At 72.2% G+C, this 57,671-nt stretch carries 43 protein-coding genes (1 of these 43 cut by a window edge); 28 read left to right on the top strand and 15 right to left on the bottom strand.

Going from position 1 to position 57,671, the window contains the following annotated elements; translation table 11 throughout:
• Window positions 1-6 precede the first annotated feature (6 nt).
• The 4 genes from ACIBG7_RS00730 to ACIBG7_RS00715 are packed head-to-tail and all read left to right on the top strand — an operon-like array spanning window position 7 to window position 6,769.
• On the top strand, window positions 7-4,803 hold the full coding sequence (locus ACIBG7_RS00730) for a polysaccharide lyase family 8 super-sandwich domain-containing protein (RefSeq protein ID WP_397334734.1): 4,797 nt from the start codon (window positions 7-9) through the stop codon (window positions 4,801-4,803).
• A gap of 5 nt (window positions 4,804-4,808) precedes the next feature.
• Window positions 4,809-5,402, top strand: a complete 594-nt coding sequence (locus ACIBG7_RS00725) for a hypothetical protein (RefSeq protein WP_357917920.1) — start codon at window positions 4,809-4,811, stop codon at window positions 5,400-5,402.
• Between the two features lie 15 nt (window positions 5,403-5,417).
• Entirely contained in the window at window positions 5,418-6,161 is a 744-nt protein-coding gene (locus tag ACIBG7_RS00720) for a hypothetical protein (RefSeq protein WP_357917923.1), read from the top strand.
• Between the two features lie 2 nt (window positions 6,162-6,163).
• Window positions 6,164-6,769, top strand: a complete 606-nt coding sequence (locus ACIBG7_RS00715) for a hypothetical protein (protein ID WP_397334733.1) — start codon at window positions 6,164-6,166, stop codon at window positions 6,767-6,769.
• A 19-nt stretch (window positions 6,770-6,788) separates the two neighbouring features.
• Here ACIBG7_RS00715 and katG read toward each other — a convergent pair whose 3' ends face one another.
• The 4 genes from katG to ACIBG7_RS00695 form a co-directional block, all read right to left on the bottom strand.
• A complete protein-coding gene (gene katG / locus ACIBG7_RS00710) occupies window positions 6,789-9,032 on the bottom strand; it encodes a catalase/peroxidase HPI (protein WP_397334732.1) in 2,244 nt (747 codons plus the stop codon).
• A gap of 99 nt (window positions 9,033-9,131) precedes the next feature.
• Window positions 9,132-10,556: a nickel/cobalt transporter gene (locus ACIBG7_RS00705; protein ID WP_397334731.1), complete on the bottom strand. Its 1,425-nt coding sequence runs from the start codon at window positions 10,554-10,556 to the stop codon at window positions 9,132-9,134.
• Window positions 10,553-11,779, bottom strand: coding sequence for a tetratricopeptide repeat protein (locus tag ACIBG7_RS00700; protein WP_397334730.1), 1,227 nt, complete (start codon window positions 11,777-11,779; stop codon window positions 10,553-10,555). Before ACIBG7_RS00700 ends, ACIBG7_RS00705 begins: the two co-directional genes overlap by 4 nt.
• A 74-nt stretch (window positions 11,780-11,853) precedes the next feature.
• Window positions 11,854-13,230 carry a DUF4331 domain-containing protein gene (locus ACIBG7_RS00695; RefSeq protein ID WP_397334729.1) on the bottom strand — a complete coding sequence of 459 codons (1,377 nt, stop codon included), beginning with the start codon at window positions 13,228-13,230 and terminating at the stop codon, window positions 11,854-11,856.
• Window positions 13,231-13,431: 201 nt separating this feature from the next.
• Here ACIBG7_RS00695 and ACIBG7_RS00690 point away from each other — a divergent pair, with 201 nt between their 5' ends.
• The 6 genes from ACIBG7_RS00690 to ACIBG7_RS00665 all read left to right on the top strand — a co-directional run bounded on the left by ACIBG7_RS00690 (window position 13,432) and on the right by ACIBG7_RS00665 (window position 20,196).
• The gene (locus ACIBG7_RS00690) at window positions 13,432-15,189 is read left to right on the top strand and encodes an ABC transporter ATP-binding protein (RefSeq protein ID WP_357917940.1); all 1,758 of its coding nucleotides are present in this window, start codon (window positions 13,432-13,434) and stop codon (window positions 15,187-15,189) included.
• A 40-nt stretch (window positions 15,190-15,229) separates the two neighbouring features.
• The gene (locus ACIBG7_RS00685) at window positions 15,230-15,373 is read left to right on the top strand and encodes a hypothetical protein (protein WP_357917943.1); all 144 of its coding nucleotides are present in this window, start codon (window positions 15,230-15,232) and stop codon (window positions 15,371-15,373) included.
• 10 nt (window positions 15,374-15,383) lie between these two features.
• Entirely contained in the window at window positions 15,384-16,316 is a 933-nt protein-coding gene (locus ACIBG7_RS00680) for an MvdC/MvdD family ATP grasp protein (protein ID WP_397334728.1), read from the top strand.
• Window positions 16,316-16,927 (top strand): TIGR04500 family putative peptide maturation system protein, encoded by a 612-nt coding sequence (locus ACIBG7_RS00675; RefSeq protein ID WP_357917949.1) that lies wholly within the window; start codon window positions 16,316-16,318, stop codon window positions 16,925-16,927. Before ACIBG7_RS00680 ends, ACIBG7_RS00675 begins: the two co-directional genes overlap by 1 nt.
• 56 nt (window positions 16,928-16,983) lie before the next feature.
• A complete protein-coding gene (gene hutU, locus ACIBG7_RS00670; RefSeq protein ID WP_357917952.1) occupies window positions 16,984-18,633 on the top strand; it encodes a urocanate hydratase in 1,650 nt (549 codons plus the stop codon).
• Between the two features lie 456 nt (window positions 18,634-19,089).
• Entirely contained in the window at window positions 19,090-20,196 is a 1,107-nt protein-coding gene (locus tag ACIBG7_RS00665; protein WP_397334727.1) for a MurR/RpiR family transcriptional regulator, read from the top strand.
• 96 nt (window positions 20,197-20,292) lie between these two features.
• On the opposite strand, the gene ACIBG7_RS00660 is transcribed toward ACIBG7_RS00665, so the two are convergent.
• Genes ACIBG7_RS00660 through ACIBG7_RS00650 form a run of 3 tightly spaced genes read right to left on the bottom strand, consistent with a single transcriptional unit; the run spans window position 20,293 to window position 22,542 of the window.
• Window positions 20,293-21,039 (bottom strand): ABC transporter permease, encoded by a 747-nt coding sequence (locus ACIBG7_RS00660; RefSeq protein WP_357917958.1) that lies wholly within the window; start codon window positions 21,037-21,039, stop codon window positions 20,293-20,295.
• Entirely contained in the window at window positions 21,036-21,989 is a 954-nt protein-coding gene (locus ACIBG7_RS00655; RefSeq protein ID WP_397334726.1) for an ATP-binding cassette domain-containing protein, read from the bottom strand. The genes ACIBG7_RS00660 and ACIBG7_RS00655 overlap by 4 nt, the downstream gene beginning before the upstream one ends.
• A gap of 22 nt (window positions 21,990-22,011) precedes the next feature.
• Window positions 22,012-22,542 (bottom strand): PadR family transcriptional regulator, encoded by a 531-nt coding sequence (locus ACIBG7_RS00650; protein WP_397334725.1) that lies wholly within the window; start codon window positions 22,540-22,542, stop codon window positions 22,012-22,014.
• 54 nt (window positions 22,543-22,596) lie between these two features.
• On the opposite strand from ACIBG7_RS00650, the gene ACIBG7_RS00645 reads away from it, so the two are divergent.
• The 6 genes from ACIBG7_RS00645 to ACIBG7_RS00620 all read left to right on the top strand — a co-directional run bounded on the left by ACIBG7_RS00645 (window position 22,597) and on the right by ACIBG7_RS00620 (window position 29,109).
• A complete protein-coding gene (locus ACIBG7_RS00645; RefSeq protein WP_357917966.1) occupies window positions 22,597-23,271 on the top strand; it encodes an SDR family oxidoreductase in 675 nt (224 codons plus the stop codon).
• Window positions 23,272-23,297: 26 nt separating this feature from the next.
• Window positions 23,298-24,470 (top strand): allantoate amidohydrolase, encoded by a 1,173-nt coding sequence (locus ACIBG7_RS00640; protein ID WP_397334724.1) that lies wholly within the window; start codon window positions 23,298-23,300, stop codon window positions 24,468-24,470.
• Window positions 24,467-25,786, top strand: coding sequence for a formimidoylglutamate deiminase (locus ACIBG7_RS00635; RefSeq protein ID WP_397334723.1), 1,320 nt, complete (start codon window positions 24,467-24,469; stop codon window positions 25,784-25,786). The genes ACIBG7_RS00640 and ACIBG7_RS00635 overlap by 4 nt, the downstream gene beginning before the upstream one ends.
• 67 nt (window positions 25,787-25,853) lie before the next feature.
• Window positions 25,854-27,020 (top strand): imidazolonepropionase, encoded by a 1,167-nt coding sequence (hutI, locus tag ACIBG7_RS00630; RefSeq protein WP_397334721.1) that lies wholly within the window; start codon window positions 25,854-25,856, stop codon window positions 27,018-27,020.
• A gap of 108 nt (window positions 27,021-27,128) precedes the next feature.
• Window positions 27,129-28,070, top strand: a complete 942-nt coding sequence (locus tag ACIBG7_RS00625) for a sigma-70 family RNA polymerase sigma factor (protein WP_357917978.1) — start codon at window positions 27,129-27,131, stop codon at window positions 28,068-28,070.
• Window positions 28,071-28,236: 166 nt separating this feature from the next.
• Window positions 28,237-29,109 (top strand): MOSC domain-containing protein, encoded by an 873-nt coding sequence (locus ACIBG7_RS00620; RefSeq protein WP_397334720.1) that lies wholly within the window; start codon window positions 28,237-28,239, stop codon window positions 29,107-29,109.
• 49 nt (window positions 29,110-29,158) lie between these two features.
• On the opposite strand, the gene ACIBG7_RS00615 is transcribed toward ACIBG7_RS00620, so the two are convergent.
• The gene (locus tag ACIBG7_RS00615) at window positions 29,159-30,049 is read right to left on the bottom strand and encodes an iron-siderophore ABC transporter substrate-binding protein (protein WP_357917984.1); all 891 of its coding nucleotides are present in this window, start codon (window positions 30,047-30,049) and stop codon (window positions 29,159-29,161) included.
• A gap of 241 nt (window positions 30,050-30,290) precedes the next feature.
• Here ACIBG7_RS00615 and ACIBG7_RS00610 point away from each other — a divergent pair, with 241 nt between their 5' ends.
• The 9 genes from ACIBG7_RS00610 to ACIBG7_RS00570 all read left to right on the top strand — a co-directional run bounded on the left by ACIBG7_RS00610 (window position 30,291) and on the right by ACIBG7_RS00570 (window position 40,297).
• Complete coding sequence (locus ACIBG7_RS00610) at window positions 30,291-31,640, top strand: ammonium transporter (protein ID WP_357917987.1); 1,350 nt, start codon at window positions 30,291-30,293, stop codon at window positions 31,638-31,640.
• Window positions 31,637-31,975 carry a P-II family nitrogen regulator gene (locus ACIBG7_RS00605; RefSeq protein ID WP_357917989.1) on the top strand — a complete coding sequence of 113 codons (339 nt, stop codon included), beginning with the start codon at window positions 31,637-31,639 and terminating at the stop codon, window positions 31,973-31,975. The genes ACIBG7_RS00610 and ACIBG7_RS00605 overlap by 4 nt, the downstream gene beginning before the upstream one ends.
• A gap of 2 nt (window positions 31,976-31,977) precedes the next feature.
• Window positions 31,978-34,191: a [protein-PII] uridylyltransferase gene (locus tag ACIBG7_RS00600; RefSeq protein ID WP_397334719.1), complete on the top strand. Its 2,214-nt coding sequence runs from the start codon at window positions 31,978-31,980 to the stop codon at window positions 34,189-34,191.
• A 250-nt stretch (window positions 34,192-34,441) separates the two neighbouring features.
• The gene (locus ACIBG7_RS00595; RefSeq protein WP_397334718.1) at window positions 34,442-37,414 is read left to right on the top strand and encodes a nitrate- and nitrite sensing domain-containing protein; all 2,973 of its coding nucleotides are present in this window, start codon (window positions 34,442-34,444) and stop codon (window positions 37,412-37,414) included.
• Between the two features lie 67 nt (window positions 37,415-37,481).
• Window positions 37,482-37,904: a roadblock/LC7 domain-containing protein gene (locus ACIBG7_RS00590; RefSeq protein WP_084961465.1), complete on the top strand. Its 423-nt coding sequence runs from the start codon at window positions 37,482-37,484 to the stop codon at window positions 37,902-37,904.
• 4 nt (window positions 37,905-37,908) lie between these two features.
• Window positions 37,909-38,274: a DUF742 domain-containing protein gene (locus ACIBG7_RS00585; RefSeq protein ID WP_357918392.1), complete on the top strand. Its 366-nt coding sequence runs from the start codon at window positions 37,909-37,911 to the stop codon at window positions 38,272-38,274.
• Window positions 38,255-38,839 (top strand): ATP/GTP-binding protein, encoded by a 585-nt coding sequence (locus ACIBG7_RS00580; protein WP_357917997.1) that lies wholly within the window; start codon window positions 38,255-38,257, stop codon window positions 38,837-38,839. Before ACIBG7_RS00585 ends, ACIBG7_RS00580 begins: the two co-directional genes overlap by 20 nt.
• Window positions 38,840-38,924: 85 nt before the next feature.
• Window positions 38,925-39,653 (top strand): class I SAM-dependent methyltransferase, encoded by a 729-nt coding sequence (locus ACIBG7_RS00575; RefSeq protein WP_397334717.1) that lies wholly within the window; start codon window positions 38,925-38,927, stop codon window positions 39,651-39,653.
• An 86-nt stretch (window positions 39,654-39,739) separates the two neighbouring features.
• Window positions 39,740-40,297 carry a dihydrofolate reductase family protein gene (locus ACIBG7_RS00570; RefSeq protein ID WP_397334716.1) on the top strand — a complete coding sequence of 186 codons (558 nt, stop codon included), beginning with the start codon at window positions 39,740-39,742 and terminating at the stop codon, window positions 40,295-40,297.
• A gap of 94 nt (window positions 40,298-40,391) precedes the next feature.
• On the opposite strand, the gene ACIBG7_RS00565 is transcribed toward ACIBG7_RS00570, so the two are convergent.
• Both ACIBG7_RS00565 and ACIBG7_RS00560 read right to left on the bottom strand, forming a co-directional pair.
• Entirely contained in the window at window positions 40,392-46,199 is a 5,808-nt protein-coding gene (locus ACIBG7_RS00565) for a DNRLRE domain-containing protein (RefSeq protein WP_397334715.1), read from the bottom strand.
• Window positions 46,200-46,305: 106 nt separating this feature from the next.
• Window positions 46,306-47,073, bottom strand: a complete 768-nt coding sequence (locus ACIBG7_RS00560) for a TetR/AcrR family transcriptional regulator (protein ID WP_357918008.1) — start codon at window positions 47,071-47,073, stop codon at window positions 46,306-46,308.
• A gap of 59 nt (window positions 47,074-47,132) precedes the next feature.
• Between ACIBG7_RS00560 and ACIBG7_RS00555 the strand changes: the two genes are divergently transcribed.
• Window positions 47,133-48,167: an ATP-binding cassette domain-containing protein gene (locus ACIBG7_RS00555; protein ID WP_397334714.1), complete on the top strand. Its 1,035-nt coding sequence runs from the start codon at window positions 47,133-47,135 to the stop codon at window positions 48,165-48,167.
• Window positions 48,164-48,976: an ABC transporter permease gene (locus tag ACIBG7_RS00550; protein WP_357918014.1), complete on the top strand. Its 813-nt coding sequence runs from the start codon at window positions 48,164-48,166 to the stop codon at window positions 48,974-48,976. The genes ACIBG7_RS00555 and ACIBG7_RS00550 overlap by 4 nt, the downstream gene beginning before the upstream one ends.
• Here ACIBG7_RS00550 and betA read toward each other — a convergent pair.
• The 5 genes from betA to ACIBG7_RS00525 form a co-directional block, all read right to left on the bottom strand.
• The gene (betA, locus tag ACIBG7_RS00545; RefSeq protein ID WP_397334713.1) at window positions 48,973-50,601 is read right to left on the bottom strand and encodes a choline dehydrogenase; all 1,629 of its coding nucleotides are present in this window, start codon (window positions 50,599-50,601) and stop codon (window positions 48,973-48,975) included. The two genes, ACIBG7_RS00550 and betA, sit on opposite strands and share 4 nt — an antisense overlap.
• Window positions 50,598-51,527, bottom strand: a complete 930-nt coding sequence (locus ACIBG7_RS00540; RefSeq protein WP_357918019.1) for an ABC transporter substrate-binding protein — start codon at window positions 51,525-51,527, stop codon at window positions 50,598-50,600. Before ACIBG7_RS00540 ends, betA begins: the two co-directional genes overlap by 4 nt.
• 84 nt (window positions 51,528-51,611) lie before the next feature.
• Entirely contained in the window at window positions 51,612-52,592 is a 981-nt protein-coding gene (locus tag ACIBG7_RS00535; protein ID WP_357918022.1) for an ABC transporter substrate-binding protein, read from the bottom strand.
• Window positions 52,589-54,484 (bottom strand): ABC transporter permease, encoded by a 1,896-nt coding sequence (locus ACIBG7_RS00530; protein ID WP_397334712.1) that lies wholly within the window; start codon window positions 54,482-54,484, stop codon window positions 52,589-52,591. Before ACIBG7_RS00530 ends, ACIBG7_RS00535 begins: the two co-directional genes overlap by 4 nt.
• Window positions 54,481-55,512 (bottom strand): glycine betaine/L-proline ABC transporter ATP-binding protein, encoded by a 1,032-nt coding sequence (locus ACIBG7_RS00525; protein WP_397334711.1) that lies wholly within the window; start codon window positions 55,510-55,512, stop codon window positions 54,481-54,483. The genes ACIBG7_RS00530 and ACIBG7_RS00525 overlap by 4 nt, the downstream gene beginning before the upstream one ends.
• Window positions 55,513-55,804: 292 nt before the next feature.
• Here ACIBG7_RS00525 and ACIBG7_RS00520 point away from each other — a divergent pair, with 292 nt between their 5' ends.
• Window positions 55,805-57,671, top strand: partial view of a nitrate- and nitrite sensing domain-containing protein gene (locus tag ACIBG7_RS00520; protein WP_357918031.1) — the 5' portion only. 749 nt of this gene lie beyond the right edge of the window; only the first 1,867 of its 2,616 coding nucleotides appear in the window; it begins with the start codon at window positions 55,805-55,807; its stop codon lies off the right edge, out of view.

Below are 57,671 nucleotides of genomic sequence, written 5' to 3'. Positions count from 1 at the left end.
GTCCTGTTGCCCCGCAGCAGATCCCTGCTCTTAGTGGCCACCGCGGCCACCCTCCTGGCGCCGATGGCGCTGCCGCTGCCCGTGGCCGCCCAGACCGTGGTCTCGGCCCAGGCCGCGGACCTGTCCCCGTCCCTCCAGCGCTGGCGTGACCTGCTCACCGGCGCGCCGGCGATCGACCCGGCCGCCGCCGACTTCCAGGCCGCCCTGGCCCGGCTCGACGCCTCGGCGGACGCGGCGGTCGCCGCCGGGTTCGCCGACGTCCAGGGCAACGACGGCGACACGGTGGCGCGGTACGCCGACCGGCTCCAGTCCGCCGCCCTGGCCTACGCCACCCCCGGCAGCCGCCGCCACCAGGACCAGGCCACCGTCCAGCACGTGCTGACCGGCCTGGAGTGGCTGCGGGCCAACCGCTACAAGACGGGCGCGGCCGAGCCCGGCAACTGGTGGGGCTGGGAGATCGGCGCCCCCGACCGGCTGCTCGACACCCTGCTCCTGCTCGGCGACGCCGTACCCGCCCAGCTCAGGTCCGACCTGCTGGCCGCCGTGGCGCACTTCGTGCCCGACCCGGCCCGCCGCAAGGTCTCGGGCGTCCCGGAGGTCGGCGCCAACCTGGTGGACAAGGTCTCCATCACGGTACGGCGGGGCCTGCTCGCGGGCGACGAGGCGGTGCTCGCCCTGGGCCGCGACAAGCTGGCCCCGGTCTTCGAGTACACCACCGGCGGCGACGGCTGGTACGCCGACGGCTCGCTGATCCAGCACTTCTACTTCGCCTACACCGGCGGCTACGGCAACGCCCTGATCAGGGGCGTCGCCGAGACCCTCGCCCTGCTCGCCGGCACCCCGTGGGCCACCCAGAGCCCCAACGTCACGAGCTGGATCTTCGACGGCGTCGAGCCGCTGCTCTTCCGCGGCCAGCTCATGGCCGGCGTCCGCGGCCGCGGCATCTCCCGGGCCGCCGACACCGACCAGGCCGCCGCCCGCGACCTGCTCGCCTCGATGGCCGTCCTCGGCGCTGCCGCCACCCCGGCCGACCGTGCCAGGCTGGCCGCGCTGGTGGCCGAGCACGCCCCGCACCTGACCGGCGAGGCCACCCCCGCCCAGCTCGCGCTGATCAAGCAGTTCACCGCCGGCGTCACCCCGCGCGGCGACGTGGAGTTCGCCAAGGTCTACGCGGGCATGGACCGCTTCGTCCGCTCCGACGACCGCTACGCCCTGCACGTCGCGGCGCGCAGCAACCGCGTCGGCGCCTACGAGTCCGGCAACGGCGAGAACCTCAAGGGCTGGTACACCGGCGAGGGCATGACGCTGCTCTACACCGCCAAGGGCGGCTACGACGGCGGCTTCTGGCCCACCGTCGACCCCTACCGGCTGCCCGGCGTCACCAACGCCACCGAGCAGACCTACCCGCGCACCGCCAAGGACACCGCCTGGTACGGCTACCGCCAGGCCGACCCGCACACCGGCGGCGTCGCCCTCGGCGAGCTGGCCGCCTACTCGATGCGCGTGCAGGCCGAGCCCGACCGGCACACCAAGAAGCCGATCGACCTGTCCGCCCGCAAGTCGTGGTTCACCGTCGGGGACACCGTGGTCGCGCTCGGCGCCGACATCACCGCGACCGGCGTCGCCGCCCAGACCACGGTCGAGAACCGGATGAACCCCGGCGCGGTGAGCAGCGGCGACGGCTGGCTGCACGTGGAGGGCTCGGGCGGGTACCTGTTCCCGCAGGGCATGCCGCAGACGGTCCGCGAGAGCCGTACCGGAAGCTGGTCGCAGATCGGGACCGGCGCGGCCGACCCGCTGACCCGCGACTACCTGACCGCGTGGTTCGACCACGGGCCCGACCCGAAGCAGGCCGGTTACGCCTACTACGTGCTGCCCGGCGCGAGCGAGCTCCAGACCAGGACCGCCGCCCGGACCAACCGGGTGAAGATCGCCGACAACTCCGCCACCGTGCAGTCGGTGGTGGACGAGCGGCTGACCTCGCTGCGGCTGGGCGCGACCTTCTGGGACTGCGGCGCGACCGCGAACACGGTCTGGTCCTACGGCCCGGCCTCCGTCGCGCTCGCCCAGAACGGCGCCAACCTGGAGATCGCCGTCGCCGACCCGACGCAGAGCCAGGACCAGCTCCTGATCGAGGTGGCCCGCGAGGGCCGCGAGGTGGTCAGCGCCGATCCGCGGGTCAGGGTGCTCGCCACCAGCCCGACGATCAAGCTGCTCGCCGACACCAGGGGCGCGCTCGGCGCGGGCCTGAAGGTCGCGCTCAAGGTCAAGCCCACCGCCAAGCCGGCGCTCAGCGCCCTCGACTGCGCCGCCGCGAAGCGGCCGGTCGAGGCCGACGGCTACGTGCGCGGCGGCAGCTACGCCGCCCAGAACTTCACCGGCCAGGGCCTGCAGGTCAAGCACGTCAACGACAGCGAGAGCTTCGTCCGCCAGACCTTCCTGCGCTTCGAGCGGCCGGCCGGCGAGGTGGGCCTGGCCAAGGTGTGGATCAACGGCGCGACCGCCGACAACGACGGCACGGTGACCGGCTACACCCTCTACGAGGTGCCGGACGCGACCTGGCAGGAAGCCACGCTCACCTGGAAGAACAAGCCCGCGCTCGGCCGCGTGGTGGGCAGCGTGACCATCTCCGGCCGCACGAACGCGTGGTACTCGATCGACGTCACCAAGCACCTGCGCGCCGGCCGTCCGGCGAGCTTCGCGCTGGCGGGACCGCCGGTCGGCAACAAGACGCTGGCCTCGGTCTTCCGCGACCGCGAATCCGGCGCGACCGCGCCTTACCTCCAGGTCTGGGACATCCCGGAGCTGCCGCCGGACCCGCCGCACCAGGCGGCCACCCGGCACGTCGACTGCCAGGCCCCGGCCGGCGGCGACGGCAGCGAGGCCAAGCCGCTCAACAGCCTGGCCGCGGTCAACGCCCGCGAGGTCGGGCCCGGCGACGTGGTCAAGTTCAAGGCCGGCACGGTCTGCACCGGCCGGCTGGAGCCGCTCGGGTCCGGCACGGCCGACAAGCCCGTCCTGTTCACCTCCTACGGCGAGGGTCCCAAGCCGATCCTGCAGGGCGACGGCGGCACCTGGACCGTGCACCTGGTGGACAACTCGCACCTGACCCTGGAGAAGCTGCACATCACCAACCCCGCCGCGCAGCAGGCGCAGCGGACCGGCGTGCAGTACAACTCGATCTCGGCGGAGCCGAAGGCCGGGATCGTCCTGCGCGACCTGGAGATCTCCGACGTCGCGGGCTGGGGCAACAAGACCGGCGCGAACAGCAGCTGGTACACCTACTCCGCGGCGATCAGCGTCCAGGTGCTGCCCGAGGGCGTCGGCGGCGCGATCGACGGCCTGCGGATCGAGGGCAACTACCTGCACGACGCGGGCGGCGGCGGGATCAAGATCTCCCGCATCGGCAACGACTACCACCGCAACGTGGTGATCAGGGCCAACACCATCCGCTCGGTGGGCGGCGACGGCATCGTCGTGCACGCCTCCGACAAGCCGCTGGTCGAACACAACCTGTTCGACGACGGCGGCGGCGGCAAGTACCCCTACGCCGACGGCAACTTCGCCGGCATGTGGCCGATCAACTCGGTCGACCCGGTCTTCCAGTACAACGAGGTCACCCGGCAGCGGCCGTCGATCTACGACTCCACCGCCTGGGACTGCGACGGGGCGATCAAGGGCACCTGCCTCTACCAGTACAACTACTCCCACGCCAACGGCGGCGGCTTCTACCTGGGCTGCCAGGGCTGCACCGAGTACCCCAACTTCAAGGCGACCGCGATCCTGCGGCACAACATCGCCCAGGACGACTGCCGGATCAAGTCCAACGACGGCGCCCCGCTCTGGCTGATCAACAACACCTTCTACTGCGCGAGCGAGCCCGTGGACTTCGCCGTCCCGGCGGCGAGCACGAAGCTGGTCAACAACGTCATCTACGCCCGCGAGGGCACGCTCCCCAGCGCGACGTACGAGGCCAACGCCTACTTCGGCGGCATCGCGGCCCCCGCCGCCGACGCGCGGGCGGTCAAGGCCGACCCGCTGCTGGAGGCGCCCGGCACCGCCACCGGGCTGGGCCAGGCGCTCGGCTACCGGCTCACCGAGGGCTCCCCGCTGCTCGGCGCCGGGGTGCGCACCGAGGGGCTGGGCGAGCGCGACTACTTCGGCAACCCGCTGGCCGAGCGGGTCAGCATCGGCGCGTACAGCGGCCCGGCCGTGCCGAAGCGCGTCTACGAGAAGCTGTCGGACGCCTACAACCTGGTCGGCGTCTCCAGCGACCACAACCCCAACGTCGGCGGGCTCGGCCGCTCCCGGCGCAGCTTCTCCGGCCAGGCCCTGGAGGCCCAGGGGCTCAGGCCGGGCGGCGTGCTCGCCGCCGGAGGCGTCGAGTTCACCTGGCACCCCGCCCCGTACGGCACGCCGGACGTGGTCAAGGCGGCCGGCCAGCAGATCAAGGTCAGCGGCTCCGGCAGCCGCCTGGTCTTCCTCGGCTTCGCCACGCACGGCGCCCAGAGCGGCACCGGCACGATCGCCTACACCGACGGCAGCACGGCGCCCTTCACCCTCGCGCTGCCCGACTACTGGAGCGCGGGCGAGGGCCTGGTCGTCCAGGCGGACTACCACAACAAGCCGCAGACCAGCTACAAGGACCCGCTCAGCGGGCGCTCCACCGAGTCCAAGACGGCGATCTTCACCGCCTCGGTCCCGCTGGAGCCGGGCAAGACCGTCGCCTCGGTGACGTTGCCCGCGGGCACCCCGCTGGCCGAGGCAGGACTGCACCTGTTCGACCTCAAGATCGGCGGCTGACGGCGGTGAGGGGCATCCTGCTCGCGCTGGTGGTGCTCCTCACCGCCTGCTCCACCGGCCTGCCGCCCGGCGTGGTGGCCACCGTGGACGGCCACCCGGTCGTCCAGGCCGAACTCGACCGGGCGCTGACCGGCGCCCGGGCTGAGGTGGCCGCCGCCCACGCCGGGCGGATCCCGGCCGACCGGCTGCGCGAGGCGGGGATGGCGGCAGCCGTACGGGAGAAGGTCCTGCGGCTGTGGGCGCACGAGGCCGGGCTGCTGGCCGACCCCGGCGAGCAGGCCTTCCAGGCGGCGCTCGCCGCCGAGAACGAGCGGCGGGCGCGGGCCAGAGCCGCCGGGCGGCCCCTGCCCGGCGTGCCGTCCTACGACCAGCACACCTACGCGCGGATCCAGGCGGCCGAGTTGCGGAACGCGCTGGAGAGCCGGATCGTTCTGGACGAGACGGCACTTTCGTCGCACTACCGCGAGCTCACCGCCTCGGTGACCGCGCCGCCGACCTACGAGGAGGCGCGGGAGCGGGTACGGCTGTCGCTCGCCCGGCGGGAGTTCGAGCGGGCGCTGGCCGACCGCGTCGCGAAGGCGGTGGTGCGCGAGCCGTAGCATGGGGGCGGATACATGATGGGGGACTGGTTCCAGCACAACATCATCGCGACAGGGCGGCTTCCGCTGTTCTGCTTCTTCGCCGCGCTCATCACCGCCTTCCTGTTCACCCGGGTGAACGTGCGGCTGATCCGCGCCAAGGTGGGCTGGTTCCGCAACGTCAACGTCGGCGACATGCACATCCACCACGTGGTCTTCGGCGTGGTGCTGATGCTCGGCGGCGGGGTGGCCGGGCTGCTCGTCTCGTCGGTCTCGCAGTTCTGGTACGCGGTGGCCGCGGGCGTCTTCGGCGTCGGCGCGGCCCTGGTGCTGGACGAGTTCGCGCTGATCCTGCACCTGCACGACGTCTACTGGGAGGAAGAGGGCCGGACCTCGGTCGACGCGGTCTTCGTGGCCATCGCGGTCACCGGGCTGCTGCTGATGGGCCTGCGCCCGCTGGTGGCCGACTTCGGCGGCGTCTGGCTGCCGGTCGCCAACCTCCTGCTGGCCATCGTCACCCTGCTCAAGGGGAAGATCTGGACCGGGCTGGTCGGCCTGTTCGTGCCCGGCCTCCTGCTGGTCGGCGCGGTACGGCTGGCGCGGCCCGGCTCGCCCTGGTCGCACTGGTTCTTCGTGGGCCGCCGGCCCCGCAAGCTGGCGACGGCCATCCACCGCGAGGAGCGGTGGCGGCGGCCGGTGATCCGGGCGAAGATCGCCGTCCAGGAGTTCGTCTCGGGCCGGCACGACCTGCCCTCGACCCGCAAGCGGCGGCCGGAGTGAGCGTGCTGCCCGATCCCCAGCGTGCGGCCCTCGACCGGCTGCGCCCGCTCTGCGAGGAGCACGAGCTGGGCGTCGCGGGCGGCTGGGCGCTGCGCCTGCACGGGCTGGACGGGCACGCCGGCCCCGGGCTGAGCCTCGTCACCGCGGCCGAGACGCCGCTGCCCGCGCTCGCCGGCCTGGTGCGGGCCGCGGTGCCCGAAGCGGGCTGCGAGGTACGGCTGGCCCGCGAGCCGCTGCTCCAGCCGCTGGTGCGGCGCGAGGGCGTGCTGGTGGCCGGGCTCGACGACGTGGCCGGGCTCAAGGTGCGCGCCCTGGCCGGACGCGGCCTGCCCCGTGACGTCACCGACGTGGCCGCCGCCGCGCGCGTGTACGCCTGCCGGGCGCTGGAGGAGCTGGCCCGCGCCCGATCGGCCGACTTCTCCGTGCACGAGCTGCGCACCCGCCTGGAGTTCGTGGAGCTCATGGCGGACGAGGAGTTCGGGGCGCCGCCGGAACGGGTCGCGGAGATCCGCCGCTTCGCGCTGGGCTGGATCGAGGAGATCCAGCTCCGCCGGGCCGAGGAGGGCGACATCGACGTGGACGACCCCGGCCTGCCCGAGGTGGACTAGCCGGGGCCGTCGGCGGGGATCAGGCCAGGTCGAACCGGTCGAGGTTCATGACCTTGTCCCACGCGGCGACGAAGTCGCGCACGAACTTCTCCCCGGCGTCGTCGGCGGCGTAGATCTCCGCCAGCGCCCGCAGCTCGGAGTTGGCGCCGAACACCAGGTCGGCCCGGGTTCCGGTCCACCTGACCTCGCCGGTGGCGGTGTCACGGGCCTCGAAGGTCTCGGCGTCGCCGCCGACCGAGTGCCAGGTCGTGCCGAGGTCGAGCAGGTTGACGAAGAAGTCGTTGGTCAGCCGGCCCGGGGTCTCGGTCAGCACGCCCAGCTTCGTCCGCCCGGCGGTCGCGCCCAGCACCCGCAGGCCGCCGACCAGCACGGTCATCTCGGGCGCGCTGAGGGTGAGCAGGTTGGCGCGGTCGACCAGCAGGTACTCCGCCGGCAGGCGGTTGCCCTTGCCGAGGTAGTTGCGGAAGCCGTCGGCGGCCGGCTCCAGCGCGGCGAACGACTCCACGTCGGTCTGCTCCAGCGTGGCGTCCACGCGGCCCGGCGTGAACGGCACCTCGACCGTGAAGCCGGCGTCCGCGGCGGCCTTCTCCACGCCCGCCCCACCGGCCAGCACGATCAGGTCGGCCAGCGAGATCCGCTTGCCGCCGCTCTGGGCGGCGTTGAACGACTCCTGGACGCCCTCCAGCGTGCGCAGCACGGTCGCGAGCCGGTCGGGGTCGTTGACCTCCCAGCCGTTCTGCGGCTCCAGGCGGATGCGCGCGCCGTTGGCGCCGCCGCGCTTGTCGCTGCCGCGGAAGGAGGCGGCCGAGGCCCACGCGGTGGCGACGAGCTCGGTGACGGCCAGGCCGGAGGCGAGCACCCGCGCCTTGAGCGCCGCCACGTCGGCGGCGTCGACCAGCTCGTGGTCGAGCGCGGGCAGCGGGTCCTGCCAGATGAGCACCTCGGCCGGGACCTCCGGGCCGAGGTAGCGCACGACCGGGCCCATGTCGCGGTGGGTCAGCTTGAACCAGGCGCGGGCGAAGGCGTCGGTCAGCTCCTCGGGGTGCTCCAGCCAGCGGCGGGTGATCTGCTCGTAGACCGGGTCGACGCGCATCGACAGGTCGGTGGTGAGCATCGTCGGGTGGGTGCGCTTGTTCGGGTCGTGGGCGTCCGGCACCAGGTCGGAGGCCGCGCCGTCCTTCGGCCGCCACTGGTGGGCGCCCGCGGGGCTCTTGAACAGCTCCCACTCGTAGCCGTAGAGGATCTCCAGGAAGCGGTTGTCCCAGCGGGTGGGCGTGTCGGTGAAGATGCCCTCCAGCCCGCTGGTGATGGTGTCGCCGCCCTTGCCGGTGCCGTAGGTGTTGGCCCAGCCCAGGCCCTGCGCCTCGATCGGCGCGGCCTCGGGGTCGGCGCCGACGTTGTCCGCCGGGCCCGCGCCGTGCGTCTTGCCGAAGGCGTGGCCGCCGACGATCAGCGCGGCGGTCTCCTCGTCGTTCATCGCCATCCGGCGGAAGGTCTCGCGGATGTCGCGGGCGGCGGCCAGCGGGTCGGGGTTGCCGTTGGGCCCCTCGGGGTTGACGTAGATCAGGCCCATCTGCACCGCGGCGAGCGGGGTCTCCAGCTCGCGGTCGCCGGTGTAGCGCTCGTCGCCGAGCCAGGTGGTCTCCGGGCCCCAGTAGACGTCGTCGTCGGCCTCCCACACGTCGGCCCGGCCGCCGGCGAAGCCGAAGGTCTTCAGCCCCATGCTCTCCAGGGCGACGTTGCCGGTGAGGATCATCAGGTCGGCCCACGAGATGCTCTGGCCGTACTTCTTCTTGATCGGCCACAGCAGGCGGCGGGCCTTGTCCAGGTTCCCGTTGTCCGGCCAGCTGTTGAGCGGGGCGAAGCGCTGCTGCCCGGCGCCCGCGCCGCCGCGGCCGTCGCTGATGCGGTAGGTGCCCGCGCTGTGCCACGCCATCCGGACCATGAGCGGGCCGTAGTGGCCGAAGTCGGCCGGCCACCAGTCCTGGGAGGTGGTCAGCAGCTCGGCGATGTCCCGCTTCACGGCGGCCAGGTCGAGGCTCTTGAAGGCCTCGGCGTAGTCGAACTCCTCGCCCAGCGGGTTGGCCACCGCGGGGTTCTTGGCGAGGATCTTCAGGTTCAGCCGCTCCGGCCACCACTGACGGTTGCCGCCGCCCTGGGTGGGGTGCGCGGCGCGGGTGTGCGCGACCGGGCAGCCGCCCGCGCTCTGGCCCTTGGGCTGCGCGTCTTCCGTGACGAGCGGGTCGTGGTGCTGGTCAGACATGGAAATCCTTCCGGACGTGCACTTCGCTGTGCCCGGACAACCTATCGGCATAAACACGAATAGTTCAAGATAATGAGTCGTCCAAGTTAAGCGGGCTCGTCACAGCACCCCCGCGGCGGACCGTACGGCCAGCCCCGCGCCGAGCAGGACGACCATGGCCGCCGTCCCGGCCGGGGCCAGGCCGGACAGCCGGGCGGCCAGCCGGTGCCCGGCCCGCGCCCGGCCCTCGAGGCGGCCGGCCAGCTTCACCAGCAGCAGGCCGGTGGCGGTCAGCGTGGCGGCCATGCCCAGCCCGTAGGCGGTCACGAGGGCGACGCCGAACCAGGTCCGGCCCAGCGCGATCGCGCCCAGCAGGACCACCAGGGCGCTCGGGCTCGGCACCAGGCCGCCCGCCACCCCCAGCCCGACCAGCCCCGCCCGCGAGGACCCGCCTTCCGCGTTCCCGTGTCCATGCCCGTGTCCATGCCCGTGGCCATGCCCGTGCCCATGCCCGTGCCCATGGCCATGCCCGTGGCCGTGGCCGTGGCCGTGGTGGGTGTGGGGCGGGCGGCGCCGGGCGGTGTGGAGCAGCCGGATCCCGATCACCGCGATCAGCGCCCCGCTGGCCACCCCCAGCCAGCCCAGCACCGACTCCCCGGTCAGCGCGCCGAACAGGCTGAGCGCCAGCCCCACGACCAGCACCCCGACCGTGTGCGTGGCGGTGACCGTCGCCCCGACCACCAGCGCGTCCCGTGGCCGCCCACGCCGTCCGGCCAGGTAGGCGGCCATGACGCTCTTCCCGTGCCCCGGGATCAGCGCGTGCCCGGCCCCCAGCACCGCGGCCAGCGCTACGGCCAGCGCCCCGAGCGGCACGGTGAGCCGGTCGGCGCCGACCAGCCCGGTGAAGGTGCGCTCCACGAACCCGAGCACGGCCTCCACCGGCGACCCGTCCCCGGCGGCCGGGCCCGGCGCGGCGGCGGGTCCGGCCGCCCCCTCCAGGCGGACGGTCGCGGTGCGCTGGTCGAGCGGGTCGGCCAGCAGGTCCTCGGGGTAGGCGCGCAGCTCGTCGCTGACGCTGCGCGCCGGGACGGACGCCTGCCGTACCCGCTCGCCCTGGACGGTGATCTCCCGCCAGCCGATGCGCTGCCCGTCGAAGGCGTCGGTGAGCTCGACGGTCCGTTCCGCGCGCACCGGCGCGACCAGGCCGCAGGCCAACCGGCTGGTCTCCAGGCCGCCCTGCCCGGGGGCGTAGGCGAAGGCGGCCGAGGCCACCCGCCAGGTCACGGGCACGCCGTCCACGACCAGGCGCCGGGCGGCGGCCAGCGCGGCGCACTGCGCCCCGGCCGGCCCGGCCGTGGGGCGGGCCTGGAGGGTGGGCAGCTCGGCGCTGTCCACGACGGCGGTGGCCTCGACCCGGTCGGCCAGCACCCGCAGCCCGGTGTAGTGGTTGACGGTGAAGTTGCCCAGCGGGTGCGCCGAGGCCGGGGCGGCCCCGCCGCCGAGCACGAGCCCGGCGGCGAGCGGGAGCAGGAGCAGGCGTCTCATGAGAACCTCGCGAGGGCGGGCAGGGCGGGGTCGAACCGGGGGTTGAACTCCAGGGCACGCGAGCGCGCGGGCCGGCCCAGCGCCCGCTCGATCTCGGCGCGGTGGTGCTGGAGCAACGCGTTGCGCCAGCCGACGGCCGTCGCCTTCCGCGCGTACGGCAGGCCCTCGCGCGAGCGACCGGCCCGGTGCAGCGCCCACGCGAGGGCGTCGGCGGCCACCACGTTCGGGTTGCGCCCGTACTCGGCGCGCGCGTGCCGCACCGCGAGCTCCGGGTCGCCGTGGTCGGCCTCGAACTCGGCGGCGGTCAGGTCGTCGAGCACCCCGGCCTCGGCGGCCAGCCGCTGCTGGGCGCGCAGGAGCGCCCAGTCGGGCGCGAGCCCGGCCTTGATCCGCACCTCGCCCTGCTCGACCAGGTACTGCGGGAGCGGGAGCCGGGCGGTGATCCGGTCGTAGAGCGCCAGGGCGGCGGGGAGCTCGCCGGCCAGCGCGTGCGCGCGAGCCTGCCCGGCCAGCGCCGGCACGAAGCCGGGCGAGGCCGCCAGGGCCTGGCCGTACCAGCCGCGCGCGCCCGCCAGGTCGCCGGAGCGCAGGGCCAGCTCGCCCAGGTAGGTGCGGCAGTAGGCCAGGTCGGCGGGTGCGGTCGCGTCGGCCAGGGCGTGTTCGAGGAACCGGCGCGCTCCGGTGAGGTCGCCGCGGAGCTCGGCGGCGTAGGAGGCGCGGGTGAAGGCGGCGACGCCGGGGCGCAGCGCCATCATCCGCTCGGTCGCCTCGTGGGCGCCGTCGAGGTCGCCGAGCTGGGTGCGCGCGTCGGCCAGGACGCCGAAGGCGGCGGCGCCGTACGGGTTGGCCCGGACGGCCTGGAGCGCCAGCCGTGCCGCCGCCGGGAAGTCGTGCCGGGCGGCGGCCAGCGCCGCGCGGCCGCTCAGCACGGTGTCGTCGGCCGGGGCGAGCGCGGCGGCGGTGGCCAGGGCGCGCTCGGCCCGGGGGTAGAAGGAGGGGTCGCCGGTGAGGCGGGCCTGCTCGACGTACTGCACGCCGAGCCGCGCCCACGAGCGGTGGTCGTCGGGCAGGCGTTTGAGCCGCTCTTGGAGTGTTTCCGGCCGGGCCGCGGGCTCGGCGGCGGCGGGCCGCGGGTTCGACGGCGGCGGGGCGAGGGCGGAGGCGGCGGTGAACACCAGCGCGCCGCCCACGACCACGCTCCCGCCCACGATCAGGAGTCGCATGTCGGCTACCTCGATGGGAGATCGGCGGGGGAGGACGGGCCGCGGGGGAATCGGGAGCCGCGGCCCGCCCGGTCCTAGCGCTGCTGGTTCACCGAGGTGTTGCCGGGCAGCGGGATGTAGGGGAACGCCGAGCCGAAGGGCTTGTCGTTCGCGTCCACCTTGTCGGTCAGCGCGGGGACGAGCCTGCCGGTCGTCGCCGCGCCGGCCATGGCCTGCAGCGCGATGTCCAGCACGTCGTCGGACAGGCGCCGGCCGTTCGGGAAGCCCTGGAGGTCGCCGGCGAGCACGCCGAGCCGGTTGGGGTTCCTCGCGGGCGGGATGGCCATGTTGAGCCGCAACATCTCGGCGGGACGCAGCTTGCCGGCGTCCTTGTTGAGCGTCTGCGAGTTCAGGTCGGCCATGATCGGCCCGTTGCCCTTGGCGATGCCGGTCAGGAAGATCTCGACCAGGTCCTTGCGCGGGGTGGGCGGGGCCTTGACGCCGTAGAGCGCCTCCAGCAGCTTGGGCAGCTCCGGCTCGGTGACGCGCTTGACGACGGCGGGGATGCCCGCGTCCTTCTCCGGCGGCAGCGCGTTGAAGGCGTCCTTGAGCCCGGCCGGCACCACGACCTCGTTGACCAGCGGCTGGCCCAGGCGCGAGACCTGGACGTAGCCGCGCGGGCTCCACTTGTCGGTGGTGGACCACACGCCGATCACCGGGTTGCGGCGGACGTTCCCCTTCAGGGCCAGGTCGGCGGCGGGCACCTGCAGGCCCAGGGTGTGCACGTTGTAGCCCTTGGTGGTGTCCTGGCCGACCTCCGAGAGGTCGCCGCCGTAGAGCAGGTCGAAGACGCGCAGGTCGAGGAAGAAGGCCTCGTCCGACTGCCCGGCGAAGGTCTGGCCGCCCGGGACGGGCCGGATCGACTGCCGGCGGAGCAGGCCGTAGTCGGGCATCGAGGCCGGGCCGGCGTTGCTCGGCGCGACGATCCCGTCGGCCACGAGGGTACGGCTGCCGCCGCGGGTGAGGCGCTTGAGCGTGTAGCGCTGGCGGAAGAGCAGGTCGGGGTCGTCGAGCGAGGTGACCGGGCCCTTGTTGTAGAGGAAGGTCGCGTTGCCGCGGCGGTCCTCGTTCCTGAAGGTCCACTGGTAGGTGATGTCCGGCTTGGCGTCGCCGTCGTTGTCGATCTTGATGTTGTAGCGCGAGTTGGTGTCGAAGGTGTAGAAGTTCGGGCCGCCGTTGGGTTCCTCGAAGGGGATCCAGTTGGCCAGCAGGGTGACGGTGTCCGGCTTGTCGGGGCTGACGAACGCGTAGACGTCGGTGTTGTCGTTGCGCGGGTCGCCGGCGATGGCCGGGGCCTCGCGGTGGGAGGAGGCCGTGCCGGGCTCGATGCGGAGCGCGGCGAGCGAGGAGGCGGTCAACGCCACCGCGACGCCCAGCCCGGCAACGGCGCGCTGGTTGATCCGGAGCTCCATGATGTCCGTCCTTCTGGGTCGGGTCGGTTGGGGCGAGGTCCGGCCGGGGTCCTCGTGGCCCTATTCGGTGCCGGAGGGCGGGCGGATGTGCCTACGGCGGAAGTACTTCTCCGGTAGGAGGGTCAACCAAAGTTGACATACTTAGGTCGTCAATTTAAGTTGACCGGTGTATTTCCCGCACTTTCGCACGTTGGAGCAGACATGAGTCAGGATCGCCCCGAAGGCACGGTCGACCCCGGGGAGAAAGCCCCCCTGCGCGAGCTGCTCGCGTACATCCGCCCGCACCGCAAGGTGCTCATCCTGGGCGGTGTCCTGTCCGTCGTCGGATCGGGCGCCGCGCTGGCCATCCCCCAGGTGGCCGAGTACATCGTCAACGCCTTCGGCTCCGGAGCCTCCATCGGCGGCCTGCTGGTCTGGCTGACCCTGGCGGTCATCGCCGGAGCCGCCGTCATGGCGTTCGGCACCTACCTGATGGAGCGCACCGGCGAAGGCATCGTCTACGACGCCCGCCGCACCCTGGTCGGCCGCATGATGCGGCTCAAGGTGGCCGACGTCGACCGGCTCAAGCCGGGAGACCTGCTCTCGCGCGTGACCGGCGACACCACGCTGCTGCGCACGGTGCTCACCAACGGCCTCATCGAGTCGATCGGCGCCGCCTTCATGCTGGTCGGCGCGATCGTGCTGATGGCGCTCAAGGACGGCGTGCTCTTCCTCGTCACGCTGCTCGTGCTGGTCGTCGTCGGCGGCATGGTCGGGCTGCTGATGCCGCGCATCCAGAAGGCCCAGTTCAAGGCGCAGGAAGCGGTCGGCGAGATGGGCGCGGTGCTCGACCGCACGCTCCAGGCCTACCGCACGGTCAAGGCCAGCGGCGTCGAGGAACGCGAGATCGCCATCGTCGGCGAGGCCGCCGGACGGGCCCGCGACCGCGGCGTCCAGGTGGCGGTCTGGGCGTCCCTGGCCGGCGTCTCGACCTGGGTCGCCTTCCAGATCGCCTTCGTGGCCGTCTTCGCCATCGGCGGCGCCCGCGTGGCCTCCGGCGCGCTGGAGGTCGCCGAGCTGATCGCCTTCTTCCTCTACCTGTTCTTCCTGGTCATGCCGATCGGCCAGCTCGTGCAGGGCGCCATCCTGGTGCAGAACGGCCTGGCCGCCCTGCACCGCATGAAGGAGATCCAGGACCTGCCCGCCGAGAACGCCGGCGTCCCGTCCCGCTCCGGTACGGCGGAGCCGGTCGGCCTGTCCTTCGACGAGGTGCACTTCCGCTACGGCGAGGACCGGCAGCCGGTGCACCACGGCGTCACCTTCGACGTGCCGCCCGGCGGCCTGACCGCGCTGGTCGGCCCCTCCGGCGCGGGCAAGTCCACCGTCTTCGCCCTGCTGGAGCGCTTCTACGAGCACCAGTCCGGCACGATCACCGTCGGCGGGCGCGACATCCGCGACTGGCCGCTCGGCGACCTGCGCGCCGCGCTCGGCTACGTCGAGCAGGACGCGCCCGTGCTGGCCGGGACGCTGCGGGAGAACCTGCTGTTCGCCGCCTCCGAGGCCACCGAGGAGGAACTGCTGCGCGCGGTGCGCCGGACCCGGCTCGACGACCTGGTCTCCAGGCTGCCGGACGGGCTGGAGACCGCGGTCGGCCACCGGGGCGTGCTGCTGTCCGGCGGCGAACGCCAGCGCGTCGCCATCGCCCGCGCGCTGCTGCGCAAGCCCCGCCTGCTCCTGCTGGACGAGGCCACCTCGCAGCTCGACGCGGTCAACGAGCTGCGGCTGCGCGAGGTCATCGCGGAGGTCGCCGCCGAGACGACCGTGTTGGTCATCGCGCACCGGCTGTCCACCGTCACCAACGCCGACCGCATCGTGGTGATGGAGGCGGGCCGGGTGCGGGCCGTCGGCACCCACGCCGAACTGGTGGGCGAGGACGACCTCTACCGGGAGCTCGCCGCCACGCAGTTCCTCACAACCTAGATCCAAGAGCGTTGCAAGCCCGCCCGGCCAGCCTGGAGGCATGAAGAACCTCGACGGCCTCGGGCCGGAACTGGACGAGAACCTGCTCGCGCAGGTCAGCGGTGGCATGTTCAAGGTGAGCTACTGGCCGAGCGGCGAGACGGTCACCGACTACTACAGCGACTACGAGCCGTGGTGCAGCTGAGGCCGGCGGCATGATCCTGGTTCTGACGCGGGACGACGACGAGCACGCCTCGCACGTCGTCCCGCTGCTCAGACAGCGGGGGGCGGAGGTCGTCCGGCACGACCCCGCCTCCTTCCCGCGCTCGTCCCGCATGGCCGTCGCCTTCGAGCGGGACGGCGCGGCGGCCCGCCGGCTCGACGGGCTCGACCTGCGCGAGGTGCGCTCGATCTGGCTGCGCCGGCCCGGCGAGCCGGTCCCGCACGACTTCGCCGACCCCTCGGTCCGCGCGTACGTGCGCGACGAGCTGCGCGCCTTCGTCGGCACGAGCTGGGACGACCCAGGCCCCCGGACGGTGCCCGGCGGCCGGCGCGTGATCGACCACGCCGCGCGCAAGCAGCACCAGCTCCCGGCGGCGGCCCGCGCCGGGCTGGAGATCCCCGCCACGCTGATCACCAACGACCCCGAGGAGTTCCTCGGCTTCTACGACCGCTTCCACGGCAAGGTCATCACCAAGCCCGTGCACCTGCCCGCCCGCGGGCGGCTGACCAGGCCGGTCGCGCCGTCCGAGGTCGGGTACGCGGGGGCGCTGCGGTACTGCCCGGTGATCGTCCAGGAGTACGTGGACAAGCGGGTGGAGCTGCGGGTGACCGTGGTGGGGGAGCGGGTGTTCGCCGCCGAGATCGACTCCCAGGCCAACCACCTCACCGCGCACGACTCGCGCGACGACCGGCTCGGCCGCACGCCGTACCGGCCGGTCCGGCTGCCCGCCGCGGTGGAACGCTCCTGCCTGGCGCTGACCCGCGCGCTCGGCCTGGCCTACGGCGCCATCGACCTGATCGTCACCCCGGACGGCCGGCACGTCTTTCTGGAGATCAACCCCAACGGCCAGTACCTGTGGGTGGAGCGGCGCACCGGCCTGCCCATCAGCGAGGCCCTCTGCGACCTGCTGCTGGAGGAACCCTGATGCTCGACGAGGCGCTGGAGGTGCTCAAGGCCGGTCTGGACGGGCTCGACGAGCTGCGCGCCCGCCACCCCGGCCACCGCTTCCGCGTGGTGCGCCAGCAAGAGGAGCACGACGGCTCGGTCCACCACGACCTGCTCATCACCTGCCCCGACGGCTCGACCGTCACGCTCTCCCACTGCCCCGACCGCGAGCTGCCTTGGCCGCTGCGCGGGCTCCGCCCGCCGACCCGGCCGATCCTGCTGCGCGTCAACGGGGTCGAGCGCACGATCCAGGAGGTCGTCCTCGACCTCGAAGACCTCTGGGCCGACCGGCGCATCGCCGAGCGGCTGGTGAACACCTGCCTGATCCAGCAGGAGCTCGACACCGAGCCGGTCGAGCTCGACGAGGCCGAACTGGAGCGGGCGGTCGAGGCCTTCCGGCGGACCAAGGGCCTGCTCACCGTGGCGGCCACCCGGCAGTGGCTGGCCGGACAGGGCCTGGACGAGAGCGCGCTGACCGAGCTCGCCGCCCGGCACGCCCGCGCCGCCAGGCTCGACGCCCGGCTGCCCGGCGGGCTGAGCGCCTGGCTCGCCGAACGGCGCGCGACGGCGAAGGTCGAGTGGTTCTGGTAACGGGGTCCTTCGTTGTACGCTGCCGGTGAATAGGTTCATTCACCGAAGGGGTCGCCATGTCCCGTACTGTTCGCGCGCCGCGAGGCACCACGCTGACCGCCAAGGGCTGGCCGCAGGAGGCCGCCCTGCGCATGCTGCAGAACAACCTCGACCCCGAGGTCGCGGAACATCCCGAACAACTCGTCGTCTACGGCGGCTCCGGCAAGGCCGCGCGCGACTGGCCGTCCTACGACGCGCTGGTCCGCACCCTCACCACGCTCGACGGCGACGAGACCCTCCTCGTGCAGTCCGGCCGCCCCGTCGGCGTCTTCCGCACCCACGAATGGGCGCCGCGCGTCCTCATCGCCAACTCCAACCTGGTGCCCGACTGGGCCAACTGGGAGGAGTTCCGCCGCCTGGAGGCCGCCGGCCTCACCATGTACGGCCAGATGACCGCCGGCTCCTGGATCTACATCGGCACCCAGGGCATCCTCCAGGGCACCTACGAGACCTTCGCCGCCGTCGCCGCCAAGCGCTTCGGCGGCTCCCTGGCCGGCACCATCACCCTCACCGCCGGCCTCGGCGGCATGGGCGGCGCCCAGCCGCTGGCCGTCACCATGAACGGCGGCGTCGCCATCTGCATCGACTGCGACCCGCGCAGTGTCAAGCGCCGCATCGAGCACCGCTACCTCGACGTCGAGGCCGCCTCCCTCGACGAGGCGCTCCAGCTCGCCTACGAGGCCCGCGACCAGCGCCGGCCGCTGTCCATCGGCGTCGTCGCCAACGCCGCCGAGGCGCTCCCCGAGCTGCTGGCCAAGGGCGCCGAGATCGACATCGTCACCGACCAGACCTCCGCGCACGACCCCCTGATGTACCTCCCGCTCGGCGTCGCCTTCGACGACATGGCCGCCGAGCGCGAGAAGGACCCGGCCGGCTTCACCCAGCGCGCCCGCGAGTCCATGGCCCGCCACGTCGAGGCCATGGTCGGCTTCCAGGACGCCGGCGCCGAGGTCTTCGACTACGGCAACTCCATCCGCGGCGAGGCCCAGCTCGCGGGCTACTCGCGCGCCTTCGCCTTCCCCGGCTTCGTGCCCGCCTACATCCGGCCGCTGTTCTGCGAGGGCAAGGGGCCGTTCCGCTGGGCCGCGCTCTCCGGCGACCCGGCCGACATCGCCGCCACCGACCGCGCCGTCCTGGAGCTCTTCCCGGACAACGAGCCGCTGGCCCGATGGATCCGCATGGCGGGGGAGCGGGTGCACTTCCAGGGGCTGCCCGCCCGGATCTGCTGGCTGGGGTACGGCGAGCGGCACCTCGCGGGGGAGCGGTTCAACGACATGGTCGCCTCCGGGGAGCTCCAGGCGCCCGTCGTCATCGGGCGTGACCACCTCGACTGCGGCAGTGTCGCCTCGCCGTACCGGGAGACCGAGGGCATGGCCGACGGCTCCGACGCCATCGCCGACTGGCCGCTGCTCAACGCCATGCTCAACACCGCCTCCGGGGCGGCCTGGGTCTCCATCCACCACGGTGGTGGCGTGGGCATCGGGCGCTCCATCCACTCCGGCCAGGTCACCGTCGCCGACGGCACCGCTCTGGCGCGGGAGAAGGTGAGCCGCGTCCTCACCAACGACCCCGGCACCGGCGTCATGCGCCACGTCGACGCCGGCTACCCCGAAGCCGCCCAGGTCGCCGCCGACCGCGGCGTCCGCATCCCCATGCGCGAGTCGTGACGCCCCCTGCCTGACCCCGAGCCCCGACCTCCACCCTCGGCCCCCGGCGCTCTCCCCGGTCGGGGGCTCGGTCGGCGCGGCCTTCGGACCTCCAGGCTCCCGGCTGCGGCCTCCGTCCTCAGCCCTCCGCGCTCACGGGCTGCGGCCTCCGTCTACGGACCTCCGGGCTGCCCGGCCCGGCTCTCCTGTCCTTCGGGGGTCCGGGGCTTCAGGGCCTCGGTTCCTGGCCGCAGCGCCCGGGTTCCTGGCCCGCAGCGAGCGGACCCCGGCCCGCGGGTCGCGGACTCCGGGTCGCGGGGCCTGCAGCTCGGGGTCACCTGGGGCGCAAGCCCTGAGGTCTCAGCCGCCGGTCTCAGTGCGCGGGGTGACGGGGTGGGTGCGGGTTCGTGGTGAGAGGGCTGGGAGACTTGGGTCGTTCGTGACGCTGTGCTCAGCCGTTCGGGTGGGGGTGTGGTGATGGAGGGCCTGGAGGAACTGCTGGCCGGGCGAAGGTTGTCCCCCGTCCAGCGAAGGATCGCGCTCTACCTGTCGGAGCACCTCGCCGAGGCGATCTTCCTGTCCAGCGTGGAACTGGCCGAACGAGCCGGAGTGAGCCAGCCGTCGGTCACCCGCTTCGCCATGGCCCTGGGCTTCGCGGGCTACCCCGAGCTCAGGCAGGCCCTCCGACCCTTGGTGGTCGGCGTCGACCCCCGCGGCCCGTCGTCCCCTGGCTACCGCCAAGACACCACCGCACCCAGCCCCCAAGGGATCAGCCCCATCGCCGCTGATCACCCCGGATCACTCGGCAACCGTGGGTCCATCAGTCACCCAGGACCCGGCGCGGGCCGTCCCGGTCCCGCCGGCCACCTCGGAGCGGCCGGGGAACCAGGGGCTCCCGAGTTCCCTCCATCGGCCGGCGCGCCCAACGTCCCCGGACTCCCCGGTACGGCCGGAAGTGGGGCGGCGGCGGGTGGAGTGTGGGGTGCGGAAACCGGGCGGGGCTCGGTGTCGGGCAGCCTGCTGGAAGGGGCTCTCGAGAGCGAGATCCGAAACCTCCACCACATGCGCGACCGCCTGGCCACCCTCCCCCTGGCCGAACTCGGCGAGACCCTCGCCGCAGCCGAGCCGTTGCCCGTCTTCGGGCTGAGGGTCTCGGCCGGGCTGGCGACCACGTTCGGCTACTACGCCGGCCTCATCCACCCGGACGTGCGGCTGTTCACCAGCGGCGGCTCCCACCTCCTCGACGGCCTGCGCAACGTCCAGCGGGCCGGCGCACGGGTGGTCCTGGCCTTCGTGCTCCCGCGCTACCCGGCCGAGTCGATCCAGGCCCTGCAGTACGCGGAGAAGCTGGGCTTGCGCCGCATCGTGGTCACCGACCGGCCAGGACTGCCCGCGGAGGTGACCCTGGACGCGCCGGTGGGTGACCGGCTGGTGTTCGACTCGCACTCGGCGCCTTTGGCCATGGCCATGGCCCTGGTGGAGGCCATGGCGGACGCCGCACCCCTGCGCACCCAGGCCCGGCTGGAGGACTACGAACGCGCCGCGGACGAGGCCGGCATCTTCCTCCCCGGCGAACCCCCGTAACCCCGATAACCCCCGTAACCCCCTACCCGGGCCTCGCCGTACGACGGGGACTGGGTAAGGGGAAGGGGGCGTCGGCAGTCAGATGTGCGGGGACGGTCAGCCCGCCAGGCGGCGCAACGAGCGGACGGACCAGGTGGTCGTGAGGGCGGCCAGGACGATGAAGAGGCCGAACGCGAGCGGCACCTCCACGGACCCCACCTCCCCCCGGAACAACGCCCGCCCAGCCTCAACGGCGTGGTAGAGCGGGTTGACGGGAGCGACGGCCTGCATCCAGTCGGGCGCGAAGGAGATGTCCAGGAAGAGCCCAGCCAGCAACATCACCGGCAGCATGAAGGTCTGGATGATGGACGACATGCCCTGCTCGTCCCGCACCGCCAACGCCAGGCCCTGGGAGAGGCTGGAGGCGAACAGGCCGGTGGCGGCCATGAGCAGCAGCATGAGCAGCAGTTCCAGCACCCCGATCCGCAGCCCCATGAGCGCGGCGACGATGAAGACGATGATCGCCTGGGTGACCAGGGTGAGCATGTCGCGGAAGACCCGCCCGAGGACGATGGCGGGCCGCCAGGCGGGGCTGACGGCGAGCCGTTCCAGGGAGCCGTTGCGGAGCTCGGCGATGAGGCCGAAGCCGGTGAAGAGCGAGCCGAAGACGGCGATCATCATCAGCGCGGCCGGGGTGAAGGCGCGCAGCGCCTCCTCGGACGACCCGCCGTACAGCCCGGAGGTGAGCGGGGCGAACATGAGCAGGTAGAGCACCGGCTGCATGATGCCCAGCAGCAGCCAGACCGGGTTGCGGAAGGTCTTGGCCACCTCGTAGCGCAGGAAGAGCGTGGTGTCGCGGATCATGCGGCGGCTCCGGTGTCGCGAAGGGACCGGCCGGTCTTGGCCAGGAAGACGTCGTCGAGGGTGGCCCGGTCGAGCGAGATGGACTTGAGCTGCACGTTGCGCTCCTCCAGGGTGCGCAGGAGGGCGGGCAGGGTGTGCTCGCCGTCGTCCACGTACAGTCTGAGCAGGTCGTCGTCGACCCTGACCTCCTTGGTCATCGGCCGCAACGTCTCGGCGGCCTGCTCCAGGTCGTCGACGCGCAGGGTGATGACGTCGCCGGAGACCTCGCGCTTGAGTCCGGCGGGGGTGCCCTCGGCGACGATGACGCCGTGATCGACGATCGCCAGCCGGTCGCAGAGGGCGTCCGCCTCGTCGAGGTAGTGGGTGCTCAGCAGGACGGTGGTGCCCTGTTCGCGGAGTTCGCCGATGCGGTCCCAGAGGTTGGCGCGGTTCTGCGGGTCGAGCCCGGTGGTGGGCTCGTCGAGGAAGAGCAGGGGCGGGCTGTGCACCAGCCCCAGGGCGATGGCGACGCGGCGCTGCTGGCCTCCGGAGAGGGTACGGCCGGGCCGGTCGGCGAACTCGGTGAGCTCGAACTGCTTGAGCACCCGGTCGGTGGCCGCCACCGCGTCCGGCACGCCGTGCAGGCGGGCGGCGAAGAGGATCTGCACGCGGGGCGAGGTCTGGTCGTCGACGCCGCCGGCCTGGCTGACGTAGCCGAGGTTGCGGCGGATCTTCGCCGGTTCCTTGAGCAGGTCGTGGCCGGTGATGGTAGCGCTGCCCGAGTCGGGGGTGATCAGCGTGGACAGCATGCGGATCGTGGTGGTCTTCCCGGCGCCGTTGGGGCCGAGCACGCCGAAGATCTCGCCGGGGGCAATCTCCAGGCTGACGCCCTTGACCGCTTCGACGGTCTGGGTGCCTTTACGGGATCTGGTGGTGAATGTCTTGCGCAGGTCGTGTGCGCTGATGATCATGCGGAGTTTCTCCTCAGGGGGGTCAGGGGAGCTCGCCGTTCTCGACCTTCTGCAACGCCTGCCGGCACCAGGCCAGCTGCGCTTCGAGCATCCCCTTGGTGAGAATCAGGTTCTCGTCCACGTGGCGGGGGGCGCCGTACCTCTGCTTGGTGCCGATGGCGCGTTCGATGGACGTGATGCCCAGCGTGAGCTGCTCGATCCGGCCGCGCAGCCCGTCGAGCAGGCTCGGCCGGTCCAGGCGGTCCATGAAGGTCAGCGCCACCTGGAACGGGTCCACGATCGGCTTGAGCTCGTACCAGATGGCCATCAGCAGCCGGAAAAATTCGTAGCGTCCGGTCTCGTTGAGCTGATAGACCGTTTTTCCGCCCCGTCCGCTTTCGACGATGTCGAGCAGGCCCTCGTCGGCCATCTTGCCCAGCCCGTGGTAGATCGAGCCGTAGGCCACGTTGGCCCAGCTGTCCGCGCCCATGATCTCCAGTTGCTGGCGCACCTGGTACCCGTTGCGCGGGCCGTCGAGAAGGGTGCCGAGGATCAGGACGCGGGTCGAAGCCATGGCTCAAGTTTGTATTCAAATTTGAACACGCGTCAAGCGAATTAGGCTCCTGCCATGACTGAACGACCGATCGCGCTGGTCACGGGGGCTTCGCGGGGTGTGGGGGAGGCGCTGGCCCGGGCGCTCGCGCCGACGCACCGGCTGATCCTCGGGGGCCGCGACCGCACCTTGCTCGACCGCCTGGCCGCCGACCTGCCGGACGCCCGGCCCTGGCCCGTCGAGCTGACCGGGATCACCCCGGCCGACGTGGCCGGCATCGACCGCCTCGACCTGCTCGTGCACAGCGCGGGCGTGGTGACGCTCGGCCCGATGGCGGAGACCCCGGCCGAGGTCTGGCGGCGCACGATGGAGATCAACGTGGTCGCCGTCGCCGAGCTCACCCGGCTCCTGCTGCCCGCCCTGCGCGCCGCGCGCGGGCACGTGGTCTGCGTCAACTCCGGCGCAGGCCAGCGCGCCAACCCCGGCTGGGTGTCCTACGCGGCCAGCAAGTTCGCCCTGCGGGCCTTCGCCGACGGCCTCCGCCTGGAGGAGCCGGAGCTGCGCGTCACCACCGTCTACCCCGGCCGCATCGCCACCGACATGCAGCGCGGCGTGCGCGAGATGGAGGGCGGCGCGTTCGAGCCGGAGAAGTACCTCGACCCGGACACCGTCGCCCGGGCGATCGTCGCCGCGGTCACCGCCGGGCCCGACGCTCATCTCACCGAGCTCACGATCCGGCCTCGCGAGTGAATGGGTTCATTCACTAGAGTGTCCTCATGCTCGAAGACCTGGCGCACATCGGACGTGACCCGGCGACCGGCGGCTACCTCCGGGACGCCTGGTCCGCGGCGGACATGGAGCTGCGGGAGTGGTTCTGGGGCGAGGCCCGCCGCCGCGGCCTCGACGTGCGCGAAGACCGCAACGGCAACCTCTGGGCCTGGTGGGGCGACCCGTCCCGCCGCCCGGGCGTGGTCACCGGCAGCCACCTCGACTCGGTACGGCAGGGCGGCGCGTTCGACGGCCCGCTGGGCGTGGTCTCGGCCTTCGCCGCCCTCGACCTGCTGCGCGAGCGCGGCTTCGAGCCGTCGACGCCGCTCGGCGTGGCCTGCTTCACCGACGAGGAGGGCGCCCGGTTCGGCGTGCCGTGCCTGGGGTCGCGGCTGCTGACCGGCGTGCTCGACCCCGCCCGCGCGCTCGCGCTCACCGACGACGCGGGGGAGTCGCTCGCCGAGGTGCTGCGGCGGCGGGGCCGCACGCCCGAGGGGCTGGGCGTCGACCCGGTCACCCTCGCCCACGTCGGCTCCTACGTCGAGCTCCACGTCGAGCAGGGGCGCGGCCTCGTCGACCTCGACGCGCCGGTCGGGGTGGCCAGCGCGATCTGGCCGCACGGGCGCTGGCGTTTCGACTTCCACGGCCAGGCCAACCACGCGGGCACCACCCGGCTCGAAGACCGCGACGACCCGATGCTGGCCTACGCGGCCAAGGTGCTGGCCGCCCGGGAAGCCGCGGTGCGGCACGGGATCGTCGCCACCTTCGGCAAGGTGCGGGTCTCGCCCAACAACGCCAACGCCGTGCCCGGCCTGGTCTCGGCCTGGCTCGACGCGCGCGGGGCCGGCGAGGAGGCGGTGCGCGCGCTGGTGGCTGAGCTGGCCGAGGGGGCCGACGTGCGGGAGGAGTCGTGGACGCCGATCGTCGAGTTCGAGCCGCTGCTGCGCGACCGCATCGCCGAAGCCGCGGCGCAGACCCCGGGGAGCGGGGCGGTGCCGGTGCTGGCGACCGGGGCCGGGCACGACGCGGGCATCCTCGCCGGGGCGGGCGTGCCGAGCGCGATGCTTTTCGTCCGCAACCCGACGGGTATCAGTCACTCTCCGGCCGAACACGCCGAGGCCGACGACTGCGCGGCCGGGGTGCGCGCGCTGGCGAACGTGCTCGAGGAGCTGTGCCGATGACGACCTACTGGTGCGAGTACGCCTGGCTGCCCGAAGGCCTGACCCGCAGCGTGCTGGTCGAGGTGGACGGCGAGCGGATCGCGCGGGTGACCCAGGGCGAGCCCGGGACCGCCACCCGGCTGGCCGGGCTGACCCTGCCCGGCCTGGCCAACGCGCACTCCCACGCCTTCCACCGGGCCCTGCGCGGCGCGACGCAGCGCGGCAAGGGCGACTTCTGGACCTGGCGCGACCAGATGTACGAGGTCGCCGCCAAGCTCGACCCCGAGTCCTACCTGCGGCTGGCCACGGCCGTCTACGCCGAGATGGCGCTGGCCGGGGTCACCTGCGTGGGCGAGTTCCACTACCTGCACCACGGGCCGGGCGGCGTGCCGTACGACGAGCCCAACGAGATGGGGCTCGCGCTGGTCGAGGCGGCGCGCGCCGCCGGGCTGCGCATCACGTTGCTCGACACCTGCTACCTGACCGGCGGGGTGGGCACCGCGCTGGCCGGGGCGCAGGTGCGTTTCGGCGACGGGAACGCCGAGCGGTGGGCGGTGCGGGCCGAGGGGCTGGCCGCCGCGCTGCGCGGGCGTTCCGGGGTGGTGGCCGGGGCGGCGATCCACTCGGTGCGCGCGGTGCCGCCGGAGCAGATGCCGACCGTCGCCGAGTTCTCCCATCACCATGCCGCGCCGCTGCACATGCACGTCTCCGAGCAGCGGGCCGAGAACGACGCCTGCGTCGAGCGGTACGCGGCCACGCCGGTGCAGCTCCTGCACGAGCATGGCGCGCTCGGCCCCCGGTCCACTGCGGTGCACGCGACGCACCTGACCGAGGTGGACGTGCAGCTCCTGGGGCAGTCGCGCACGTACGTGTGCATGTGTCCCACGACCGAGCGCGACCTCGCCGACGGGATCGGGCCCGCGCGCACGCTGTTCGAGCACGGGTCGCCGATCACGCTCGGCTCCGACAGCCACGCGGTCATCGACCTGTTCGAGGAGGCCAGGGCGGTCGAGCTGAACGAGCGGCTGGCCACCGAGCGGCGCGGCCACTGGCCGGCCGCCGACCTGCTGGCCGCCGCCACCTCGGCCGGGCACGCCTCGCTGGGCTTTCCCGACGCCGGGCTGCTGGTCGCGGGCGCGTGGGCCGACCTGGTGTCGGTCCGGCTCGATTCGGTCCGTACGGCAGGCGCCACCGGGGCCGAGGCGGCGGTCTTCGCGGCGGGTGCGGCGGACGTGCACTCGGTGGTCTCGTCCGGGCGGCGCATCGTCACCGACGGGCGGCACGTGCTGGGCGAGGTGGGCACCCTGCTGACCGACTCGATCGCCGCCCTGAGATGAGGGGGCCGGTGGCGGAGATGGGTGCGCTCGGCGTGGGCGGGCGTACGGAGCTGATGGGAGCAGCCGGGTGAGCGAGTTCGTGGACACTTCGACCTTCGGGGCGCGCAGCGTCCTGGTCGACAACATCGGCCTGCTCTACACGGGCGACCCCGCGCGGGAGGAGATCCCCGACGCGGCCCTGGTGATCCAGGACGGCCGGGTCGCCTGGGTCGGCCCGTCCGGCGAGGCGCCCGACGCCGACGACCGGGTGGACGTCCAGGGCGCCGGGGTCATCCCCGGGTTCGTGGACAGCCACGCCCACCTCGTCTTCGCGGGCGACCGCACGGCGGAGTTCAACGCCCGCATGTCCGGCCAGGCCTACACCGCCGGGGGCATCCGCACCACGGTCGCCGCGACCCGGGCCGCCTCCCGCGAGACGCTGACCGGCCGCATGCACGACCTGGTCGCCGAGATGCGGGCGCAGGGCACGACCACCGTCGAGATCAAGAGCGGCTACGGCCTGACCGTGGAGGACGAGCAGCGCTCGCTGGAGTACGCGCGGGAGGTGACCGAGGAGACGACCTTCCTCGGGGCGCACGTGGTCCCGGCGGACATGGCGGCCGACGATTACGTCCGGCTTGTCACGGGTGAGATGCTCGCGGCGTGCGCGCCGTACGCGAAGTGGGTTGATGTCTTTTGTGAACGAGGCGCATTTGATGGCGACCAAACCCGCGAAATCCTGACGTCCGGGATTAAAGCTGGACTTTTGCCGAGAATTCATGCCAATCAACTCACAGAAGGCCCGGGCGTCCAGCTCGCGGTCGAGCTCGCCGCCGCCTCGGCCGACCACTGCACCCACCTCACCGACGCCGACGTCGAGGCGCTGGCCTCGGGAAACACCGTCGCGACGCTGCTGCCGGGCGCCGAGTTCTCCACCCGCTCGCCCTACCCCGACGCCCGCCGCCTCATCGACGCCGGAGTCACCGTCGCCATCGCCACCGACTGCAATCCCGGCTCTTCCTTCACCTCGTCCATGCCGTTCTGCGTGGCACTCGCCGTGCGTGAGATGCGCATGACGCCGCTGGAGGCCATCCGCGCCGCGACGTACGGCGGAGCCCGCGCCCTGCGTCGTGACGACGTCGGCGTGCTGCGCCCCGGAGCCCGCGCCGACCTCGTCGTTCTCGACGCGCCCTCCTATGTTCACCTCGCGTATCGCCCCGGAGTACCGCTTATTCGCACGGTTTTCTCCTCCTAAAGGAGGAGGAACAAAACCATCCCAACGGCGTACTGCTTTAGGGAATCTTTGCCACGGGTCACGCGTTGCCGGGGTATAGAACGCAGCCTGCGGAAGAGGTGCCTGGGGATGGCAAGGCCTACGGGGAGTCGCACGCAGGAGCAGGCGGTCGCGGATCGAGATCTGCTGGGGACCTACCTGGCGGAGATCGGGCGGGTACCGCTGCTCAGCGCGGAGGAGGAGGTCGAGCTCGCCAAGCGGATCGAGGCGGGCCTCTTCGCCGAGCAGCTACTCGATCGGGGCGGCAACGAACCCAAGATCGGTGACGCGAGCGACGAGGAGCTCAACGCCCTGGCCATATCCGGGCAACGGGCCAAGGACGAGTTCATCCAGTCCAACCTGCGACTGGTCGTCGCGGTCGCGCGCAAGTACTCCGGTCGCGGGATGCCGCTCATCGACCTGGTCCAGGAGGGGAACCTGGGCCTGGTGCGCGCGGTGGAGAAGTTCGACTACCGGCGGGGATACAAGTTCTCGACGTACGCGACGTGGTGGATCCGGCAGTCCGTCGGGCGGGCCATCCACGAGCAGGCCCGGCCGGTCCGGCTGCCCACGCACGCCGGGGAGCAGATGACCCGGCTCATGCGGGTGCGGCGGGACATGCTCGCCGAGTTCGACGTCGAGCCGACCGACGAGGACCTCTCCAAGGTGCTCGAGCTGCCCATCGAGCGGGTGCGGGAGCTGCGGCGCTGGGCGTCCGACCCGGTTTCGCTGCAGCTCGGGGTGGGGGACGAGGACGAGACCGAGCTGGGCGACATGATCGCCGACGAGACGTGGGCCGACCCCGAGCAGCAGGCGATCGACATCCTCGAACGGGAGCGGCTCGACGAGTGGCTCACCGGGCTGGAGCGCGACACCAGCGAGATGTTGCGGTGGCGGTACGGGCTGGTGGACGGGCGCGAGCACACCTTGACCGAGGTGGGCGAGCGGTACGGCATCGGGCGGGACCGGGCTCGGCGGATCGAACGGGACGCGCTGGCACGGCTTCGGAAGATGGCCACCTCTGCTGCTTGACCCTTTTCACCTGCTGTCACTGACGACCCGGCCGCTCGCATCGGCCGGGTCGTTCTGCGTGGGGGTGGACTCTGGGGAGGGGGCGAGGGGGACGGCGGGGGCATCCCGGGGGCTTGGGCGGGGAGCTCCTGAGTCGGTGGGAGAGGCCGGCTCGTAGGATCCGGGGATGCGGGTGGAGGAGATTCGGCGGTATCCGATCAAGTCGATGCTCGGGGAGAGCCTGGCCGGCACTGAGGTGACGGCCCAGGGGCTGGCGGGGGATCGGGCGAGGGCGGTGCTGGATGTGGCCACCGGCAAGGTCGCCAGCGCCAAGCACCCCCGGCTGTGGCGGGACCTGCTCGGCCTCCACGGGACGCAGGAGCACGATGACGCGTGCCTGTCGGCGGTGCTGGGCCGGGAGGTACGGCTGATCGCCACCCCGCCGGAGAACGCCGAGCTGGAGAAGGCCGACCCCGAGGAAGTGCTGGCCCGGGAGGCCGACCTGGAGAGCCGGCCCGAAATGAGACTGGCTCGGGAGGGCGGGCCCGAAAGGGGGCTGGCTCGGGAGGGCGGGTCCGAAAGGGGGCCGGCTCGGGCGGGCGGGTCCACAGAGGGGCCGGCTCGGGAGGCTGATGACGTGACGGTCAGGGTGGGCCGGTTGGGCGGGGCGGCGCCGGGGACGTTCTTCGACTTCGCGCCCGTCCACCTGATCACCACCTCGACGCTCACCGCCCTGGGCGGGATGGAGGCGGTCCGGTACCGGCCGAACCTGGTGATCGGGGGCGCGGCCGAGGGGTTCCCGGAGAACGGGTGGGTCGGGCGGGAGGTGGGTGTGGGGGCGGAGGTCGTGCTGGAGGTCATCGTGGTGAGCCCCCGGTGCGTGGTGCCCACCCTGGCCCACGGGGACCTGCCGAAGGATAGGGAGGCGTTGCGCCGCCCGGCGGAACGTAACCGGGTGCCGGTGTTCGACCTGGGGGAGCTGCCGTGCGCCGGGGCCTACGCCAAGGTCCTGCGGCCGGGGACGATCCGCACCGGCGACCCGGTCACCCTCCTGACCTGACCCACCCCGATAGCGGGGGAACCGTCCTGAGCCGGTTCCCCGCCAAGGGTCAGGCCAGGTGCTTCTGGAGGTCGTCGAGGATCTTGCCCGCAGCGGTGACCCCGATGCCGAGCATCCACACCTCGTCGTCCACGTTGTGCTTGACCGCCTTGAGGTTCTGCCACAGCGGCCCCGCGGTGACCGCCGCCTGCGACTCCTCGGCCGCCTTGCCGTACGCGCTGTAGAAGAGCACGTCCCCGTCGGCCAGCGCGAGGTTCTCGGCGGAGAGCTTGCCGAAGCGCTTGTCCTCCTGGTTGGCGAGGAGCTGTGCCTCGGGCCGGGGCACCCCGGCGTCCCCGAGGACGATGCCGCTGAAGGACTCGGGCCCGTACATCCGGATCTCGGTCGGCATGAACCGGACGATGCTCGCCTTCTTGGTGGTCTTGATCGTCTTGGCCCGGGCCTCGTAGTCGGCGAGGAGCTTGGTGGCCTCGCCCTTCTTCCCCAGCGCCTCGGCGTCGAGGAGGAAGTTCTCCTTCCAGGTGATCCCCACCTTCTCGGTGAACACCGTGGGGGCGATCTTGGAGAGCTTGTCGTAGAAGGCGGCCTGCCGGAACTTGGTGCCCAGGATCAGGTCCGGCTTCAGCGCCATGATCGCTTCGAGGTTGGGCGCCTGGAGGGTGCCGACCGCCTTGGTGGCGTCGAGCGAGGAGCCGAGGTAGGCCGGCCACTTCTGGTTCTCGGCGGCCTGGGCGGCTCCGACCGGGGTGAGACCGAGGGTGACCATGGTGTCGAGCTTGTCGGTGTCGAGCACGACGACCCGCTTGGGCGAGGCGGGGACCTGGGTGGAGCCCATGGCGTGCTTGACGGTCGGCCCGTCGGCGGTAGCCGTACCCCCCGAGGAGCAGGCGGTGAGGGCGAGGACGGGCAGCAGGGCCAGGGCGGCCGAGCGCAGGCGCATGGGGAATCTTCCTTGATCACGAAACTAAGGCAACCCTAAGTTTAGCCGCATCCAGGTTTAGTGAGCTGTCCGAAACACCCGCGAAACACCCTCCCGGGGAGATTCACCAGCGCGAAACACACCTGGTCGTGGCACGAAACGGCGGAAGAACACAGTTCGGTGCATCGTCAGATGCGCAGCCGGTCAACGGAGTCCGGGCGGCGCCGCAATGGACAAGCCCAACCTAAGGAGGGTCGCGTCGATGATCGACGGCGGCACTACCGCCTGGATGCTCGTGTGCACCGCCCTGGTGCTGCTGATGACTCCGGGCCTCGCGTTCTTCTACGGTGGCATGACCCGGGCCAAGAGCGTGCTCAACATGATGATGATGTCGTTCGCGAGCATCATCGTGGTGACCATCGCGTGGGTCATGTACGGCTACTCCCTGGCCTTCGACTCCTCGGAAGGCTTCCTCAACAACCTGGTCGGCGGTCTCGACTACCTGGGCCTGTCGGGCGTCTTCAACGCCGTCTACGAGAACCTGATCGTCGAGGACGCGGCCAAGCAGATCACCGCCGAGATGGCCGCGGCCGACAACTTCCCGCTGATGGTCTTCTCCGCCTTCCAGCTCACCTTCGCCATCATCACCGTCGCGCTGATCAGCGGCGCCATCGCCGACCGGGCGAAGTTCGGGGCGTGGGTGCTGTTCGCCCTGGTGTGGGTGACGGTCGTGTACTTCCCGGTCGCGCACTGGGTGTGGGGCGGCGGCTGGCTGGGCCAGCTCGGCATCGAGGACTTCGCCGGCGGCACGGTGGTGCACATCAACGCCGGAGCCGCGGCCCTCGCGCTCGCCCTGGTCCTGGGCAAGCGCAAGGGCTGGGGCAAGGAGCCGATGCGCCCGCACAACCTGACCCTGGTGCTGCTCGGCACCGGCCTGCTGTGGTTCGGCTGGTTCGGCTTCAACGCCGGCTCGGAGCTGGCCCCCGACCAGACCGCGGGCCTGGCCTTCATGAACACCCAGATCGCCACCGCCGTCGCCGCGGGCGCCTGGATCGTCGTGGAGAAGCTGCGTGACCGCCACTCCACCACGCTGGGCGTCGCCTCCGGCGCGGTCGCCGGCCTGGTCGCCATCACCCCGGCCTGCGGCTTCGTGGACCCCTGGGCCGCCGTGGTCATCGGCCTGCTGGCCGGCGTCGCCTGCTGCTACGCGGTGGGGCTGAAGAACCGGCTCGGCTTCGACGACTCGCTCGACGTGGTCGGCGTGCACCTGGTCGGCGGCGTGATCGGCGCGGTCGCCCTCGGCTTCGTCGCCGCCTACCCCTTCCTGCCCGGCCAGAACAAGGGCGTCCTGATCGAGGGCGGCCAGTGGAGCCAGGTCGGCCTGCAGATCCTCGGCCCGGTCGCGGTCGGCGTGTACTCCTTCGTGGTCTCCTGGGTGCTGGGCAAGCTCATCGACAAGACGATGGGCTTCCGCATCCCGGAGGAGGCCGAGGTGGCGGGCATCGACATCACCACCCACGCCGAGACCGGCTACGACCTGGGCAGTGTGCACGCCTCCGGCGTGATCTCCGCCAACGCCCCCGTGATCGCTGCCAAGAAGGTGGACGCATGAGACTGATCACCGCCGTCATCAAGCCGTTCAAGCTCGACGACGTCAAGGCCGCCCTGGAGCAGTTCGGGGTCAAGGGCATGACGGTCAGCGAGGCCAGCGGGTACGGCAGGCAGAAGGGCCACACCGAGGTCTACCGAGGCGCGGAGTACCAGGTCGACCTGGTGCCGAAGGTCCGCCTGGAGGTGCTGGCGGAGGAGGACGACGCCGAGGAGGTCATCGACGTCATCGTGAAGGCCGCCCAGACCGGCAAGATCGGCGACGGCAAGGTCTGGTCGGTGCCCGTGGACACGGTGATCCGCGTGCGCACCGGTGAGCGCGGACCCGGAGCGCTCTAGCGGTGCGGGGCTTCGCCGCGGCCCGCCGCGAGCGGGCCGCGGAGATCGACCGCTGGCTCAAGGACCTGCTCGGTACGGCTGGCGGCACCGCCCGGCTCGCGCTGGTCGCCGTGGGCAGCCTGGGCCGGGCGGAACCGGCCCCCGGCAGCGATCTCGACCTGGTCCTGCTGCACGACGGCGAGCCCGGCATCGCCAGGATCGCCGACCGCGTCTGGTACCCCGTCTGGGACTCCGGCATCGGCCTCGACCACTCGGTCCGCACCGTGGCCGAGGCGGTCGAGGTGGCCAGGAACGACCTGAAGGCGGTGCTCGGCCTCATCCAGGCCCGGCACGTGGCCGGCGACCCCGACCTGGCCAGGAGCGTGCGCGAGGCGGTGCTGGCCGAGTGGCGGGCCGACTCGCGCCGCCGGCTCGGCGAGCTGCGCGAGGCGGCCGGCCGGCGGGCCGAGCACGCCGGGGAGCTCGCCTTCCTCCTGGAGCCCGACCTGCGCGACTGCCGGGGCGGCCTGCGCGACTTCCAGGCGATGCAGGCCGTGGCCGCCGCCTGGGTCGCCTCCGCGCCCGGGCCGCGGGTGCGGGAGGCGCACGAGGTCGTCCTCGACGTCCGGCACGCGTTGCACGAGGTCACCGGCCGCGGCGCCGACCGGCTGGTGCTGCAGGAGCAGGAGGCCGTGGCCGCGACGCTCGGCCTGCTGGACGCCGACGCGCTGATGCGCCGGGTGTCGGAGGCGGGCCGGACCGTCGCGCACGCCTTCGACCTCACCTGGCGCAGCGTCGACCGCCTGGTCTCGGGACCGGCGCCGCGCGGTCGCCGCCCGCTGGCCGACGGGGTCGTGGAGCACGGCGGCGAGGTGGTGCTGGCCCGTGGGGTCAACCCGGCCAAGGATCCGGTCCTGCTGCTGCGGGCCGCCGCCGCGGCGGCCGAGGCGGGGCTGCCGCTGTCCCCGGTGACCGTCGCGACGCTCGCCGCCCAGGCGCCGCCGCTGCCGGTGCCGTGGCCCGCCGAGGCGCGGGACGCGCTGGTGGCGCTGCTCGGCGCGGGCCGGGCCGCGGTGCCGGTCTGGGAGGAGCTCGACCAGGCGGGCGTGCTGGTGAAGCTGCTGCCCGAGTGGGACAGCGTGCGGCACCGGCCGCAGCGCAACCCGATCCACCGCTTCACCGTGGACCGCCATCTGATCGAGACGGCCGCCAACGCCGCCGCCCACACCCGGGAGGTGCCGCGGCCCGACCTGCTGCTGATCGGCGCGCTCCTGCACGACATCGGCAAGGGCGGGCCGGGCGACCACTCGGTCGGCGGCGCCGTGGTGGTGCGCGACCTCGCCGCCCGTCTCGGCCTGCCCGCCGCCGACGCCGATCTGCTGGCCGGGCTGGTCCGCCACCATCTGCTGCTGCCGGAGACCGCCACCCGCCGCGACCTGGACGACCCCGTCACCATCGAGAAGGTCGCCGCCGCGGTCGGCTCGCGCGAGCTGCTCGACCTGCTGGCCGCGCTGGCCGTCGCCGACGGGCTGGCGACCGGGCCCGCCGCCTGGAACTCGTGGAAGGCCGGGCTCGTCGCCGAGCTGGTCCGCCGCGTGCGCTCGGTGCTGGCCGGCTCGCCGCCGCCCAAGGCGCCCGTGCTCTCCCCGGCCCAGGCCGCGCTGGCCCGGCACGGCGGGGGAGCGGTGCGGGTGAACGGCGCCGGCGTCACCGTCGTCGCGCCCGACCGGCCCGGCCTGCTGTGGAGCGCTGCGGGCGTGCTGGCCGCGCATCACCTGGTCGTCAGGTCCGCCTCGGCGGCCTCGGCCGGCTCCACCGCGGTCCTGGAGTTCTCCGTCATCCCCGAGTACGGCTCGCCGCCCGACCCCGCCACGCTGGAGGCGGATCTGCGGCTGGTGCTCGCCGGGCGGCTCGACATCGAGCAGCGGCTGGCTCGCCGTACCAGAGCCATGAGACCTGCTCGCGTCCCCGTGGCCCCGCCGCGGGTGCGGCTCCTTGACGACGCGTCTGCCACAGCGACAGTTGTCGAGGTCAGAGCGCATGACCGACCTGGACTTTTGTGGCGCATCGGGCGTGCGTTTGGGGATTGCGGGCTTGACGTGAAAGCTGCTCATGTGGAGACTCTGGGCGCGGAGGCGGTTGACGTCTTCTATGTGGTGGATCGCGCCGGGCGCCCCCTCAGCGATGACGTGCAACGCCGCGCGGTGCGTGATCAGGTGCTTGCCGCTTTGCGATAACCGGACATGCACAGTCTGTGGTCACATTTGTAACAATTGTGTCTGTTTTGCCTGGTCATCGACGTCCGGCGGATACCTTGTGGACGACCTATGACCCGTCTTTTGCGACGGGATGACCGAGGGGTAGCGAACAGCGGTGACAACGCGTAACAACGTGCCAGACCCAGGCACACGCAGGGAGGCGCCGGACGCGGGCAAGTTTGACGCCCGCGGCGGCCGGGCCGCCCGGCGAGACCGCCAAAAGCGGTCGTTGCCACGGTTCGCGCTGCGCAACTGGCGCGTACGGTGGCGCCTCACGGCTCTCATCCTGGTGCCCACGATCGCCGGTGTCACCCTCGCCGGTGCGCGCGTGGTCACCTCCGTCGAGAGCGTCGGCGACTACACCCGGCTGGCGACCGCCGCCGAGCAGGCCGGACACATCCGCGACCTCCTCCAGTCGATCGGACTGGAGCGTGACACGGCGGGCTGGTACTACCTGTCGCGGAACAACGACAAGCTCCAGGAGCACGTCCAGAACCGGGAGAAGGAGACCGACCGCAACGCGAAGGTCGTCCTCGCCGACCTGGCCACGATCGACTCCAGCTACGGGGTCCGCGCCGAGGCGCGCGCCCGCCTCGCCGCCGCCTCCGTCCGCGGTCTGTCGACCGTCCGCAAGGAGAAGCTGACCGCCCGCTACAGCGGCATGGTGGAGAACCTGCTGGCCCTGCACGAGGAGCTCACGCTGCTCACCCAGGACTCCAAGACGGTCGGCCTGCTGCGCGGGCTGAGCGAGCTGGCGCGGGCCAAGGAAGCCATCTCCGAGCAGCGCATCCTCCTTCTCCAGACGGCCTACCAGAAGTCCGCGGTCACCGCGCTCCAGGTCGAGGACTTCATCGCCCTGCGCGCCCAGCAGCGCGCGGCCATGATCGCCTTCGGCTCCGAAGCCGGTCCGGAGTTCGCCAAGGAACTCCAGGACGCCCTGAACGAGCAGCGCTACTACCGGTCGGAACTGACCAAGGGTCGTGCCATCACCATGGCAGACGGCGGCCCGAAGATCCAATCGAGGCTGATCTCGGACAGGGCCGAGGGCATCAGCGAGTGGTTCAACGACAACTCCTGGGCCATCGACCAGATCCGCGGCAAGGTCGAGACGAAGGCCGCCGCCCAGGCCCTCCTGCGCGCCAACCAGCTGCGCGAGGCCGAGGTCCGCAACGCGATCCTCGCCGGCGCCGCGATCCTCGTCCTGCTGCTGCTCGTCCTGGTCCTGACCGTGCTCATCGCCCGGTCGATGGTCACCCCGTTGCGCCGCCTGCGCTCGGAGGCCCTGGAGATCGCCGGCATCCGGCTGCCCGACGTGGTGCGCACGCTGCGCGTCTCGGGCGACTCCAACCCGCCCGACATCCTGCCGATCCCGATCGAGGGCAAGGACGAGATCGGCGAAGTGGCGCAGGCCTTCGACGAGGTCCACCGCCAGGCCGTACGCCTGGCCGCCGAGGAGGCCGAGCTGCGCGGCAACATCAGCGCGATGTTCGTCAACCTCTCCCGCCGCACCCAGACCCTGGTCGAGCGGCAGATCTCGCTGATCGACGGCCTGGAGAAGGGCGAGCAGGACGGCGCCCGGCTGGCCGACCTGTTCAAGCTCGACCACCTCGCCACCCGCATGCGGCGCAACTCCGAGAACCTCCTGGTCCTCGCCGGCCACGAACCGGCCCGCCGCCGCAGCCAGCCCGCCCGCCTCGTCGACGTCGTCCGCGCGGCGCTGTCGGAGGTCGAGGACTACGAGCGCGTCCAGGTGCGCGTGCACCGCGCCACCATGGTGGTCGGCAGCGCCGCCAACGACCTCGTCCACCTCGTCGCCGAGCTGGTCGAGAACGCCGTGCAGTTCTCCCCGAAGAACTCCCAGGTCGTCGTCACCTCCAGCATCATCGAAGGCGGCGGCGCGCTGGTGTCGGTCAGCGACTCCGGCATCAGCATGACCGAGGACGAGCTCGCCGAGGCCAACCGCCGCCTGGCCGAGCCGCCCGTCGTCGACGTCTCCGTCTCCCGCCGCATGGGCCTGTTCGTGGTCGGCCGCCTGGCCCTGCGCCACGGCATCCGCGTCCAGCTCCGCAAGGGCGAGGGCAGCGGCCTGATCGCGATGATCCTGCTGCCGCCGTCGCTCATCCCGGATGCCGGCCAGCCGCCCGTGCCGCAGCGTCCCGCCTTCGGTGGCAGCGCCAAAGCCGCCCCGGCCGCGCAGAACGGCTTCCAGTCCTTCCCGAGCGGCGACTGGGACACCACCGGCTCCTCCGGGCTCACCAGCGGCCGGCAGGGCCTCGGCTCCTTCACCGCCGACCCCGCCCAGGCCTTCCCGCAGCCGCCGTCCGGACCGTTCGCGCCCGGCTCGCACCCGTCCTTCCCCAGCAACCCGGGCAACTACCCAAGCCTGGACAACGCCGCCTTCCCCAGCCTGGACAGCTCGTCCTTCCCGAGCTTCCCCAGCGGGGACAACCCGGTGCGCCGCGAGCAGCAGCCGCCGCAGACCGGCTCCTACCCGGGCTACCCGCAGGCGGAGGGCAACGGCCTGCCGCGCCGCGACGGCGGAGCGTTCCCGAGCGGCGACACCGGCGCCTTCGGCAGCCGCGACACCGGATCGTTCGGCCGTGACACCGGCGCCTTCGGCAGCCGGGACAACGGCTTCCCCAGCGGCGAGAACGGCGCGGGACCGCTTCCGAGCAGGGACGGCTCGCTCCCCGGCCGCGACAGCGGAGCGTTCGCCGCCCCGCACTACACCGGCGACCTGCAGCGCCCGGCCACCCCGTCGGTGGAGTTCTCGCCGATGGAGCCGGAGCAGGAGGAGTACCTCCCGATCTTCGCCTCGGTGGAGTCGGCCTGGTTCCGCCGGCCCGACGCCTCCCAGGAGCCGGCTCCGCGCAAGGCCGCCGAGCCGGCCGCCGAAGAGGCCGCGGCGCCTGCCGTACCGGCCGGTGACGCCTGGCGCACCCCCGCCGACGCCGGCTGGCGTGCGGCGGCGGCGGCCAGCGACCCCAGCCTCGGCGGCGTGACCCAGGCCGGGCTCCCGCGCCGAACGCCGAAGGCGAACCTGGTGCCCGGCACGGCCGCGGCCCAGCCGGCACAACCACAGGCGCCGGTCCCGCCGGCGCCGCCGGTCTCGGCGGACCGGATCCGCAACCGTATGTCCAGCTTCCAGCAGGGCGTCCGGCGCGGCCGGGCCGAGCTGAACGAGCAGGAGGACCAAGCGTGAGCGAGCTTGCCGGGCGACAGGCCCGGCACAGCATCACTGCGGGCACGCTTACGACCAAGGAGGAAGAGTGACGACCCTCAGCCATGAGGCGCATCGGTTCGACTGGCTGATCACCGACTTCGTGCGCAACACCCCTGGTGTCGCCCACGCCGTGGTGGTCTCGGCCGACGGACTCTGCCTGGCCTCGTCGGAGGGCTTCCCCCCGGACCGGGCCGACCAGCTGGCGGCGGTCTCGGCGGGACTGCTCTCGCTCACCGTGGGCGCCTCGCGCGTTTTCGAGGGCGGGGCGGTGACGCAGACCGTGGTGGAGATGCAGCGCGGTCTGCTGCTGGTGATGGCGATCAGCGACGGTTCGGTGCTGACGGTCCTGGCCGCGCCCGACTGCGACATGGGGCTGGTGGCCTACCAGATGACGTTGCTGGTGGACCGGGCCGGCCAGGCGCTGACCCCGGCCCTGCGCGCGGAACTGCAAGCCGCCAGGACCCGGTGATGTGATGGTGTACGGCGCCGACGGTTCGGGGGACGAGGAGCCCCTGTTCCGTCCGTATGCGGTGACGGGCGGCCGGTCGGAGCCTCGCTACCACCTGGCCATGGAGACGCTGGTCTCCTCGATGTCCATCCCGGACGACGAGCTCGCCCTGCTCACCCCCGAGCAGGAAGCCATCATGCAGCTATGCCGTACCTTCCGCTCCGTGGCGGAGATCTCAGCGCTGCTGCGGGTCCCGCTCGGGGTGGCGCGCGTGCTGATCGCCGACATGTCGGACGAAGGTCTCGTCCGGCTCCACCAGCCGCGCCTGGAACAAGGTCAGCCAGACCTCAACATGCTCGAAAGGGTGCTCAGTGGACTTCGCAGGCTCTAGCCCCGGGCTGACGTCGACGAAGATCGTCGTCGCCGGCGGCTTCGGCGTCGGGAAGACGACGTTCGTGGGCGCCGTGTCCGAGATCCTCCCGCTCACCACCGAAGCGGTCATGACCGATGCCTCCGCGGGCATCGACGACCTCGGTATGACGCCGAACAAGCAGACCACCACGGTGGCCATGGACTTCGGCCGGTTGTCGCTCGACCGGGACCTGATCCTGTACCTGTTCGGCACGCCCGGGCAGCACCGGTTCTGGTTCATGTGGGACGACCTGGTCCGTGGCGCCATCGGCGCGGTCGTGCTCGTCGACACCCGGCGGCTGGCCGACAGCTTCCCGGCGATCGACTACTTCGAAGAGGCCAAGCTGCCGTTCGTCATCGCGATCAACGGCTGGGACGGCACCTTCGCCCACGCCGAGAACGAGGTGCGCGAGGCGCTCGCGCTGGCCCCGCACGTGCCGATCGTGCGGACCGACGCGCGCCACCGCGACGCGGTCAAGCAGACGCTGATCACGCTGGTCGAGCACGTCGTCCGCATCCGCGCGGCGTACGGCACGCCGGCCTGACCCGCAGCGGAAGGCTCGTGACCCCCTGCCCGGCCCGCCAGGAAAACCGGTTGGCGGCGCCGGGCCGGGTGGTGACACTGTCGGAATGTTCTCCGACGCCGACGTAGCGGCTCTCTACGACCAGCTCGCCCCCTGGGACCCCGCCCGCGCCGAGTGCGCCTTCGTGACGGAACACGTCCTGGCCGCTTCCGACGTGCTCGACGTGGGCTGCGGCACCGGCAGCCTGCTGCACGACGCCCGCGAGCGCGGCCACACCGGCCGGCTGACCGGCGTCGACCCCGACCCGGCGATGCTGGACCGCGCCCGGCGGCATCCGGGCGTCGAATGGGTGGCGGGCAAGGCGGCCGACCTCGGCTGGACGGCCGAGTTCGACCTGGCGACCATGACCAGCAACGCCTTCCAGTGCCTGATCACCGACGCCGACCTGCGCGCCTCCCTGCGCGCGATCCACACCGCCCTGCGGCCCGGCGGGCGCTTCGTCTTCGGCACCCGCCACCCCCAGGCCCGCGCCTGGACCGGCTGGCACCCGGGCAACGCCTCCGACGTCGAGACCGCCGACGGCCGCAAGCTGCGGATGTGGCACGAGGCCGTCATGGGGACGGACGGCGTCGTGGCGCTCAGCGAGACCACCGCGACGCCCGACGGCACCGTGCTCCGGGTCGACCGGGGAGAGTTGCGCTTCCTCGACCCCGCCGAGCTCAACGCCTTCCTGGCCGAGGCCGGGTACGTGATCGAGGCGCAGTACGGCGATTGGGTCCGCGGGCCTCTTACCGACGACTCCCGGGAGATCATCACCGTGGCGCTGCGGCCTTAAGAGGGACGGAAGGAAACCGTAAGGCGACCCCGGCAGAGTGAGGGACATCGGAAAGCACGGCCCCCACCACGAAAGAGACGGCGATCATGCGTAAGTTCAAGCTCCAGGTCCAGGTCACCGCCGACGGCTACATGGCCGGCCCGAACGGCGAGATGGACTGGATGACCTTCCCCTGGACCGACGACCTCAACGCCTACCTCGACGCGCTGACCAAGCCGGTCGACCTCATCGTCCTGGGCCGCAAGCTGGCCGAGGGCTTCATCCCCACCTGGGCCGCCGCGCCCGAGGGCGAGGACGAGGCGACGGTCGCCTGGATGAACGAGACCCCGAAGGTCGTCGTCTCCAGCACGCTCACCGAGTCGCCGTGGGAGAACGCGACCGTCGCCGGCGGCGACCTGGCCGAGGCGATCAACGAGCTGAAGGCGCGGCAGGGCGGCGACATGATCGCCTACGGCGGCGGCACCTTCGTGGCCAACCTGATCGCCGCCGGGCTGCTGGACGACCTGCACCTGCTGGTCAACCCGACCGCGATCGGCTCGGGCATGCCGGTCTTCCCGGCCGGCGCCCACCACCGGATGGAGCTGGTGGAGGCGCGGCCGTTCGAGTGCGGGATCGTCGCCCTGCACTACCGCCCCAAGCGCTAGCGCCCGTGCGGCGGGTGCAGGGCCGGTCCCGAGCGTGCCGGCCGATGGGACGCGAAAGGGGCCCGGACCGGCTGCCCGGGCCCCTGGTCAGGCGTCAGCCCCTGCGCCACCAGCGCCGCAGGCGCCAGCCGCCGCGCACGATGCCCCAGCCGCCGCCGATGCCGGCGCCCCACTTGGCGCCGTTCAGCCAGGCGTTGCCGCAGCCGGACCAGGTCCGCTTGCGGTAGCAGCCGTAGGAACCGTAGGCCACCGCGCCGACGAAGCCGCCACGGCTGAACCAGCGGCGACCGCTGCTGGCCCAGCGCTTGAGCGTCCTGCCGGCCTGGCCCCGCTTGCCCCACTGCTTCTTGCCCCAGCGCCAGCCGCTCTTGCCCCAGCCCCACGCCTTGCGGCCCCAGGAGCCAGCCCGCGAGCACCAGCGCAGGCAGGCCGCGATGGCCGGGATCCAGAACGCCTTGCCGTCCAGGTCGGTGCAGTTGACCGGGTCGCCCGCGCAGTACTCGTAGGCGTTGGCGCTGCCGCCGGTCACCGGGTCGATCTGCAGGAAGCGGCCCAGGGCCGGCGAGTAGAGCCGCACGCCCATCAGGACGACCCCGTCGAGCGTCTCGGCCGAGCGCTGCTTGCCGCCCAGCCAGCCGTACCGCCTGGGCTCGGAGCGGGAGACGCCGAACTCGTCGGCGTCCACCACCGTGGCGGTCAGCGTGGCCAGGTCGAGCTCGGTGGCCACGTCGCCGTGCAGGGAGGTGAGCTGGAGGCGCACCTGCCCGTCGCGGCCGGTCAGGGCGGCCAGGTTGCCGTCCATGCCGTTGACGTTGCGGGTGACGCCGCCGTCGGCCTCGGCCGCCCAGGACGGGGTGTCGCCCTCGCCGTCGTAGTGGTTGACGGTCGTTCCGGCCGGGCCGGTGAACGAGCGGATCCGGTCGGCCGCGTCGAGGGTCCAGGTCATCGTGCGCTCGCCCACGGTCTGCCTGTGGACGAAGTCGTTGACGTGGTACTCGAAGGTGCTGCCCGGCAGGGCGGTGGTCCGGCCGAGCTGGTCGTAGGCGATGCCTTCGCCGGTGAGCCGGTCGGCCGCGTCGTAGGCGTAGCCGGTCTCGGTGACCTTCCCCTCGCAGTCCTCGGCCGCGAGCTTGGTGCGGTTGGTGTTGGCGTCGTAGGTGTAGGTGCGCTTCTCGCAGCCCTCGGTGACCGAGGTCAGCCGGCCGGCCTTGTCGTAGCCGTAGCTCCGCCGGCCGTCGCGCAGCCGCTGGCCGTGCGCCGAGACCTCCACCTGCTCGGCCAGGAGCGGCTCCTCGTGCCCGTCGCGGGTGTAGACGCGGGACAGGTCGGTGCCCCGCTCGTCGTCCTCGACCGCGAGGTGCAGCCCGCCCGGCAGGTCGCCGCCGGCGAAGCCGCCGTCGGCGTCGTAGCGGGCGGTGAAGGCGCCGGCCACCGAGTCCGTCACCGACGTGGCCAGGCCGCGCGGCTCGGCCGCGTGGTCGTAGGCGTAGACGACGGTGGACGGCAGGCTGTCGGACACCTTCGTGGTACGGCCCAGCAGGTCGTACTCCGTGGTGGTCACCGCGCCGTCGGCGTCGGTGTAGGAGATCGTCTGCCCGAGCAGGTCGTAGCCCGTCACCACGCGTTCGGTGACGTTGCCCTGCGCGTCGAGCCGCCGGCGCTCCAGCACCTTGCCGGTGGTGGGGGAGTAGACGACGCCGGAGACCGGCACCTGCTGCCCGACGCCGCCGGTGATCCACGAGGTCAGCGGCCGGTCGGCCGCGTCGTACCCGGTGTGGGTCGTCCTGGTCACGCCGCCGGCGCTTTCCGCCACGGTCAGCGGGCTGCCGAAGCGGGTGTAGGTGGTGGTCTTGACCGGGGTCTGCGTGCCGCTCTCCGGAGCGGTCCGGCAGACCAGGCCGGCCCAGGCGGGCTTGCCGCCGCAGGGCGCGGCGCCGGTCGCGGTGTAGTAGGTGGTGAGCAGGGTGGCGCCCGCGTTGCCGCGCGGCAGGGTCGTCCGCACGGCCCGGCCCTCGGCGTCGTAGGACGTCGTGGTGGTCAGGTTCAGCCCGCCCGGGTCCTTGACGACCTTGGTGGGCTGGCCGAGCTTCCAGTCGTACTCGGTCACCGTGACGCGCACGTCGGTGTCGCTCGCCGCGCCCGGCGCACGGGCTCCGACGCTCTCCCTGGTGACGAGGTTCTTGGTCGCGGCGTCGGCCGGGCGGCCTTCGTCGTAGACCTTGACCGTGTGCAGCCTGGCCGGCTCGGCGCCGATCAGGTGCAGCGGGCCGTACTCCTCCAGCTCGCGCTGGCCCTCCTCGTCGTAGATCGAGCGGGTCGAGAGCAGTTCGGCTCGCTCGGCCGTACCGAGGGCGGAGATGCCCAGGTCGTCCAGGCGCGGGGCGCTCCCGAGCGCCAACTCCAGGTTGGCCGCGCCGAGCTCGCGCACGGTGTTGCCGAACTTGTCGTGCTCGGTCACCGACAGGTGCCCGCCGGGGGTGAGGGTGTTGACCTCGCGCCCGCTGGCGTCCAGGTAGTGCACGGTCGCGCGGGCCCAGCCGGAGCCGGGCCGCTGGTCGGGCGGGAGGATCGCGGTGGCGTCGGTCGGGTTGTTGCGCTGGCCCCAGACCGCGGTGTGCTGCGGCTTGAGGTCGGCGGGACCGCCCGACGCCTTGTCCAGCGGCACGTCGTACACGATCGAGGTGCGGGCCTCGCCCTCGACCTGGTCGGCCGTGCCCGCGCGCAGGCCCGGCCTGGACACGTGCTGCAGCCGGCCCTCGGCGTCGTAGGCGTAGGTCCAGGGCAGCTCGCCCGGCGGGGTGAGCCGCACGATCCGGCCGGCGGCGTCGTAGGCGTAGGTGGTCTTGAGCGCGGGCGTGACGCGCGGGTCCCACGCCTCGATCAGGCGGCGCGAGGCGTCGTAGGCGTACTGCGCCACGGCCACGGGCGTGCCCGAGTCGTGGAAGAGCACCTTGCCCACGCGGTCACCCTCGTAGACCAGCTCCAGCACGCGGCAGCCGGGCTTGGGCGAGGGCAGCGCGCAGTCGACCGCCAGGTCGGCCACCGCGCCGGTGGGCGCGATGATCGCCTTGAGCCGGTCGGCCTCGTAGACGTAGCGCGTGACGTTGTTCGCGCCGGGCGGCGTGGTGGTCGCCGGGCGGAAGAGCGTCGAGCCGGCCGGCTTGGTGAAGGTGGTCACCACGCCGTCGGCGTCCTTGAGCGTGTAGGCGCCGGTGAGCGTGAGCTCCTCCGCGCCCTCCTCCGGCTTCCAGCCCGAGCCGGTCCTGGTGAACTGGATCGGGCTGCCGTCGGCCAGGGTGAGCTCCACCGAGCTGGCCGAGGTCTCGGTCAGCGAGGTGTACTCCGACTCGGCCACCTCCGAGACGCCGCCCGCCGACCACTCCGGCCCGAAGGGCGAGGTGGTCTTGCCGAGCTTGGGGTCACGCGAGGAGGCGGTGCGCGACAGCGCCAGGCCGAACAGCTCGGCCTCGGACTCCTCCAGGCGGAAGTCGCCGGTCAGCAGGTTGACCGTGCCGGAGCCGAGCTCCTCGGTGGCCGCGCCGCTGGCCTGCCGGTCGGCGACCACGTCGGTGGCCACCGTCGGCGAGGTCGCGCCGGAGGCGTTGCCGAAGACCGCCCGCACCTGCACGGCGCCGTCGCCGCCGAGCTGGTCGACCAGGTTCCAGGTGAGCCCGGAGACGGTCGCCGTGGCGCCGCTGACCGTGGCCGCCACCGGCCAGGCCGTCAACGGCCGGCCGTCTGCGCCCAGCACCTGGGCGGGCGGGATGGCGGCCCACGGGTCGGTCTCGGCCCGCCGCCACTCGAAGGTGACCCGGTCGTACTGGCTGCGGGCGCTGGCCGACAGTTCGGTACGGCGGGCCGTACGCTCGCCGTCGGCGGGCGCGGCGACGTTCCCGGCGCCCACGTTGAAGGTGTAGACCGCCGGGGCGGAGGCGTTGCCCGCCGGGTCGATGGTCTGCACGCTCACCGTGTGCTCGCCCGGCGTGGCCGGGGTGACGCTGAAGGTCTTGGCCGCGCCGGTGGTCGCCACGCGGGTGGTCGGGCCCTCGTCGAGGCGGTAGGCCAGCCATGCGGTGTCGGTGTTGCCCGGGGTGGCGGTGAAGGTCGCCGCCTTGCCGGGGTCGCCGTGCCAGCCGGTGTCGGGGTGGGTGGAGCTGGTCACCGCGGGCGCGGGCGGCTTGGCGGTGTCGACGCGGATGACCTTGTCGACGTACTCCTTGGAGTTGAGCGAGCCGTCGTTGGTCCAGCCGCGCACGGTGTAGGTGTGGCCGTTGACCAGCTTGCCGGCCGGGATGGCGGCGGAGCTGGAGAAGCCGCCGCTGCCGACGTAGGCGCCGTAGATGTCCTTGATCACGAGGTTGCCGCCCTCGCGGATCTCGAACCGGCCGCGCACGTTGCCGCCGTCCTGGTCACCGACGTGTGCCCGGAGCTGCGGGGTCGTGGTGGTGGTCCACATCGTGGTGCCGGCGACGGTGTGCGGGGAGACCCACACCGACTGCGGCTTGGTCGGGTAGGAGTTGTAGGTGACCGAGATGTAGGGCACGTGGCTCGTGGCGTTGCCGGAGTTGAAGCGCTTCCACGAGTAGGGGTCGCTCTCGTTCGAGGCGCGCAGGCCCATGCCCGACTCGCTCCAGCCCTGGTCGGCCCAGTGCTGCACGAGCGAGGTCACGTTGGCGCCCACCCAGCCGTCGGCGCAGCCGGAGCTGTGGCCCTTGGTCTGGCTGGAGGTGGCGTACTTGGCGGCCATGGTCGGCCCGGGGTAGCGGCTGGCGGTCGTGGCCTGGTTGGCCGACCAGACCTCCCAGCTCCGCGCCTCGCACGACCAGGAGTGGAAGTTCCACAGGTTGAGCGTGGCCGACAGGATGCGCTTGCCGCTGATGCCGGGCGTCTTCCACGTGATGAAGGAGCGGGCGATCTGGCCGCTGCCGTTGTTGCCCAGCTTGAGCTCGGTCGAGCCGGACATGTCGGTGCCGTAGCCCTGCTGGACGAAGGTGTCGAACACCTGGCCCAGGTTGAGCGTGGGGTCGACGGTGACCGGGTAGACGGTCGCCGGATCCGAGAGGAAGGCCGGATCCGGCGTGATCACCAGGTCGTTGCCGCGCACCCGCATGTCCACCGCGCCGCGGCGCAGGTGGTCGCCGGAGCCGGGGTCGACCTGGGCGTCCCACATGACCGGCGCGGGCACGGTCACGGTCACCTTGTTGCGGCGGTCGAGCAGTTCGACGCCGCCGTCGGCGGCCTGGCGGAGCTTCATGCCGGGCGCCTTGAGCCGCAGCCGGTAGGTCAGCGGCGTGGCGGGCCGCTCCTTGACCACGACGAACTGCTCGGCGCCGGTGCGGGTGGCGGTGATGACCACGTCGGCGGTGCCGAGCGCGGCCGGGTAGGTGACGGTGTCGCCGGAGACCTGCGGCGCGGGCAGCGGTCCCGGCCACTGCAGCGTCACCGGGCCGAGCGTGACCAGGTCGGTCGCGGTGCGGTCGGGCTTGCCGCCGATGCGCAGGTCGCGCTGGTGGGAGCGGACCGCGACGCTCTGGTCGTCCTGCTTGACCAGGGTGGGGTCGAGGGTGACCCAGGCTTCGCCCTCCCGCTGGCGGATCGGTCCAGAAAACGTTTCCACCGTGAGCGTGCCGTCAGGGTTGGCGTAGGTCGAGCTGGTCTCCGAGCGGGCGGCCTCGATCTCCACCCGCTTGCCGGTGAGCCGGGCGCTGAGCAGGGCGGAGGCCTCGTCCGGCGCGGTGGGGCCGGACGGCGCCGTCGAGGGGTCGACGAGCGCTGGGTCGGGGGCGGGGGGCGGGGTTAAGGTGACTCTCGCTTGCGCCGGCTGCGCTTCCACGATCGCGAGGATCATGAAGACGCTCAGCGCCGCGGCGATCCTGCGCGTGGCCGGCTGGAACCGGCCCACGCGAGAACTGCCAGGAACCACGGGGTTCTCCGATCACGAGTGCGGTGAATTGCGCCGTGATCGTAGGTTTTTGGGCTTACCGGGTGAAAGATCACCTACGGAGGATTCAGGTGATCGTCATCTTCCGTTCGATCATGAACTGGACGCCGTCCAGGATCCGCTCCAGCCCGAAGTCGAAGGCGAACGCAGGGTCGTAGGCGGACTGGTGCGCCTCGCCCGCCGCCTGGCCGACCCGGGAGGCGACGGGGTACTGGGTGTAGTCGGCGATCCGGCTCAGGAAGGGCGCGTGCGCGGTCCACCACTGCTGGTCGGTGACGCCGGTGGACTTCTCCGCCTGGGCCGCGGCCACCGCGCCGCGCGCCGTGCCGTGCACGAAGTCGGTGATCAGCGTGAGTACCGCGTCCATCTCGACGTCGCTCAGGCCGATGCCGTCGATGGCGCGCAGCTCGTAGTCGTACTTGGCGGTCAGGTTGGGGCCGAGCACCGGCCGGTTGCTGGCCACCTGGAGCAGCCACGGGTGGCGCAGGTAGAGCGCCCAGTTCTCGCGGGCGATGTGGGCGAGCCGGGCCCGCCAGCCGTCGAACTCCTCGCTGCGGTCGGTCTCGCCGTACACCGTGTCGAGCATGACGTCGAGCAGTTCCGGCTTGCCGGGGACGTAGGTGTAGAGCGACATCGTGCCCACGCCGAGCTGCTCGGCCACCCGGCGCATGGACAGCGCCGGCAGGCCCTCCTCGTCGGCCACCGTGATGGCGGCGCGCACGATGCGGTCGACGTTCAGTTCCGGCTTGCCCTTGCGGCTCGGCTTCTCGCTGGTGCGCCAGAGCAGCGCGAGGGAGCGGGCGGGGTCGCCCTTGCCCGAGTACTCGATCGTCATATCCGTACGGTACAACGTACGCTTGCTTTTCTTGAACCGTATAGCGTACGGTACAGCGTATGATAGTCGCCGAGAAGGTACACAAGAGCTACCGGGGCAAGGCCGCCCTGGCCGGCTTCGACCTGGAGGTCCGCCCCGGCACCGTCTGCGGCCTGCTCGGCCCCAACGGCGCCGGCAAGACCACCGCGGTCCGCATCCTGACCACCCTGCTGGGCTTCGACGCCGGCCGCGCCAGCGTCGCCGGCTTCGACGTGGCCACCCACCCCGCCGAGGTACGGCGGAGCATCGGCCTGGTCGGCCAGCACGCCGCCCTGGACGAGATCCTCAGCGGCCGGCGCAACCTGGAGATGTTCGGCCGCCTGTACCACCTCGGCGCCCGCCGCGCCCGGGCCAGGGCCGACGAGCTGCTCGAACGTTTCGGCCTGGCCGAGACCGGCGGCAAGCCGGTCAAGGACTACTCGGGCGGCATGCGGCGCCGCCTCGACCTGGCGGCCGGCATGATCCTCTCGCCGCCCGTGCTCTTCCTCGACGAGCCCACCACCGGCCTCGACCCGCGCAGCCGCGCCGAGGTCTGGGCCGCCGTACGCGGGCTCGGCGCGACCGTGCTGCTGACCACCCAGTACCTGGAGGAGGCCGACCAGCTCGCCGACCGGATCGTGGTGCTCGACGCCGGCCGGGTGGTGGCCGAGGGCACCTCGGCCGAGCTCAAGGCCCGGCTCGGCGGCGACCGCCTGGACGTGGTGGTCCGTGACGTGGCCGACCTGCCCCGGGTCGCCGGGCTGCTGGCCGGGATCGGCAGCGGCGAACCCGAGACCGATCCCGACACCCGGCACGTCAGCGTGCCGGTGCGCGACCGGATGGCCGCCCTCGCCGCCGCGGTGACCGCCCTGGACGGGCTGGCGATCGAGGACCTGGCGGTCCGCCGACCCACCCTGGACGAGGTCTTCCTCGACCTGACCGAAAACCCGACCCACCCCAGCACCGAAACCCCGTCCAACCCCAGCACCGAAACCCCCGCCGGAACCCCCGCCGACCCCCGCACCGAAGCCCGCGCCGAGAGCCCGGGTCCGGTGGAGAAGGAGGATGTCCGATGAGTGCCGTCCCGCTGACCGGTTCGCGGCTCGGCTGGGCGCTGGCCGACGGGTGGACCGTCGCCCGGCGCGACCTGCTCCACTGGGCCGCCCAGCCCGCCGGAGCCGTCTTCGGCCTGGTCTTCCCGGTCCTGATCACCCTCGTCTTCGGCTACCTCTTCGGCGGCGCCGTGGCCGTGCCACCCGGCGCGAACTACTTCGACTTCCTCATGCCCGGCATGTACGGCATGACGATGCTCTTCGGCCTGAGCGCCACGATGGTCCAGGTCACCACCGACGCCTCCCGAGGCGTCACCGACCGCTTCCGCTCGATGCCGATGGCCCAGTCGGCCGTGCTGCTCGGCCGCAGCATCGCCGACCTGATCCACTCCACCGTGCTGCTCGCCCTCATGCTCGGCTGCGGCCTGGCCGTCGGCTGGCGGCCCACCGGCGGCCCGGCCGGCGCGCTCGCCGCGGTGGCCCTGCTGCTCCTGCTGCGGTTCGCGCTCATCTGGGCCGGCATCTACCTCGGCCTGCTCACCCGCGACCCCGGCGCGGTGGCCGCCGCGCAGGCGCTGGAGTTCCCGGTGGGCTTCCTGTCCAACGCCTTTGTCGCGCCGTCCAGCATGCCGGGCTGGCTGGGCGCGATCGCCGAGTGGAACCCGCTGTCGGCCACCGTCGGCGCGGTCCGCGAGCTGTTCGGCAACCCCACCTGGGGCGGCGACTCGTGGGTGGCCCAGCACTCGGTGCTCATGGCGGTGATCTGGCCGCTGGTCCTGCTCGCGGTCTTCTTCCCGCTGTCGGTCCGCGCCTACCGCCGGCTGGGCCGCTAGCGGCGGTAGAAGTCGATCGGCTCGGCCGGCAGCGGCGTGTTGCCGAGGATCAGGTCGGCCGCCTTCTCCGCCAGCATCATCACCGGCGCGTAGATGTTGCCGTTGGTGACGTACGGCATGGCCGAGGCGTCGACCACGCGTAACCCCTCCAGCCCGTGCACCCGCATGGTCTCCGGGTCGAGCACCGACAGCTCGTCCAGGCCCATGCGGTTGCTGCAGGAGGGGTGCAGCGCGGTCTCGCCGTCGCGGCGCACCCAGTCGAGGATCTCCTCGTCGGTCTCGACGCCCGGGCCGGGGGAGAGCTCGCCGCCGTTCAGCTCCGCCCAGGCCGGCTGGGAGAGGATGGCCCGGGCGTGCCGGATCGCCTCGACCCACTCGCGCCGGTCCTGGTCGGTGGACAGGTAGTTGAACCGCAGCGCCGGCTTGACCGCGATGTCGCCCGAGGTGATCCGCACCGAGCCGCGGGCGTCGGAGTACATCGGCCCGATGTGCAGTTGGTAGCCGTGCCCGCCCGCCGGGGCCGACCCGTCGTAGCGCACCGCGATCGGCAGGAAGTGGATCATCAGGTTGGGGTAGGCCACCTCGTCGTTGGAGCGCAGGAAGCCGCCCGCCTCGAAGTGGTTGGTCGCGCCGGGCCCCCGGCGCAGGAAGAGCCAGTCGGCCCCGATGAACGGCCGCCGCCACATCGCCAGCGACGGCTGCTGGGAGACCGGCTTCAGGCAGGCGTGCTGCACGTAGACCTCCAGGTGGTCCTGGAGGTGCTCGCCGACGCCGGGCAGGTCGTGCCGCACCTTGACGCCCGCCGCCTCCAGCACCGCCCGCGGCCCGATGCCGGAGACCTGCAGGAGCTGCGGCGAGTTGATCGCGCCGCCGCACAGGATGATCTCCCTGCCGCGCACGGCGGCCCCGTTGACCTCGACGCCGACCGCGCGCTCGCCCTCGAACAGCACCTTCGACACCAGCGCGCGGGTCCGCACCGTCAGATTCGGGCGCCGGCGCACCGGGTGCAGGTAGGCGCGGGCCGCGCTGAGCCGCCGGCCCCGGTGCAGGTTGCGGTCGAAGGCGGCGAAGCCTTCCTGCCGGTAGCCGTTCACGTCGTCGGTCAGCTCGTGGCCGGCCTGCCGTACCGCCTGGAAGAAGGCCTCGAACAGCGGGCCACGCGCGGGCCCGCGCTCCAGCTTCAGCGGCCCTCGCGACCCGCGGTAGGGCGAGTCGGGGTCGGCCAGGCAGTTCTCCATCCGCCTGAAGTACGGCAGGCAGTGCGCGTAGTCCCAGCTCTTCATGCCGGGGTCGGCCGCCCAGCGCTCGTAGTCTAGCGGGTTGCCGCGCTGGAAGATCATGCCGTTGATGCTGCTGGAGCCGCCCAGCACCTTGCCGCGCGCGTGGTAGATCCGGCGCCCGCCCATGTGCGGCTCCGGCTCCGACTCGTACTTCCAGTCGTAGAAGCGGCTGCCGATGGGGAACATCAACGCCGCCGGCATGTGGATGAAGACGTCCCACCGGTAGTCGGGCCGCCCGGCCTCCAGGAGGAGGACGGAGGCGCCGGGGTCGGCGCTGAGCCGGTTGGCCAGCGCGCAGCCGGCCGAGCCGCCGCCGACGATGATGAAGTCCCACGTCCGCGTCACCGGGGCATCCAGTCCTTCCACACGATCTTGTTCTCTTCGACCCACTTCTCGGCCGCCTGCTCGGGGGTCAGGCCGGCCACGATGTCCCCGGCGACCGCGTTCTGGTGGTCGTTGCTCCAGGTGAAGTTGCGGACCAGCTCGTAGGCCTTGCCGCCCTCGCGGGCGAAGCGGGTGCTGACGATCTTGTCCAGCAGGTAGGGCGGGTAGTCGCAGGCGACCTTGGCCGCGTCGGCGTCGCAGCCGATGGCGTAGGGCGGCAGGTTGACCTTCACCAGCTTGACCTTGGTGAACAGCCACTGCGGTTCGTAGAAGTACATGAGCAGCGGTTTGCGGTTCTTGGTGGCGTCGAGGGCGGCTTTGATGAGCGCGTCCTCGCTGCCGGAGTAGACGACCCGGTAATTCAGGTCGAGATTCTTGACGATGCTCTCGTCGTTGGTCACGAAACTGGGGTCGCCATCAAGCACCTGACCGAAATTTCCGGATTTAGCCGTCCGGAAAAGGTTCGCATGCTTGTTGAGATTGCGCCAGTCCGAAATTCCGGGATAGGCGCCGGCCATCCATTGCGGGATGTACCACCCGATAACGCCCTTGTTGCCGTTCAGCCCGGCGGAGAGCGCCACCTTCTTGCGGTCGATGTACTCCTTCTTGAGATCCTCGTGCCCCCAGTTCTCGACGATCACGTCCACCTCGCCGCTCTCGAAGCGGGCCCAGGAGTCCTTCTCGGCCGACTCCCGGAAGGACACCTCGTAGCCGAGCTCCTTCCGGAGCAGGTGGGCCAGGACGGCGGCGGTCGCCCGGTAGCCGGCCCAGTCGTGCAGGTCGATCCGCACCCGCCCGGCCGACCCCGCCCGGGGCGCGGGCTCCTCGGCGGAACAGGCCACCAGGAGGAGGGCCAGGGGCACGGCGAGCAGCTTGCTTCTGGTCATTGGGGTTCTCCGTAGGATGCCGCGGCCCCCACGATGCAGGGGGCCGCGGCTGGGGATCTCCGGGTCAGCGGGGGAGCGCCGGGGTCAGCTCGGGATCCAGGCCTGCCACTTGGCGGTGTTGGCCTCGATCCACTTCTTGGCGGCCTCCTCGGGCTCCATGCCGTCGTTGATGTCCATGGACACCTGGTTCTGGTCCTCGTTGGTCCAGCTGAAGTTCTTGACGAGCTGGTAGGCCTTGCCTCCGGTGTCGGCGAACTTCTTGCTCACGATCTTGTCGAGGTCGAGCTCGGCGTAGTCGCAGGCCACCTTCTTCGGGTCGGCGTCGCAGCCCTCGGTGTACGGAGGCAGGTTGACGCGGACCAGCTCGGTCTTGCTGAACAGCCAGTGCGGGTCCCAGAAGTAGAACAGCAGTGGCTTCTTCTGCTCCTGCGCGGTCTGCGCGCCCTTGATCAGCGCCGCCTCGGAGCCGCCGGTGACGACCTTGTAGTTCAGCTTGAGGTTCTTGATGATCGCCTCCTCGTTGCTCACGTAGGAGGGGTCGCCGAACAGCAGGGCGCCCTTGTCGCCCGACTCCGAGGTCTTGAAGAGCTCGGCGTACTTGTTGAGGTTCTTCCAGTCGGTGATGTCGGGGTACTTGTCGGCCATCCACTTGGGCACGTACCAGCCGATGACGCCCTTGTTGCCGGTCGAGCCGGCCTCGACCGCGACGCCCTTCTCCTCGATGAACTTCTTCTTCAGGTCGGGGTGACCCCAGTTCTCGATGATGACGTCCACGTCGCCGGTCTCGAAGCCCTCCCAGGCGAGCTGCTCCTTGATCTCGGGCAGCTCGACGGTGTAGCCGAGCTCGTTCTTCAGCAGGTAGGCCACCACGTTGGCGCTGGCCTCGTAGCCGACCCAGGGATTGATCGCGATCTTGACGGTGCCGCCGGCGGAGGTCTCCGGCGTGGCGCTGGCCGACGGCTGCGGGCTGGCCGCGGCGCCCGGCGTGTCCTGGACCTTGGCCCCGCCGCAGCCGGCGAGCGCCATTCCTAAGGTCAGGATGCCTGCGAGCAGGCGTATCTTCATTTCCGACTCATCCTTTTGCTGTGAAGAGGGGGGCGCCGGTCGGCGCCCTGGGTGATCCGGTCGAGCATGATGCCGAGCAGCACGATGGCCAGGCCGGCGGCGAAGCCCATGCCGAAGTCCGTGCGCTGGGAGAAGCCGGAGACCACGTCGTAGCCGAGCGCGCCGCCGCCGACGAGCGCACCGAGCACGACCATCGCGAGGGTCATCACGATGCCCTGGTTGGCGGCGAGGAGGATGGCCTTGCGCGCCATGGGGAGCTGGACCTTCCACAGGAGCTGGCCTGGTGTGGATCCGGCGGAGGCCGCGGCTTCGACCACGGTCGGTGGCACGCCGCGGATGCCCTCCTCCACCAGCCGCACCACGGGCGGCACCGCGTAGATCACCGAAGCGAAGATCGCGGTGAACCGGGTGGCGCCGAACAGCGCCAGCGCGGGGAGCAGGTAGACGAAGGCGGGCAGGGTCTGGGCGGCGTCCAGCAGCGGGCGCTGGAACGCCGAGTAGCGGGGCGAGCGGGCCGCCGCGATGCCGAGCAGCACGCCGGCCACGAGGGTCACGGCCACGGCGACGATGACCATCGCCAGGGTGACCATGCTGTGCTCCCACAACGCCAGGCCGATGAGCGCGGCCACGCAGACCAGCGTGGTGACGGCCGGCCGTACCCCGCCGACCCGCCAGGCGAGCCCGGCCAGCAGGGCGGCGACCAGCCACCACGGGGCCGAGGTCAGCACCCCCTCCAGCGGGTTGAGCAGGCCGTAGCTGACCGCGTCCTTGATCGCGTCGGTGGCGGCGAACCAGCTCGACTCCATCCAGTCCACGAAGGCGTTGACCGGCGCGGCCGTCTTCAGCACCCACGGCCACTCGGCCGGCAGCGTCCGGCTGAGCACGAGACCGGCGACCATCAGCAGCGTGGCGCCGATCAGCCGGCCGGGCCTGAACCGCTCGCGGGCGGCGGCCATGGTGGCGCGGTCGAGCACGATGCCCATGATCACGATGGCCAGCCCCGCGGGGAGCATGATGCCGACGTTCTCCCGGGACAGGCCCTTGATGACGTCGGAGCCCAGGCCGGGCGCGGAGATCAGGTTGGCGATGACCACCATCGACAGCGCCATCATGATGGTCTGGTTGATCGCCAGCCCGATGGTGCCGCGCGCCAGCGGCAGGTAGACCTTGCGCAACGTCTGCCAACCGGTCGCGCCCAGCGAGGCCGAGGCCTCCACCGCCGAGGGCGAGACCTGCTCGATGGCCAGCGCCGTGATGCGGATCGCCGGCGGGATCGAGTAGATCAGCGTCGCCATGACCCCGGCCGGGGCGCCGATCTGGAAGAACAGCACCATCGGCGCCAGGTAGGCGAAGGTCGGCATGATCTGCATGAAGTCGAGCACCGGCGCGATGGCCCGGCGCAGCCGCGGCGAGCGCCCAGCCCAGACGCCCAGCGGCAGCCCGATCGCCAGCGACAGCAGCACCGCCGCGCCGACCAGGGCGAGCGTGTCGACGCTCAGCTCCCAGACGCCGAGCACGCCGAGCGCGGCGAACCCGGTCACCGCCAGCAGTCCGATCCGCCAGCCGCCGGCCAGCCAGCCGAGCGCGCCGGCCGCGCCGATCAGCCCCGGCCAGCCCAGCGCGTGCAGCCCGGTCTGCAGGGCCACGAAGAGCGAGCCGACGACGAGCCGGATGTAGTTCACGAAGTAGAGGAAGAGCGGGCTGTCGTTCTTGTGGGTGTCCACCCACTCGCGCAGCTCGGTGATCGCGGTGAACTGCGCCGCGTCGTCGTCGTGCGGGAGCGTTCCCGTGCCGCGGAACAACAGGTACAGCCCCACCGCGACCAGGGTGAGCCCGGCGGGCGCCACCCAGCGGGGGAGGGCGGCGGGCGCGGTGAGCGCGGGCGCGCTCACGCCGGGACCTTCTCCGGTACGGCGAGCGAGGCCAGGATGTCCACCCGGTCGACCACGCCCACCAGCCGCTCGCCGTCCACCACCCGGATCGGCAGCGCGGAGGCGGCCGCCACCGGCACGGCCTCCCGGATGACGGTGGAGGCGGCCAGCGCGGGCCCGTCCAGGGAGTCGTGCTCGTCCGGCTCGCGGCAGATCCAGCGCAGCGACAGCACGTCGCTGCGCGGCACGTCGCGCACGAAGTCGGCCACGTAGTCGTCGGCCGGCGCCCCCACGAGCTGCTCGGGCGTGCCGAGCTGCACGATGGCGCCGTCGCGCATGATGGCGATCCGCTCGCCCAGCTTCAGCGCCTCGGCCAGGTCGTGGGTGATGAAGACCATCGTCTTGCCGACCTCGCGGTGCAGCCGGACGACCTCGGCCTGCATGTCGCGCCGGATCAGCGGGTCGAGCGCGCTGAACGGCTCGTCGAAGAGCATCACCTGCGGCTCGACCGCCAGCGCGCGGGCCAGGCCGACGCGTTGCTGCATGCCGCCGGAGAGCTGGTCGGGGTAGGCGTCGGCGTGCCCGTCCAGGCCGACGAGGGTGAGGATCTCCCGGGCGCGGGCGTGCCGGGCGGCCTTGGCGGTGCCCTGGATCTCCAGGCCGTAGGCGACGTTGTCGATGACGCGGCGGTGCGGGAGCAGGCCGAAGTGCTGGAAGACCATGCTCACCTTGTGCCGGCGCAGCTCGCGCAGCCCGGCGGGGGTGGCGCGCACGACGTCCTCGCCGCCGATGGAGATCTCGCCGGAGGTGGGCTCGACCAGCCGGGTCAGGCAGCGGACGAGCGTGGACTTGCCGCTGCCGGACAGGCCCATGACGACGAAGACCTCGCCGGGCCGTACCTCGAAGCTGACGTCGCGGACGGCCGCGGTGCAGCCGGTCCGCTCGCGCAGGGCGGCGGGGTCGAGGTGGCGGTCGTCGCTGGTCATGACGCGCTCCGCCCGGGGGCCGAAGATCTTCCACAGGTTCGAGACCGTGATGCCGGCTGACATGCCCCCAGGAGTTTCCGGAGCAACCACCACAATTCCCTCCAGAAGGGTCGGCGCATGTAGGGGCACAACTTATGGCCAAATTCGAGAGTTCCTCAAGGTGGTGAGCCCCTGGAACCCTGACTGTTACCTACTGGAACGCGACAAACGCCCAAAGGGGACAGTAAACGTATTCCGGGCTTTCTTCCTTTATGCTCTCCAGCCACAAAGCTCGTGTTTTGTCGCGTAATGTGTGGCTCGACAACCTCGTAGTGCGGTATGTAAATGCTTTTCAGCCGATGTCAGGACTTATGTGATGGGTGAGAGTCGGTCTCAGGCCGCAGACGAGAGCAGGTGGCGCCTTCGCAACTGGCGGGTCCGCGCCCGCCTGGTCGCCCTCATCCTGGTGCCCACGGCCGCGGCCGTCCTGCTCGGCGCCGTTCAGGTGCTGAGCTCGACCGGAGCGGCCACGGAGTACGCCGGGACCAACCGGCTGGCCAGACTGACCGCCGAGGTCGGCGGCCTGGCCCACGAGCTGGAGGCGGAACGGGCGCGCGTCGCCTGGCACATCGCCACCGGCCGCCGCACCGGGCGCGAGGCCGTCACCAAACAGATCGCCGAGGTGGACTCCGCCGCGGGACGCGTGCGGGCCCTGGCCGCGCAGCTCGGCGGCGACCTGACCGGCCGCACGGCCGACGAGGTAGAGGCGATGCTCTCCCGGCTCACCGACCTCGCCGAGGTACGCAAGCAGGCGGTCGAGGGCGACCTGCTGCCCGGCGCGGCGATCGACCTCTACACCACCGTGGTCAACGACCTGCTCACGCTGCATGACGAGGTGAGCAAGGGCAGCGACGACGACGCCCTGTTCCGGCAGACCCGCGTGCTGCACGCCCTGGCCCTGGCCAAGGAGAGCCTCTCCCTTCAGCAGGCCTTGTTCACCGTGGTCATGGTGGACGGCCGCTTCGAGCAGGAACAGCTCAAGCGGGTGCTGGGCGAGCTCTCCCGCGAGCAGGACGAGCGCCGCGCCTTCGCCGACGAGGCCACCGCCGAGGAACGCCGCGCCTTCGACGAGTCGGTCAACTCCAGCCTCGCCGACCGCGCGCTGTTCCTGCGCGAGCTGCTGCTGACCCGCGCGGCGGCCGGCGCCCCGCTGACCGACCTCGACCTGACCAAGCGCGACGACGTCGGCGAGTGGTTCGAGGCCTCCGGCCGGGTCGTCGAGGCCATGCGCAAGATCGAGACCGACCACGCCGCCCGGATCGTCGCCCGCAGCGAGGAGCTGAGCGCCACTGAGAGCCAGCGCGCCTTCGTGGTCGCCGCCGCCGTGCTCGCCCTGCTGGTCGCGGTCCTACTGATCACCACCGGGGTGGCCCGCTCGCTGGTCAAACCGCTGCGCCGGCTGCGCAGGGAGGCCCTGGAGGTGGCCGGGCGCCGGCTGCCCGAGGTCGTGCAGCGGCTGCGCGAGGGCCAGGACGCGGCCGACGCCGCGGTGCCGCCGATCGGCGTCTTCTCCAAGGACGAGGTCGGCGAGGTGGCCCGCGCCTTCGACGAGGTGCACCGCGAGGCGGTACGGCTGGCCGGCGACGAGGCCAAGCTGCGCGCCAACGTCAACGCGATGTTCGTCAACCTCTCGCGCCGCTCCCAGACCCTGGTCGAGCGGCAGCTCACGCTGATCGAGCGCCTGGAGCGCGGCGAGCGCGACGACACCCGGCTGGGCGACCTGTTCAAGCTCGACCACCTGGCCACCCGCATGCGGCGCAACAGCGAGAACCTCCTGGTCCTGGCCGGCCAGGAGACCGCGCGCAAGTGGACCGAGCCGGTCGAGCTGCTCGACGTGGTGCGCGCGGCGGTCGGCGAGGTGGAGAGCTACGACCGGGTCAGCGTGCAGGTCCAGTCGGACGTCGCCGTCGCCGGCCAGGCGGTCAACGACGTCGTGCACCTGCTGGCCGAGCTGGTGGAGAACGCCGTCTCCTTCTCCCGGCACGACGCCAAGGTCTACGTCTCCAGCAACCGCATCGACGGCGGCGGGCTGATGGTCTCGGTCACCGACCACGGCATCGGCATGGCGGCCGACGAGCTCGCCCAGGCCAACTGGCGGCTGGCCAACCCGCCGGTGGTGGACGTCTCGGTCGCCCGCCGGATGGGCCTGTTCGTGGTGGGCCGGCTGGCGCTGCGGCACGACA

This window comes from Nonomuraea sp. NPDC050328, from assembly GCF_044459405.1.
In the GTDB taxonomy this organism is placed as follows: domain Bacteria; phylum Actinomycetota; class Actinomycetes; order Streptosporangiales; family Streptosporangiaceae; genus Nonomuraea.
Note: the sequence above shows the minus strand (reverse complement) of the source record. Positions and strands in the feature narration are given on the sequence as shown.

Excerpts from the sequence above, each read along its gene's own strand:
- ACIBG7_RS00695 (WP_397334729.1), bottom strand. The coding sequence starts at position 13,230 with ATGGAGCTCCGGATCAACCAGCGCGCCGTTGCCGGGCTGGGCGTCGCG.
- ACIBG7_RS00705 (WP_397334731.1), bottom strand. The coding sequence starts at position 10,556 with ATGAGACGCCTGCTCCTGCTCCCGCTCGCCGCCGGGCTCGTGCTCGGC.
- ACIBG7_RS00720 (WP_357917923.1), top strand. The coding sequence starts at position 5,418 with ATGATGGGGGACTGGTTCCAGCACAACATCATCGCGACAGGGCGGCTT.
- ACIBG7_RS00575 (WP_397334717.1), top strand. The coding sequence starts at position 38,925 with ATGTTCTCCGACGCCGACGTAGCGGCTCTCTACGACCAGCTCGCCCCC.
- ACIBG7_RS00620 (WP_397334720.1), top strand. The coding sequence starts at position 28,237 with ATGCGGGTGGAGGAGATTCGGCGGTATCCGATCAAGTCGATGCTCGGG.
- ACIBG7_RS00585 (WP_357918392.1), top strand. The coding sequence starts at position 37,909 with ATGGTGTACGGCGCCGACGGTTCGGGGGACGAGGAGCCCCTGTTCCGT.
- ACIBG7_RS00615 (WP_357917984.1), bottom strand. The coding sequence starts at position 30,049 with ATGCGCCTGCGCTCGGCCGCCCTGGCCCTGCTGCCCGTCCTCGCCCTC.
- ACIBG7_RS00560 (WP_357918008.1), bottom strand. The coding sequence starts at position 47,073 with ATGACGATCGAGTACTCGGGCAAGGGCGACCCCGCCCGCTCCCTCGCG.
- ACIBG7_RS00570 (WP_397334716.1), top strand. The coding sequence starts at position 39,740 with ATGCGTAAGTTCAAGCTCCAGGTCCAGGTCACCGCCGACGGCTACATG.
- ACIBG7_RS00690 (WP_357917940.1), top strand. The coding sequence starts at position 13,432 with ATGAGTCAGGATCGCCCCGAAGGCACGGTCGACCCCGGGGAGAAAGCC.
- ACIBG7_RS00640 (WP_397334724.1), top strand. The coding sequence starts at position 23,298 with ATGCTCGAAGACCTGGCGCACATCGGACGTGACCCGGCGACCGGCGGC.
- ACIBG7_RS00525 (WP_397334711.1), bottom strand. The coding sequence starts at position 55,512 with ATGTCAGCCGGCATCACGGTCTCGAACCTGTGGAAGATCTTCGGCCCC.
- ACIBG7_RS00610 (WP_357917987.1), top strand. The coding sequence starts at position 30,291 with ATGATCGACGGCGGCACTACCGCCTGGATGCTCGTGTGCACCGCCCTG.
- ACIBG7_RS00655 (WP_397334726.1), bottom strand. The coding sequence starts at position 21,989 with ATGATCATCAGCGCACACGACCTGCGCAAGACATTCACCACCAGATCC.
- ACIBG7_RS00555 (WP_397334714.1), top strand. The coding sequence starts at position 47,133 with ATGATAGTCGCCGAGAAGGTACACAAGAGCTACCGGGGCAAGGCCGCC.
- katG (WP_397334732.1), bottom strand. The coding sequence starts at position 9,032 with ATGTCTGACCAGCACCACGACCCGCTCGTCACGGAAGACGCGCAGCCC.
- ACIBG7_RS00635 (WP_397334723.1), top strand. The coding sequence starts at position 24,467 with ATGACGACCTACTGGTGCGAGTACGCCTGGCTGCCCGAAGGCCTGACC.
- ACIBG7_RS00650 (WP_397334725.1), bottom strand. The coding sequence starts at position 22,542 with ATGGCTTCGACCCGCGTCCTGATCCTCGGCACCCTTCTCGACGGCCCG.
- ACIBG7_RS00665 (WP_397334727.1), top strand. The coding sequence starts at position 19,090 with ATGGAGGGCCTGGAGGAACTGCTGGCCGGGCGAAGGTTGTCCCCCGTC.
- hutU (WP_357917952.1), top strand. The coding sequence starts at position 16,984 with ATGTCCCGTACTGTTCGCGCGCCGCGAGGCACCACGCTGACCGCCAAG.
- ACIBG7_RS00535 (WP_357918022.1), bottom strand. The coding sequence starts at position 52,592 with ATGAAGATACGCCTGCTCGCAGGCATCCTGACCTTAGGAATGGCGCTC.
- ACIBG7_RS00660 (WP_357917958.1), bottom strand. The coding sequence starts at position 21,039 with ATGATCCGCGACACCACGCTCTTCCTGCGCTACGAGGTGGCCAAGACC.
- ACIBG7_RS00540 (WP_357918019.1), bottom strand. The coding sequence starts at position 51,527 with ATGACCAGAAGCAAGCTGCTCGCCGTGCCCCTGGCCCTCCTCCTGGTG.
- ACIBG7_RS00685 (WP_357917943.1), top strand. The coding sequence starts at position 15,230 with ATGAAGAACCTCGACGGCCTCGGGCCGGAACTGGACGAGAACCTGCTC.
- ACIBG7_RS00605 (WP_357917989.1), top strand. The coding sequence starts at position 31,637 with ATGAGACTGATCACCGCCGTCATCAAGCCGTTCAAGCTCGACGACGTC.
- ACIBG7_RS00700 (WP_397334730.1), bottom strand. The coding sequence starts at position 11,779 with ATGCGACTCCTGATCGTGGGCGGGAGCGTGGTCGTGGGCGGCGCGCTG.
- ACIBG7_RS00680 (WP_397334728.1), top strand. The coding sequence starts at position 15,384 with ATGATCCTGGTTCTGACGCGGGACGACGACGAGCACGCCTCGCACGTC.
- ACIBG7_RS00675 (WP_357917949.1), top strand. The coding sequence starts at position 16,316 with ATGCTCGACGAGGCGCTGGAGGTGCTCAAGGCCGGTCTGGACGGGCTC.
- ACIBG7_RS00645 (WP_357917966.1), top strand. The coding sequence starts at position 22,597 with ATGACTGAACGACCGATCGCGCTGGTCACGGGGGCTTCGCGGGGTGTG.
- ACIBG7_RS00625 (WP_357917978.1), top strand. The coding sequence starts at position 27,129 with ATGGCAAGGCCTACGGGGAGTCGCACGCAGGAGCAGGCGGTCGCGGAT.
- ACIBG7_RS00550 (WP_357918014.1), top strand. The coding sequence starts at position 48,164 with ATGAGTGCCGTCCCGCTGACCGGTTCGCGGCTCGGCTGGGCGCTGGCC.